The 56,364-nt window shown below is 74.2% G+C and carries 50 protein-coding genes and 1 pseudogene (2 of these 51 cut by a window edge); 19 read left to right on the forward strand and 32 right to left on the reverse strand.

Going from position 1 to position 56,364, the window contains the following annotated elements; all coding sequences use genetic code 11:
- On the reverse strand, window positions 1-185 hold the 5' end (the start) of the coding sequence (lysS, locus tag OC439_RS11450) for a lysine--tRNA ligase (protein WP_262013387.1). Its footprint begins 1,324 nt before the window's first position; the window shows 185 of its 1,509 coding nt (coding positions 1-185); the start codon lies at window positions 183-185; its stop codon lies off the left edge, out of view.
- A 93-nt stretch (window positions 186-278) separates the two neighbouring features.
- Here lysS and OC439_RS11455 point away from each other — a divergent pair, with 93 nt between their 5' ends.
- On the forward strand, window positions 279-1,025 hold the full coding sequence (locus OC439_RS11455; protein WP_262013388.1) for a class I SAM-dependent methyltransferase: 747 nt from the start codon (window positions 279-281) through the stop codon (window positions 1,023-1,025).
- Between the two features lie 2 nt (window positions 1,026-1,027).
- Here the strand turns inward: OC439_RS11455 and OC439_RS11460 are convergent, their stop codons facing one another.
- The 7 genes from OC439_RS11460 to OC439_RS11490 form a co-directional block, all read right to left on the reverse strand.
- A complete protein-coding gene (locus OC439_RS11460) occupies window positions 1,028-1,786 on the reverse strand; it encodes a type III pantothenate kinase (protein ID WP_013288955.1) in 759 nt (252 codons plus the stop codon).
- A 9-nt stretch (window positions 1,787-1,795) separates the two neighbouring features.
- Complete coding sequence (nadC, locus tag OC439_RS11465) at window positions 1,796-2,692, reverse strand: carboxylating nicotinate-nucleotide diphosphorylase (RefSeq protein ID WP_262013389.1); 897 nt, start codon at window positions 2,690-2,692, stop codon at window positions 1,796-1,798.
- Complete coding sequence (locus tag OC439_RS11470) at window positions 2,689-4,380, reverse strand: L-aspartate oxidase (protein WP_262013390.1); 1,692 nt, start codon at window positions 4,378-4,380, stop codon at window positions 2,689-2,691. The genes nadC and OC439_RS11470 overlap by 4 nt, the downstream gene beginning before the upstream one ends.
- Before the next feature lie 61 nt (window positions 4,381-4,441).
- Entirely contained in the window at window positions 4,442-5,335 is an 894-nt protein-coding gene (locus OC439_RS11475) for a septum formation family protein (protein ID WP_262013391.1), read from the reverse strand.
- Window positions 5,336-5,569: 234 nt separating this feature from the next.
- Complete coding sequence (gene panD / locus OC439_RS11480; RefSeq protein ID WP_262013392.1) at window positions 5,570-5,998, reverse strand: aspartate 1-decarboxylase; 429 nt, start codon at window positions 5,996-5,998, stop codon at window positions 5,570-5,572.
- A 30-nt stretch (window positions 5,999-6,028) separates the two neighbouring features.
- Window positions 6,029-6,871: a pantoate--beta-alanine ligase gene (gene panC / locus OC439_RS11485; protein WP_262013393.1), complete on the reverse strand. Its 843-nt coding sequence runs from the start codon at window positions 6,869-6,871 to the stop codon at window positions 6,029-6,031.
- Window positions 6,871-7,800 (reverse strand): Rossmann-like and DUF2520 domain-containing protein, encoded by a 930-nt coding sequence (locus OC439_RS11490; RefSeq protein ID WP_262013394.1) that lies wholly within the window; start codon window positions 7,798-7,800, stop codon window positions 6,871-6,873. The genes panC and OC439_RS11490 overlap by 1 nt, the downstream gene beginning before the upstream one ends.
- 193 nt (window positions 7,801-7,993) lie before the next feature.
- On the opposite strand from OC439_RS11490, the gene OC439_RS11495 reads away from it, so the two are divergent.
- Entirely contained in the window at window positions 7,994-9,079 is a 1,086-nt protein-coding gene (locus tag OC439_RS11495; protein ID WP_262013478.1) for an SAM-dependent methyltransferase, read from the forward strand.
- A complete protein-coding gene (locus tag OC439_RS11500) occupies window positions 9,076-10,245 on the forward strand; it encodes an NADH-quinone oxidoreductase subunit D (RefSeq protein WP_013288963.1) in 1,170 nt (389 codons plus the stop codon). Before OC439_RS11495 ends, OC439_RS11500 begins: the two co-directional genes overlap by 4 nt.
- Before the next feature lie 2,010 nt (window positions 10,246-12,255).
- Here OC439_RS11500 and OC439_RS11505 read toward each other — a convergent pair.
- The 3 genes from OC439_RS11505 to OC439_RS11515 form a co-directional block, all read right to left on the reverse strand.
- Window positions 12,256-13,260, reverse strand: coding sequence for a glycine betaine ABC transporter substrate-binding protein (locus OC439_RS11505; RefSeq protein ID WP_262013395.1), 1,005 nt, complete (start codon window positions 13,258-13,260; stop codon window positions 12,256-12,258).
- A 153-nt stretch (window positions 13,261-13,413) separates the two neighbouring features.
- Window positions 13,414-14,136 (reverse strand): ABC transporter permease, encoded by a 723-nt coding sequence (locus OC439_RS11510; protein ID WP_135242340.1) that lies wholly within the window; start codon window positions 14,134-14,136, stop codon window positions 13,414-13,416.
- Window positions 14,133-14,822, reverse strand: coding sequence for an ABC transporter permease (locus tag OC439_RS11515; protein WP_262013396.1), 690 nt, complete (start codon window positions 14,820-14,822; stop codon window positions 14,133-14,135). Before OC439_RS11515 ends, OC439_RS11510 begins: the two co-directional genes overlap by 4 nt.
- A 2-nt stretch (window positions 14,823-14,824) precedes the next feature.
- On the opposite strand from OC439_RS11515, the gene OC439_RS11520 reads away from it, so the two are divergent.
- Window positions 14,825-15,817: an ABC transporter ATP-binding protein gene (locus OC439_RS11520; RefSeq protein ID WP_262013397.1), complete on the forward strand. Its 993-nt coding sequence runs from the start codon at window positions 14,825-14,827 to the stop codon at window positions 15,815-15,817.
- Between the two features lie 2 nt (window positions 15,818-15,819).
- Here OC439_RS11520 and OC439_RS11525 read toward each other — a convergent pair whose 3' ends face one another.
- From OC439_RS11525 to folP, 7 genes are all read right to left on the reverse strand, one after another.
- Complete coding sequence (locus OC439_RS11525; protein ID WP_013288969.1) at window positions 15,820-16,311, reverse strand: hypothetical protein; 492 nt, start codon at window positions 16,309-16,311, stop codon at window positions 15,820-15,822.
- An 83-nt stretch (window positions 16,312-16,394) separates the two neighbouring features.
- Entirely contained in the window at window positions 16,395-16,697 is a 303-nt protein-coding gene (locus OC439_RS11530) for a hypothetical protein (protein ID WP_135242344.1), read from the reverse strand.
- Between the two features lie 61 nt (window positions 16,698-16,758).
- Complete coding sequence (locus tag OC439_RS11535; RefSeq protein ID WP_262013398.1) at window positions 16,759-17,985, reverse strand: ABC transporter permease; 1,227 nt, start codon at window positions 17,983-17,985, stop codon at window positions 16,759-16,761.
- A 114-nt stretch (window positions 17,986-18,099) separates the two neighbouring features.
- Window positions 18,100-18,588, reverse strand: coding sequence for a DUF3180 domain-containing protein (locus OC439_RS11540; protein WP_120574102.1), 489 nt, complete (start codon window positions 18,586-18,588; stop codon window positions 18,100-18,102).
- An 85-nt stretch (window positions 18,589-18,673) separates the two neighbouring features.
- Window positions 18,674-19,201 carry a 2-amino-4-hydroxy-6-hydroxymethyldihydropteridine diphosphokinase gene (gene folK / locus OC439_RS11545; RefSeq protein WP_030273727.1) on the reverse strand — a complete coding sequence of 176 codons (528 nt, stop codon included), beginning with the start codon at window positions 19,199-19,201 and terminating at the stop codon, window positions 18,674-18,676.
- Window positions 19,198-19,557 carry a dihydroneopterin aldolase gene (gene folB, locus OC439_RS11550; RefSeq protein WP_262013399.1) on the reverse strand — a complete coding sequence of 120 codons (360 nt, stop codon included), beginning with the start codon at window positions 19,555-19,557 and terminating at the stop codon, window positions 19,198-19,200. Before folB ends, folK begins: the two co-directional genes overlap by 4 nt.
- On the reverse strand, window positions 19,554-20,450 hold the full coding sequence (gene folP, locus OC439_RS11555; protein ID WP_262013400.1) for a dihydropteroate synthase: 897 nt from the start codon (window positions 20,448-20,450) through the stop codon (window positions 19,554-19,556). Before folP ends, folB begins: the two co-directional genes overlap by 4 nt.
- Window positions 20,451-20,808: 358 nt before the next feature.
- On the opposite strand from folP, the gene OC439_RS11560 reads away from it, so the two are divergent.
- The 7 genes and pseudogenes from OC439_RS11560 (at window position 20,809) to OC439_RS11590 (ending at window position 29,193) form a co-directional block, all read left to right on the forward strand.
- Window positions 20,809-21,123 (forward strand): hypothetical protein, encoded by a 315-nt coding sequence (locus OC439_RS11560; protein WP_013288976.1) that lies wholly within the window; start codon window positions 20,809-20,811, stop codon window positions 21,121-21,123.
- Window positions 21,124-21,137: 14 nt separating this feature from the next.
- Window positions 21,138-21,500, forward strand: a complete 363-nt coding sequence (locus OC439_RS11565) for a hypothetical protein (protein WP_013288977.1) — start codon at window positions 21,138-21,140, stop codon at window positions 21,498-21,500.
- 574 nt (window positions 21,501-22,074) lie between these two features.
- A pseudogene (locus tag OC439_RS11570) lies at window positions 22,075-24,909 on the forward strand (ATP-binding protein); the annotation flags it as partial.
- 1 nt (window position 24,910) lies between these two features.
- Window positions 24,911-26,854 (forward strand): MFS transporter, encoded by a 1,944-nt coding sequence (locus OC439_RS11575; RefSeq protein WP_262013402.1) that lies wholly within the window; start codon window positions 24,911-24,913, stop codon window positions 26,852-26,854.
- Complete coding sequence (locus tag OC439_RS11580; RefSeq protein ID WP_262013403.1) at window positions 26,851-27,411, forward strand: hypothetical protein; 561 nt, start codon at window positions 26,851-26,853, stop codon at window positions 27,409-27,411. Before OC439_RS11575 ends, OC439_RS11580 begins: the two co-directional genes overlap by 4 nt.
- Complete coding sequence (locus tag OC439_RS11585) at window positions 27,408-28,583, forward strand: M23 family metallopeptidase (RefSeq protein ID WP_262013404.1); 1,176 nt, start codon at window positions 27,408-27,410, stop codon at window positions 28,581-28,583. Before OC439_RS11580 ends, OC439_RS11585 begins: the two co-directional genes overlap by 4 nt.
- Before the next feature lie 10 nt (window positions 28,584-28,593).
- Window positions 28,594-29,193, forward strand: a complete 600-nt coding sequence (locus tag OC439_RS11590; protein ID WP_123110626.1) for a hypothetical protein — start codon at window positions 28,594-28,596, stop codon at window positions 29,191-29,193.
- A 7-nt stretch (window positions 29,194-29,200) separates the two neighbouring features.
- Here the strand turns inward: OC439_RS11590 and OC439_RS11595 are convergent, their stop codons facing one another.
- Window positions 29,201-29,758, reverse strand: coding sequence for a hypothetical protein (locus OC439_RS11595; RefSeq protein WP_262013479.1), 558 nt, complete (start codon window positions 29,756-29,758; stop codon window positions 29,201-29,203).
- A 213-nt stretch (window positions 29,759-29,971) separates the two neighbouring features.
- Between OC439_RS11595 and OC439_RS11600 the strand changes: the two genes are divergently transcribed.
- Together OC439_RS11600 and OC439_RS11605 are read left to right on the forward strand one after the other, a co-directional pair.
- Window positions 29,972-32,554, forward strand: coding sequence for an FtsK/SpoIIIE domain-containing protein (locus OC439_RS11600; protein ID WP_262013480.1), 2,583 nt, complete (start codon window positions 29,972-29,974; stop codon window positions 32,552-32,554).
- Window positions 32,551-33,252 (forward strand): hypothetical protein, encoded by a 702-nt coding sequence (locus OC439_RS11605; protein ID WP_262013405.1) that lies wholly within the window; start codon window positions 32,551-32,553, stop codon window positions 33,250-33,252. The genes OC439_RS11600 and OC439_RS11605 overlap by 4 nt, the downstream gene beginning before the upstream one ends.
- A 53-nt stretch (window positions 33,253-33,305) precedes the next feature.
- Here OC439_RS11605 and folE read toward each other — a convergent pair whose 3' ends face one another.
- The 4 genes from folE to OC439_RS11625 all read right to left on the reverse strand — a co-directional run bounded on the left by folE (window position 33,306) and on the right by OC439_RS11625 (window position 37,268).
- Window positions 33,306-33,923 (reverse strand): GTP cyclohydrolase I FolE, encoded by a 618-nt coding sequence (gene folE, locus OC439_RS11610; RefSeq protein WP_013288986.1) that lies wholly within the window; start codon window positions 33,921-33,923, stop codon window positions 33,306-33,308.
- Window positions 33,924-34,009: 86 nt separating this feature from the next.
- The gene (ftsH, locus tag OC439_RS11615) at window positions 34,010-36,022 is read right to left on the reverse strand and encodes an ATP-dependent zinc metalloprotease FtsH (RefSeq protein WP_135242355.1); all 2,013 of its coding nucleotides are present in this window, start codon (window positions 36,020-36,022) and stop codon (window positions 34,010-34,012) included.
- 433 nt (window positions 36,023-36,455) lie between these two features.
- On the reverse strand, window positions 36,456-37,031 hold the full coding sequence (gene hpt / locus OC439_RS11620; RefSeq protein ID WP_013288988.1) for a hypoxanthine phosphoribosyltransferase: 576 nt from the start codon (window positions 37,029-37,031) through the stop codon (window positions 36,456-36,458).
- 99 nt (window positions 37,032-37,130) lie between these two features.
- Complete coding sequence (locus tag OC439_RS11625; RefSeq protein WP_018786602.1) at window positions 37,131-37,268, reverse strand: hypothetical protein; 138 nt, start codon at window positions 37,266-37,268, stop codon at window positions 37,131-37,133.
- 150 nt (window positions 37,269-37,418) lie between these two features.
- On the opposite strand from OC439_RS11625, the gene OC439_RS11630 reads away from it, so the two are divergent.
- Window positions 37,419-38,378, forward strand: coding sequence for a GlxA family transcriptional regulator (locus OC439_RS11630; protein WP_262013406.1), 960 nt, complete (start codon window positions 37,419-37,421; stop codon window positions 38,376-38,378).
- Between the two features lie 217 nt (window positions 38,379-38,595).
- Here the strand turns inward: OC439_RS11630 and tilS are convergent, their stop codons facing one another.
- The 3 genes from tilS to dacB all read right to left on the reverse strand — a co-directional run bounded on the left by tilS (window position 38,596) and on the right by dacB (window position 42,346).
- The gene (gene tilS / locus OC439_RS11635; RefSeq protein ID WP_262013481.1) at window positions 38,596-39,525 is read right to left on the reverse strand and encodes a tRNA lysidine(34) synthetase TilS; all 930 of its coding nucleotides are present in this window, start codon (window positions 39,523-39,525) and stop codon (window positions 38,596-38,598) included.
- Window positions 39,526-39,697: 172 nt separating this feature from the next.
- A complete protein-coding gene (locus OC439_RS11640; protein ID WP_120574100.1) occupies window positions 39,698-40,765 on the reverse strand; it encodes a zinc-dependent metalloprotease in 1,068 nt (355 codons plus the stop codon).
- 66 nt (window positions 40,766-40,831) lie between these two features.
- Window positions 40,832-42,346, reverse strand: a complete 1,515-nt coding sequence (gene dacB, locus OC439_RS11645; protein ID WP_410054911.1) for a D-alanyl-D-alanine carboxypeptidase/D-alanyl-D-alanine-endopeptidase — start codon at window positions 42,344-42,346, stop codon at window positions 40,832-40,834.
- Between the two features lie 427 nt (window positions 42,347-42,773).
- Between dacB and OC439_RS11650 the strand changes: the two genes are divergently transcribed.
- Window positions 42,774-43,280 (forward strand): inorganic diphosphatase, encoded by a 507-nt coding sequence (locus tag OC439_RS11650; protein ID WP_013288994.1) that lies wholly within the window; start codon window positions 42,774-42,776, stop codon window positions 43,278-43,280.
- Window positions 43,281-43,335: 55 nt separating this feature from the next.
- Here the strand turns inward: OC439_RS11650 and eccD are convergent, their stop codons facing one another.
- On the reverse strand, window positions 43,336-44,718 hold the full coding sequence (gene eccD, locus OC439_RS11655; RefSeq protein ID WP_262013407.1) for a type VII secretion integral membrane protein EccD: 1,383 nt from the start codon (window positions 44,716-44,718) through the stop codon (window positions 43,336-43,338).
- A gap of 105 nt (window positions 44,719-44,823) precedes the next feature.
- Between eccD and eccCa the strand changes: the two genes are divergently transcribed.
- The 4 genes from eccCa (at window position 44,824) to OC439_RS11675 (ending at window position 51,752) form a co-directional block, all read left to right on the forward strand.
- Complete coding sequence (eccCa, locus tag OC439_RS11660) at window positions 44,824-48,762, forward strand: type VII secretion protein EccCa (protein WP_262013408.1); 3,939 nt, start codon at window positions 44,824-44,826, stop codon at window positions 48,760-48,762.
- A gap of 88 nt (window positions 48,763-48,850) precedes the next feature.
- Window positions 48,851-50,164 carry a type VII secretion-associated serine protease mycosin gene (gene mycP, locus OC439_RS11665; protein WP_262013409.1) on the forward strand — a complete coding sequence of 438 codons (1,314 nt, stop codon included), beginning with the start codon at window positions 48,851-48,853 and terminating at the stop codon, window positions 50,162-50,164.
- Window positions 50,165-50,204: 40 nt separating this feature from the next.
- On the forward strand, window positions 50,205-50,996 hold the full coding sequence (locus OC439_RS11670) for a phosphatase PAP2 family protein (protein WP_262013410.1): 792 nt from the start codon (window positions 50,205-50,207) through the stop codon (window positions 50,994-50,996).
- A 30-nt stretch (window positions 50,997-51,026) separates the two neighbouring features.
- Window positions 51,027-51,752, forward strand: coding sequence for a phosphatase PAP2 family protein (locus OC439_RS11675; protein WP_262013411.1), 726 nt, complete (start codon window positions 51,027-51,029; stop codon window positions 51,750-51,752).
- 15 nt (window positions 51,753-51,767) lie between these two features.
- On the opposite strand, the gene OC439_RS11680 is transcribed toward OC439_RS11675, so the two are convergent.
- The 5 genes from OC439_RS11680 to OC439_RS11700 all read right to left on the reverse strand — a co-directional run.
- On the reverse strand, window positions 51,768-52,946 hold the full coding sequence (locus OC439_RS11680; RefSeq protein ID WP_262013412.1) for a MarP family serine protease: 1,179 nt from the start codon (window positions 52,944-52,946) through the stop codon (window positions 51,768-51,770).
- Between the two features lie 76 nt (window positions 52,947-53,022).
- Complete coding sequence (locus tag OC439_RS11685) at window positions 53,023-53,715, reverse strand: NUDIX hydrolase (protein ID WP_262013413.1); 693 nt, start codon at window positions 53,713-53,715, stop codon at window positions 53,023-53,025.
- Window positions 53,712-54,317, reverse strand: a complete 606-nt coding sequence (locus tag OC439_RS11690) for a TlpA family protein disulfide reductase (RefSeq protein WP_410054909.1) — start codon at window positions 54,315-54,317, stop codon at window positions 53,712-53,714. The genes OC439_RS11685 and OC439_RS11690 overlap by 4 nt, the downstream gene beginning before the upstream one ends.
- Window positions 54,314-55,156 (reverse strand): endonuclease III, encoded by an 843-nt coding sequence (nth, locus tag OC439_RS11695; RefSeq protein ID WP_410054912.1) that lies wholly within the window; start codon window positions 55,154-55,156, stop codon window positions 54,314-54,316. Before nth ends, OC439_RS11690 begins: the two co-directional genes overlap by 4 nt.
- On the reverse strand, window positions 55,153-56,364 hold the 3' portion of the coding sequence (locus tag OC439_RS11700) for a CapA family protein (protein ID WP_355511559.1). The gene runs 9 nt beyond the window's last position; 1,212 of the gene's 1,221 nt are visible here — the last part of the coding sequence; its start codon lies off the right edge, out of view — the gene reads right to left on this strand; its stop codon occupies window positions 55,153-55,155. The genes nth and OC439_RS11700 overlap by 4 nt, the downstream gene beginning before the upstream one ends.

Here is a 56,364-nt window from a genome sequence, read left to right on the forward strand (position 1 = left end):
GCGGTGTCGGTGGGCAGGTCGCCGTAGCGCTCGCGCAGCCGCGCGAGCGTCGTGGTGCGCGGGAAACCCACCGGGTACGGCTCGACGCCCTCGGCGAGCATCCGGTCCCGCTTCTCCCGGCGGACCTTCATCTGCTCCGGAAGGTCGTCGGCGGGGTCTGTTGGCAGGGCGTTCTGCTCGGTCACGGCACGCTTCCTCAGGCCTTGGGGACATCGGCGGGGTCAGCACATGAGCGTACTCAAGCGCCGTGGCGGCCGTTACGGGATAACCTGCCCGCCATGACCGACCCCACTGCGGCCCTCTCGTTCGGCGCCGCCGCGGCCGATTACGACCGGTTCCGCCCCCGCTATCCGGAGGCCGCGCTGCGCTGGGCGCTGGACGGGCTGCACGACGCCCGGGTGGTCGATCTCGGCGCCGGCACCGGCATCCTCACCCGCGGGCTCCTGGCGCTGACCGGGCCGGTGGCTCAGGTCGTACCCGTGGAACCTGATCCGGGGATGCGGGCGCAACTGGCCGCCGCGACGCCCGGCGCGACGGCGCTCGCCGGCAGCGCCGAGGCGGTGCCGCTGCCGGACGGGTCGGCGGACGCGGTGCTGGTCGGGCAGGCCTACCACTGGTTCGACAGGGAACGGGCGCACGCCGAGGTGGCCCGCGTGCTGCGCCCGGGCGGCACGTTCGCGCCGGTCTGGAACATCCGGGACGAGCGGGTCGGCTGGGTGGCGGAGGTGACCCGGATCGCCCACCTCGGCGACAACGCGGGCGACGTGACCCAGCGGTACGCGGACTTCGGTGCCGCCTTCACCGAGGTCGAGGTGGGCGAGTTCGCGCACGCCACCACGCTGACGCCGGACGAGGTGGTGGGCATGCTGCACACCCGCTCGTTCTGGCTGACCGCCGACGCGGACGAGCGGCGGCGGGTCGACGCGGAGCTGGCGGAGCTGTTCGCCTCCCACCCCGACCTGGCCGGGCGGGAGACCGTCGAGCTGCCCTACCGCACGTTCGTGCTCCGCGCCCGCCGCCGCTGACCTCAGACGTTGCGGTCGTAGACCATCCGCAGGCCGATCAGCGTGATCATCGGCTCGTGGTGGGTGATGGTGTGGCACTCACCGAGCACCAGCGAGGCCAGGCCGCCGGTGGCGATGACCGCCTTCACGCCGCCCAGTTCCTCGGACATCCGCTCGACGATCCGGTCCACCTGGCCGGCGAAGCCGAAGTAGAGCCCGGCCTGGAGGCACTCGACGGTGTTCTTGCCGATCACCGAACGCGGGCGGGTCGCCTCCACCTTGCGCAGCTGAGCGGCGCGGGCGGCGAGCGCGTCGAAGGAGATCTCGATGCCGGGCGCGAACGCACCGCCGAGGAACTCCCCCCGGCTGCTGACCAGGTCGAAGTTGGTGGTGGTGCCGAAGTCCACGACGATCGACGGCCCGCCGTAGAGCGTGTACGCGGCCAGCGTGTTCACCACCCGGTCCGCGCCCACCTCCTTCGGGTTGTCGATGGCGAGCTGTACGCCGGTCCGCACACCCGGCTCCACGATCACACTGGGCAAATCGGCGTAGTACCTGTCGAGCATGGTGCGCAGCGAGCGCAGCGCGGCCGGCACGGTCGAGCAGGCGGCCACGCCGGTGATCTCCACGGCGTCCCCGGCGAGCAGGCCGCGGAACATCAGACCCAGCTCGTCCGCTGTGGAACGGGCGTCGGTCTTGATCCGCCACGAATGCACCAGCTTGTCGCCGTCGAAGGTCGCCAGCACGGTGTTCGTGTTTCCGATGTCGATGCAGAGCAGCACAGCGGCAGCCTAGACGTCACGCAGGTCGAGGGCGATGTCCAGGATCGGCGAGGAGTGGGTGAGCGCGCCGACGGAGAGGAAGTCGACGCCCGTCGCGCCGTACTCGGCGGCCATCGGCAGCGTCAGCCCTCCGGTGGCCTCCAGCTCCGCCCGGTCGCCCACCGACGCCACCACCTCGCGCAGCTGCGCCGGGGTCATGTTGTCCAGCAGCAGGAACCGGGCGCCCGCCTCGACCGCCTCCACCGCCTCGGCCGGCGTGTCCACCTCCACCTGCACCGCGACGTCGGGGAACGCCTCCCGGACCCGGCGGAACGCGGCAGCGATCCCGCCCGCCGCGACCTTGTGGTTGTCCTTGATCATGGCGACGTCGTACAGGCCCATCCGCTTGTTGGTGCCGCCACCGGCCCGGACCGCGTACTTCTCCAGCGCCCGCAGGCCCGGCGTGGTCTTGCGGGTGTCCAGCACCATCGCCTTCGTGCCGGCCAGCGCGTCGGCCCAGGCCCGGGTGTGCGTCGCCACCCCGGACATGCGGGACAGCAGGTTCAGCGCCGTCCGCTCGGCGGTCAGCAGCAGCCGGGTCGGCCCGGTCACTGTCGCCAGCACGTCGCCGCGCGCCACCCGCTGCCCGTCGTGAGCCACGAGCGAGACCTCGACCGTACGCCCCGCGCCGGTCACCTCGCCGACCAGCTCGAACACGGCGGCGGCGACGGGCAGCCCGGCCACCACGCCGGCGGCGCGCGCCACCAGGTCGGCCGTGTCGTGCTGCTCGTCCGGGATGGTGGCCACGCTCGTCACGTCGAGGAAGTCGGGTCCGAGATCCTCGTGCAGCGTGTCGACGACGACGTGCCGGACCCACTCCGGGTCCAGGCCGCCGTCCCGCAACGCCCGCTCCGTCGACTCCCTCATGAGTGCTTCTCCTCCCAGCGCTCGGCCACCATGCCGTCCGTGCCCACCTCGGCCACCAGGTGGCCCAGCCACCGCTCGTCTGCCGTCGGGAAGTCCTCCCGCCAGTGGCAGCCCCGCGTCTCCTGGCGCGCGTACGCGGCCGCGACAAGCGTCGACGCCACGGTGAGCAGGTTCGTCGCCTCCCAGTCGGCGGTACGCGGCACGCCCCGGCCCGCGCCCAGCCCGGTGAGCGTGGCGGCGGTGGCTTCCAGCGTGTCCGCCGAGCGGAGCACGCCGGCGCCCCGCGTCATCGCCCGTTGCAGCTCCGCCGTGCCGGACGCCGGCACCAGCGCGCCCGGACCGCCCACCCAGGCGCCGGTCTCCGCCGGGCGGGCCTGCTCGGGCAGCCCGGCGGCGATGTCCTCGGCGATCCGGCGGGAGAAGACCAGCCCTTCCAGCAGCGAGTTGCTGGCCAGCCGGTTCGCGCCGTGCACGCCGGTGCAGGCGACCTCGCCGCAGGCGTACAGGCCGGGGATGGAGGTACGGCCTCGCAGGTCGGTCCGGACGCCGCCGGAGGCGTAGTGCGCGGCCGGCGCGACCGGGATCAGGTCGGTCGCCGGGTCCACGCCGATGGCCAGGCAGGACGCCACGATGGTGGGGAACCGCCGGGCCAGGAAGTCGCCGCCCAGGTGCCGGGCGTCCAGGAACACGTGGTCCGCGCCGGACGCGAGGAGCACCCGGTGGATGCCCTTCGCGACCACGTCCCGGGGTGCCAGCTCAGCCAGTTCGTGCTGGCCGACCATGAACCGCTTGCCGTCGCCGTCGACCAGGTGGGCGCCCTCGCCGCGCAGCGCCTCGGAGACCAGCGGCTGCTGGGCCAGCCCTGCGCCCGGGCCGCCCGCCGGCACGATGAGCGCAGTCGGGTGGAACTGGACGAACTCCACGTCGGTGACGGCAGCGCCCGCGCGCAACGCCAGCGCCACGCCGTCCCCGGTGGAGACCGCCGGGTTCGTGGTGGCGGCGAAGACCTGCCCCATGCCGCCGGTGGCGAGCACCACCGCGCGGCCGAGGATCGCGCCGACGCCGTCCTCGCTTCCCTCACCGAGCACGTGCAGCGTGATGCCGCAGGCCGGGCCGAGCCCGTCCGGTCCGTCGCCGGGTGCGCGCAGCAGGTCCAGCACCAGCGCGTGCTCGACCAGCCGGATCCACGGGTCGCGGCGGACCGCGTCGTGCAGCGCCCGCTGCACCTCCGCGCCGGTGGCGTCACCGCCCGCGTGCACGATCCGGTCGGCCCGGTGGCCGCCCTCCCGGGTCAGCATCAGCGAACCGTCCGGGTTGCGGTCGAACTCCGCCCCGATCCGCATCAGCTCGCGCAGCCGGGTCGGGCCCTCGGCCACCAGTGCGCGGACCGCCGCCGGGTCGCACAGGCCGACGCCGGCGACCTCCGTGTCGTACGCGTGCGCGTCCGGCGTGTCCGCCGGGTCCAGCACGGCGGCGATCCCGCCCTGCGCCCAGCGGGTCGAGCCCTCGTCCATGTCGACCTTGGTGACCACCGTGACGTGCAGGCCGGCCTCACGCAGGTGCAGCGCGGCGGTCAGCCCGGCCACGCCGGATCCGACCACGATCACGTCTGTCGTCTCCACCCAGCCGGGGGCGGGTGCGGCGAGCAGCCGGGGCAGCGCCGGCAGGTCGACGGTCGGTAGGTCCATGAGCACAGTCAACCCGAAGCGAACTCGACTCGGGCGCGGGGGGCGTGACGAGTGCCCTCGGCTACCTCGTCCGGCGCGGGAGGGCGGCCGGTCCGGCGCCCTTCAGTGAGGTGGTCACCGTCCGGTTGCTGAGCCACAGGTAGCAGCGCACGCCCCGGTCGCCGACCGCCCAGCGACCGGCGGCGGGCGGGCGGACCACCACGTCGCTGCGGTAACGCAGGAAAGCGTCGGCGGGCACCCCGGCGTAGCGGGCGATCACGCCGAAGCAGCCGTCGTAGAGCGGCACCCAGTCCTCCGGCTTCTTCGGGTACGGGCGGTCCGGCGCGGCCCACACGCCGACGAACTCGGCGTCGTGTGCGACAGCGCAGTCGACCGGGGTGAGCCGCTGCACGCGGCCCGCGTCCCGCCCGGTGCGCTGGCAGCCCAGCCGCAGCGGGGAGGGTGTCTTGAGCGCGTCACGCAGGCTGCCCGTCCGGGTGACCACGGTGGCCGCCGCCTCGACGGTGGTCAGCTCGGTGAGGTCGCACCGGTACCAGCGGGAGCCCGCCGTCCAGCCGGTGCCCGTCGGCACCGCCACCGCCAGCCGGAGCCGCCCGGCGCGCCAGTCGTCACCCACGTACCCGGCGGCCCGCTTGTCGCAGTCGGCGAACGCGGTACGCAGCTCGGGCGAGGCGAGCGGCGGCGGGGTGGGCCGGTCGGCGGTGAACGCCCCGACGTGCACGGTCTCCACCCGGTGCGGCAGCTCGCAGCCGACCGGCGCGTACGCGGCCAGGCCGATGCTCGGGGTGAAGTCGGCGACCTGGCAGACCCCGGCCGCCGGGGTGAACGGCCCGGGTGCGGCCATCGCGGCCCAGTCGTCGGTGAGGTCGCCGTCCAGCCCGCCGGTGCCCGCACAGCCGGTCAGGGCGGCGCTCGCGACAATCGCGGCGACCAGGAAGCTCATCGCACGGCGCATCGCGGCCTCCCCCAGCCGACGACCGTCGATCCCCGACGGTCCGCCCAGGGTAGCCGAAAATGACCTTCCGGTGACAGACCGCGTTCCCCGCCCGTCCGGCCCGCCCTCGCCCCCTCCCGCCCTCTCTCCCCCCGCCGATCTTGCGCTTGCCGCCCCGGCGAAAGGGGCGAACCGCCCGCGCCGAGGGCCGAAAGTGCAAGATCAACGGCGAGCGGGGGGGGCGACCCGGGAGGGTCAGCTGCGGGCGGCGGCCAGGGGGTTGGGGATGGGGGCGCCGGCGGTGCCGGGGGCCGCCGTGGTCGGGTCGGCGGTCAGGTCGACGACCTTGTTGTCGGCGTCCACGTGCACCACCTTCGGGCGGTACGTGCGGGCCTCGGCGTCGTCCATCTGCCCGTACGAGATCAGGATGACCAGGTCACCGGGGTGCACGAGGTGCGCGGCGGCGCCGTTGATGCCGATCACGCCGCTGCCCCGCCGCCCCGGGATCACGTACGTCTCCAGCCGGGCGCCGTTTGTGATGTCCACGATCGCCACCTGCTCGCCGGGGATCAGGTCCGCCGCGTCGAGCAGATCCTCGTCCACAGTCACCGAGCCGACGTAGTGCAGGTCGGCCTGGGTCACGGTGGCCCGATGGATCTTCGACTTGAGCATGGTCCGCAGCATCGGGGTGCCTTTCCGCATTCGTGGTGGGGTTCAGGGACGCGGCGCGAGGTGGATCGCCGTGTTGTCGATCAGGCGGGTGGCACCGACCCAGGCCGCGATCAGCAGCCGGGCCGGGCCGGCGACCGGGCCGGGTTCCAGCTCGGTGTCGGTGAGCACCAGGTAGTCCAGGCGGGCGTCCGGCGCGTCGAAGGCCCGGTGCGCGGCGGCCAGCACCTCGCCCGCGTCCTCACCCCGCTCGGCCGCCGTCGCGCCGGCCCGCAACGCGGCGGACAGGCTCAGCGCGGTCTCCCGCTCGGCCGCCGACAGGTACCGGTTGCGGCTGGACATGGCCAGCCCGTCCGGTTCCCGTACGGTCGGCAGGCCGACGATCTCGGTCGGCACGTCGAGGTCGCGGACCATCCGGCGGACCAGGGTGAGCTGCTGGTAGTCCTTCTCGCCGAAGAACGCCAGGTCGGGGCGGGTGAGCTGGAGCAGCTTCATCACCACGGTGAGCACGCCGTGGAAGAAGCCGGGACGGCTCAGGCCCTCCAGGTCCTCGCCGAGCGGCCCCGGGTCGAGCCGCACCGTCGGGCGGCCCTCCGGGTACATCTCGGTCACCGAGGGCGCGAACACCACGTCCACCCCGGCCCGGCGGCAGATCTCCAGGTCGGAGTCGAGCGTGCGTGGGTAGCGGTCGAAGTCCTCGTTCGGGCCGAACTGCAGCGGGTTCACGAAGATCGTGACGATGACGTGGTCGGCGCGCTCGCGGGCGGCCCGCAGCAGTGCCTCGTGCCCGGCGTGCAGCGCGCCCATGGTCATCACCACGCCGACCGGGCCGGCCATCGCCTCGCGCGCGGCCGCCAGTTCCTTGCGCGTGTGCAGCACCTCGGCCATCAGGCCGCCACCTCGATTCCGTCGAGCACGTTGCGCAGCGCGGCCGCGTCCGCCGGGCGGAGGCGGCCGACCGCGACGGCACGATCCGCCGTCCGTCGTGCCAACGCCAGATACGCGGGTACGGATTCCGGCGCGGTCCGCGCCAGCCGGTCCAGATGCCGGCGTACGGTGCCCGCGTCACCGCGCGACACCGGGCCGGTGAGGGCGTCGTCGCCCAGCCGCAGCGCGTTCTCCAGCGCGGCCCGCAGCAGCGGGGCGAGCACCTTCTCCGGCCGCTCCACCCCGGCGTCACGCAGCCGGTCGGCGGCCTCGTTGACGAGCGTCACCAGGTGGTTCGCGCCGTGCGCGAGCGCCGCGTGGTAGAGCGGCCGGTCGTTCTCACCGACCCACTCCGGTACGCCGCCCAGGTCCGCCACCAGCCGGGCCGCGAACGGGCGCAGCTCGGCCGGGGCGGTCACCCCGTAGGAGATGCCCGGCAGGCGGGACAGGTCGTCCGGCGTACCGGTGAAGGTCATCGCGGGGTGCAGCGCGAGCGGCCGGGCGCCCGCCTCGACGGCCGGGGCCAGCGCGGCGAGCCCGTGCGCGCCGGACGTGTGCGCCACCACCTGGCCGGGGCGCAGCGCGCCGCTCGCGGCCAGGTCGGCGACCACGCCCGCCAGCGCGTCGTCCGGGACCGCGACGATCAGCAGGTCAGTGGCGGCACGCGCCACCTCGGACGCGGTGCGGTGCGGGGTCTGCGGCAGCAGCAGCGCCAGCCGGGCCCGTGTCGCGCCCGAGGCGCCGGACGCGGCGACCACCCGGTGGCCGGCGGCGGCGAGGGCCGCGCCCAGCACGGCGCCGACCCGGCCGGCGCCGAGGACGCCGACGGCGAGGGTACGCGGGAAGACGAGCGGGGCAGCGGTGGCCCGGGGGCGCAGCGGTGCGCTCATGGCAGCGATCCAGTCCTCGAAGGGGGTACCGGTCGATGGCAAGTATGCGCCCGGGTGACAGACCCGGAACAAGAAGGTGTGAAAACCTTCACCGACCGCCGGAAGCGGCTGCTGCGGTGGCGGGCAAACCGCCCTTTCGGGTACGTCCCGTAGGGTCGGCACGGTGACCACCCCGCTGCGCTGGCGCGACGCGATGGAGCGGGCGCTGTACGGGCCGGACGGCTTCTTCGTCTCCGGCGCCGGGCCCGCCGCGCACTTCCGCACGAGCGTGCACGCCTCACCCGTCTTCGCCGCCTGCATGCTGCGGCAGCTCGAGACGGTGGACGCGGCGCTGGGGCACCCGGCCCGGCTGGACGTGGTGGACGTGGGCGCGGGCCGGGGCGAACTCCTCCGGGCCCTGCTGTCCCAGGCCGCACCCGAACTGGCCGCCCGGCTCCACCCGGTGGCAGTGGAGCTGTCGCCCCGCCCGGCCGATCTGCCGCCGCAGATCGACTGGCAGGCCGACATCCCCGACGGGATGACCGGCCTGCTCCTGGCCACCGAGTGGCTGGACAACGTCCCGGTGGACGTGGCGGTCCACACCCGGACAGGCTGGCGCCTCCTCCTGGTGAACCCGAAAACCGGCGAGGAGACCCTGGGTCCCGCCCCCTCCCGCACCGAAATCACCTGGCTGGCCCACTGGTGGCCCCCGGCCCCCACCCCGCCGCCCACCCCGTTGATCAAGGACTTTGCGGCGGCGGGGGGCCTGGATCAGGACACGAACTCCTTGATCAACGCCGAGGGCATGGGCGGGAGCGAGGGCGAGGGTGGGGTCGGTGGGAGGGCGGAGATCGGGTCGGGACGGGATCTGGCCTGGGCCGGGGCTGTGGGGAAGGTGGCGCGGGGGGTGGCGCTTGCGGTGGACTACGGGCATCTGCGGGACTCGCGTCCCCTGGACGGGACGTTGACCGGGTATCGGGGTGGGCGGCAGGTGCCGCCGGTCCCGGACGGGTCGTGCGACGTGACGGCGCACGTCGCCATGGACTCGGTCGCCTCCGCCGGTGAGCGGGTCGCGCGGTGCGCGTACTCCCTGGTCTCTCAGCGGGAGGCGCTGCGGGCGCTCGGGGCCGACGGCGGGCGGCCGCCGCTGAGCCTGGCCTCTCGCGACCCGGCCGGCTACCTGCGGGCGCTGGCCACGGCCTCGGCGGCGGCCGAACTGACCGACCCGGCCGGGCTCGGCGGGCACCTGTGGCTGCGGCAGCCGGTCGGCGTCGCGCTCGACGCGGTCGTGGCACGATGACGGGCATGACCACGGACGCCGCCGACCTCCGCGAGCTGACAGTCGGTACCGGCGCCGGCGGTGAGCAGCTCGGCACCGACATGGTGCTCAACATCGGGCCGCAACACCCCTCGACGCACGGCGTGCTGCGGCTGAAGCTGGTGCTCGACGGGGAGCGGGTGGTCGCCGCCGAACCGATCGTCGGTTACATGCACCGGGGGGCGGAGAAGCTCTTCGAGGTACGCGACTACCGGCAGATCATCGTGCTGGCGAACCGGCACGACTGGCTGTCGGCGTTCTCCAACGAGCTGGGCGTGGTGCTCGCGGTCGAGCGGCTGATGGGCATGGAGGTGCCGGAACGCGCCACCTGGCTGCGGATGGCGCTGGCCGAGCTGAACCGGGTGCTCAACCACCTGATGTTCCTCGGCTCGTACCCGCTGGAGATCGGCGCGATCACGCCGATGTTCTACGCGTTCCGGGAACGGGAGACCATCCAGGCCGTGATGGAGGAGGTCTCCGGCGGCCGGATCCACTACATGTTCAACCGGGTCGGCGGCCTGAAGGAGGAGGTGCCGTCCGGCTGGACCGGGCGCGCCCGCGCCGCCATCGCCGAGGTACGCCGCCGGATGCCGGACCTGGACAACCTGATCCGGCGCAACGAGATCTTCCTGGCCCGTACCGTCGGGGTCGGCGTGCTCTCCGCCGCCGACGCCGCCGCGTTCGGCGCGTCCGGGCCGGTCGCCCGCGCCTCCGGGCTCGACCTCGACCTGCGCCGCGACGAGCCGTACCTGGCCTACGACCAGCTCGACGTGCCGGTGGTGACGAAGACCGCCGGTGACTGTCACGCCCGCTTCGAGGTGCTGCTCGACCAGGTGTACGTCTCGCTCGACCTCGCCGAGCAGTGCCTGGACCGGGTGGACCGGATCAGCGGGCCGGTGAACACGCGGCTGCCGAAGGTGCTGAAGGCGCCCGAGGGGCACACGTACGCCTGGACCGAGAACCCGCTCGGCATCAACGGCTACTACCTGGTGTCCCGGGGCGAGAAGACGCCGTGGCGGATGAAGCTGCGCACCGCCTCGTACGCGAACGTGCAGGCGCTGTCGTCGCTGCTGCCCGGCTGCCTGGTGCCGGACCTGATCGCCATCCTCGGCTCGATGTTCTTCGTGGTGGGCGACATCGACAAGTAACGGCGGGGGCAGCGCCAGCGGTCTGCGGTGTCCCGGTACGGCCGGCCGTGTGCGCCGTGCTCCGGACTCCGCCACTCCGGTTCCGCCGGACGCAATTCCGGCTCGGGCCGACGCCACTGCTCCGGTTCGGGTTGACGCGCTTCCGGCTGACGCCAATTCGGTTCTGGCTGCCGCGCTTCCGGCTGACGCCACTCCGGTTCGGCCTGGTGCCGGTCCGGTTCCGGCTGATTCCACTCCGGTTCGGGCCGGTGCCACTCCGGCGGCGGCTGACGCCATTCCGGCTGGCCGCTGCGCTGCGTCGGCGGCCGCCACTCGTCCGGCACCGGCACCCCACCGGCCGGCAGCGCCGGGTGGCTCTCCCTCTCCCCGGACCAGCGGTCGTCGGTTCCGTCCGGCCCGCTCGCGTCCGGCCTGCCGCCGCGCACCGACGCCCACCGGTCCTCGACCCGGTACTCGGTACCGCCACCGTCGGCGTGCACTGCGGCCCGCCGTTCCCCGAGCCGGATCTCCCGGGCGTCACCGTCGTCGCGTACCGCTGCCCACCGATTGCCGGCCCGCATCTCGGACCACTGGTCGCCGCCGGCGCCCGCCCGGTCCGCCGGTTCGCCCGCCGCCGACGCCGGCCAGGTACTCGCCGCCCGGCCTGCCCGGTCCTCACCAGCGCCGGACCACTGCTGCCCCTCCGCTGCCGTCCGGCCCTGGTCGTGGCCGCTCGACCAACCGCCCCCGGCGGTACGCCCCGCCCAGCCCTGCTCCCCACCGGCGGCCCGGCCGACACCCGCCCACGGATGCTCGGCGCCCGGACGTCCGGGATCGGTCCACGAGTGCCCGTCGTCGCCGGCACCGGTGCCCCAGCCACCGTCGTCCGGCCCGGCCCGACGACCTGCCCGGTCGTCCCGGCCCGGTTCGCGATGGCCCGCGCGCCACTGGTCGGCCGGGTCCGTGCCCCGGGACCGGTCCTCGTCCGACCAGCCGCCGGGGAATCCGCCGTACCGGCTTCCGGCCGGCTCACCACCGCCGACGATGGTGTGCCGGGTGGTGACGTGCACCGTCTCGGTGTGGTGGACCACGCCGACCGGGCGGCTCTCCGGCCTGGGCATCGGCTCGGACACCCGTGCCGCGCCGTACACCCCGCTCGCCTGCCGGTCCGGCCGTGCGGTGGCCCGCGCCGGCTCGGCGTCGTGCCGACCGGCCCGCGCCGGCTCGGCGTCGTAGCGGCCCGCCCTTGGCGAGTCGGCGTCGTAGTGGCCGGTCCGGAACGGGGCGGCGTCGTGGTGGCCGGTCCGAGGCGGGTCCGCGTCGTAGTGGCCCGCCCGGGACGCGTCGTGCTCGGTTCCGTAGCGGCCGCCGGAGTACGCCGGCCGGGCCGGTTCGTCGTCGTCCCGGCCGGCCGGCTGCGCCCGGCCGACATCGGGCGTGCCGGTGACCGGCACCCTCGCCGCACCGCTCGGGCGCTCCGGCGCCGGCGCGGAGGCGGACGCCGAGGTGGACGCGGGCGCGGAGGCCAGCCCGGCAGCGGCCGCGTCGAGCCGCTGCCGGACCGCGCCGGCCGCCTCCTCCGCACGCCGTGCCTGGTCGAGCGCCTGGTTGCCGCGCTGGGCAGCGGCCACGATCTCGGCCCGCAACTCCCGCCGGAGCTGCGCCAGCTCCTCGCGCAGTTCCTCGGCCTCCGCACCTGCGGAAGCGTTGTCCGGCCGCAGGGCGATGGACAGGCCGATGAGCACGACCGCGAGAATCGCCAGGACCGCGCCGAACCGGAGCGAGCCGTTGCCGTCGGCGATCAGCAGGATGAGCGCGGCCAGGGGCGCCAGCCCCACACCGACCCAGAACAGGACGTTGAGCAGGGCGGGCGTGCTCTTGTCGGCGGGCGCGACCGAGGCTGGCATGGCTGAGCAGAGTACCGAGAGTTCCACCCGAGGGGAACGGGTCGGCGCCACTCGATGAGCGGCCCGCCGAACGGGCTGCCCGTGCCGCCGGCCGGCACGCGTGGCGCCGGCCGGCGGTGCCGCGTCAGCTCGTGGCCAGCGCCGCGTCGGAGGAGAAGACCAGGCCGACGCTCGCCGAGCCGGTCTTCAGCGCGTTCTTGGTCTGCGGACCGCCCGCGTCCAGCGAGCTGAACGAGCCGGCCTTGAAGTCGTACACCTCGACCAGACCGGCCTGGCACTTCGGCCGCTGCGGGCACTCCGGCGGCCCGGCCAGCACGGTGGCCTGGCCGGAGCACTTGGCGGCCAGCTCGGAGAGCGTGGACACGCCGTACTTGTCGGCGAACGTCTTGGTGACCGCGAACGCGTTCTGGTCCTGCGCCTGGGACGGCTGGCCGAAGACCAGGCCGGCCTTGTCACCCTCGGTCTTCAGCGCCGCGACGGTCTTGTCCAGCTCCGGCGAGGAGACGGGCTGGGCGTCCTTGCCGTTCGCCTTGGTGTTGAGGAACTCCGCCATGGTGGCGGCGTACTCCGGGACGACCTGGATCTGGCCCTTCTCCAGGGCCGGCGCGTAGAGCTCCCGGTTGCCGATGGTCTGCACCTTGACCTGGTAGCCGGCCGCGGTGAGCGCGATCTTGTAGAGCTCGGCGATGGTCTGGCTCTCGCTGAAGTTGCCGGCGCCGACGGTGATCTGACCGCCCGGGCCCTTCTCGATCCCGTCGGTCACGCCGTTTGCGGAGGCGAACTCCTGCGCCGCGACCTGGGGCGTCTTGCGGTCGACGTCGACCGCCCGGTTGAGCTGGATCAGCTTCGGGGTGTCGAGCTTCGCGGAGACCTTGTCCAGCGCGGCGACGAGCTGCGGCGTGGCCGCCTTCGCGTTGATCGCCGGGATGACGTTGTCGGTGTTCTGGAGCTTCTTGTCGTCGGTCAGGACGACGAGCTGGTCACCGGCCACCGGAGCGCAGCCCGCCCCCGAGGCGCCCTGCTCGGGCGCGTCGGTGCCGGACGAGCCGGCGTCGCCGCACCCGGTGAGGAGAACAGCCGCGGTGAGTGCGCCGAGCGCCCCCGCGGCCAGTGTCGTACGCGCGCGCATCAGTGCCCGCCTTCCGTGTCCCGGCGCGACCCCCTCGGGCCGGCCGCGTGTCCGACGGGCGATCCGGACGGCCACCCGCGACTCCAGCCAATATCCTCCGGACCCGACCGACAAACTCGGAGCGGTTTTCGTCATCCGATCGTCACCGACGGCTCAGTTGCCGGTCGTCGCCGCCGTCGCGCGGCGGTTCGCCCGCGTGCGTTCCCGGCGCAGCGGGCGGGGCGTGAGCACCCGCTCCACCAGCGCGAGCACCCCCTCGACGAGCAGCGCCAACCCGGCCACCAGGACCCCGCCGGCGATGATCTGGCCGCCGCCGGCCGCGATGTCGAGCCCGAACCCGGCCCGGATGATCTGGCCCAGCCCACCGCCGTTGACGAACGAGGCGAGCGCGGCGGTGGCCACCACCTGCACCGCCGCGGTGCGGAAGCCGGCCGCCAGGTACGGCACCGCGAGCGGCAGCTCCACCCGGCGCAGCACCTGCCCGCCGGACAGACCCATGCCCCGGGCCGCGTCCCGGGCCTCCGGGTCGGCCTGCCGCACCCCGGTGAACGCGTTCGCCAGCAGCGGCGGAATCGCGAAGACCGCGAGCGCCACCACCACGGCCGGCCGGCCGAAGCCGAGGAACGTCAGCGGGAGGATGGTCAGCAGCGCCAGCGTCGGGATCGCCAGTGTGACGTTGGAGACCAGCAGGACCAGCCCGCCGCCCCGGCCACTGTGCCCGAGCCAGAGCCCGATCGGCCAGGCCACCAGGCAGCCCAGCAGCACCGCCAGCGCGGACATGCTCAGGTGCTCGCCGAGGCGGTCCAGCACGCCGCCGGGGTTGGTCCAGTTCAGCGGGTCGTTCAGCCAGACCACTGCCTGCTCGACGGGGTTCACCGGGCGGACCTCCCGCGCAGCCAGGGGGTGAGCAGGCGGCCCACGCCCGCCAGCACCAGGTCGAGCACCAGCGCCAGCAGCACGCACAGCACCGTGCCGGCCATGATCTGCGCCTTGTAGAAGTTGTTCTGGAAGCCCGCGAAGATGAGCTGCCCGAGCCCGCCCCGACCGACCACCACTCCGACGGTGACGAGCGCGACAGTGGACACGGTCGCCAGCCGTACGCCGGTGAGGATGCCGGGCAGCGCCAGCGGCAGCTCGATCCGGAACAGCCGGCCCCACCTGCCGTACCCCATGCCCTCGGCGGCCTCGCGGACCTCGGGCGGCACCTGGTTCAGCCCGGCCAGCGCGTTACGCACGATCACCAGCAGCGCGTACAGCGCGACGACGGTGAGCACGGTGATCGCGCCGATGCCCAGGTACGGCGCGAGGAACGCGAACAACGCCAGCGACGGGACGGTGTAGAGCACCCCGGTCAACGCCAGGATGGGCGCCGACAACGACCGGAACCAGTACGCGAGCACCGCGAGCGGCAACGCCACCAGCGCGGCGATCACCACGGCGCGGGCGGTCAGCCAGGTGTGCTCCCGCAGCGCGGCGAGGATCGTGTCAGAGTTGTCCCGCACGTACTGCCAGGAGAACCACGGATTACCCGGGTCGGCCCGGTAGCTCAGGTGGAGGGACACACGTGGACGGTACCCCGGGAAGCGCCGCCGGAGGCGGCGCGGCGTCGATCACGCTGGAGCGCATCCGCAAGCGCTACCCGGACGGCACCGAGGCGGTACGCGAGCTGAGCCTGGAGGTCGCGGCCGGCGAACTGGTGGTGCTGATCGGCCCGTCCGGCTGCGGCAAGTCGACGGTGCTGCGCATGATCAACCGACTGATCGAGCCGACCGACGGGCGGATCCTGCTCGGCGACGACGACGTCACCCGGGTCGACCCGGTGGCGCTGCGCCGCCGCATCGGGTACGTCATCCAGAACGTCGGACTGTTCCCGCACCAGACCGTCGCCGCGAACGTGGCGACCGTGCCGGGGCTGCTGGGCTGGCCGAAGCAGCGCACCCGGGACCGGGTCGGCGAGCTGCTGGAACTCGTCGGTCTGGACCCGGCGCAGTTCGGCAGGCGGTACCCGCACGAGCTGTCCGGCGGGCAGCGGCAGCGGGTCGGCGTGGCCCGGGCGCTCGCCGCCGACCCGGTGGTGCTGCTGATGGACGAGCCGTTCTCGGCGGTGGACCCGATCGTCCGGACCCGCCTGCAGGAGGAGTTCCTGCGGTTGCAGGCCGAGGTACGCAAGACGATCGTGCTGGTCACCCACGACCTCGACGAGGCGGTCCGGCTGGGCGACCGGATCGCGGTGCTGTCCGAGGGCGGCCGGCTGGAGCAGTACGACACACCCGCCGCGCTGCTCGGCTCGCCCGCCTCGGACTTCGTCCGCGAGTTCGTCGGCGCCGACCGGGGCATCCGGCGGCTCGCGGTCACGCCGGTGACCCGCGCGGTGCTCGACCCGCTCCCGGCCGACGGCGGCACCGGCCTGCCCACTGTGGCGCTCGGCGACTCGGCGTACGACGCGCTCGGCGCGCTGCTCACCACCGGCGCCGAGCACGCGGTGGTGACCGAGGAGGGCCGGGCGGTGGGGCTGCTCACCCGCACCCGGGTGCTGGCGCTCGGTGCTGTGGACTGAGGTCAGGCCCGGCCGCCGAGGCTGGCCAGTCCGACGATCCAGCCGGCGAAGAAGCCGTACGTGACGCCGGTGCTCGCGGCCTGGAACGCGGCGAACAGCGAGCCGTGCGGGCCGAGGAGTGTGGCGAGGAGGGCACTGAGCCCGCCCGCGAGCGCGTACGCGCCCCAGCCGGAGAGGAACTGGCTGCCCGAGGACGTCACCCGGTCGACCTGCGGGCCGGGCAGCAGGTACAGCAGTGCCGCGGCCAGCACGAGCAGTAGGATCGCCCGCAGGTTGGTGGCGAACACGCCCTCGTCGGCCTGCCACCGCCAGGACGGCCAGGCGAGCAGCCGCAGGAACCAGCCACCCGCGCCGGTCGGGTCGGTGCCGCGCTGCGCCCAGTCCACGTACATCGGACTGCCGCCGACGGCGACGAGCAGGAACGCGGCGAGCGTGCCGGTGCCGGCGGCCGTGCCGTACCGGGGGACGGTGCGGGGGCGGTTGCTCAGAGCCATGCGGCGGTCAGTTCCCGGCCGGTCCCGCCGGGCAAACCTGCGCAACCGGTCGGCCGCCGTCGGCCGACGGGCAGTCATCGACCTCAGTGCTTCATCAGGTAGTCGATGAAGGCGGCGCGCAGCAGCGGCGCGGACTCGTCATAGCCGTGCCCGGTCAGCTCACGCCAGAGCGCGTTCGCCTCGTCGATGGTCGGGCCGATCGAGTTCGGCGCGCCGTCCAGCGCGGCAGCCTCGTCGGCGTTGGGCAGGTGCCGCAGGACCGACCAGAAGAAGCCCACGTCGCGGCGGTCGCGCGCCAGGTTGAACGCCTGCTCGCGCAGCTCCTCGGTGGAGAGCTTGTCGAGCTCGTCGAAGGTGCGGCCGCCGGGGGCAGGAGTATCGGTCATGCCGCCGAGCCTAACCGGAGAGATCAGTCCGGGCGCGCCGGACGCACGGCCACCGCCGGGGTCAGCGGTCGTCGGCGTCCCAGCGCCGGGGTTCGTTGTCCCAGCGCGGGGCCTCCCACGCCTCCACCGGGGTGTCGTGCTCGCGTACCGGGAGCACCGAGGGCCAGGCGTCGGCCGGTTCGGGCGGCGGGGTCATCGTCCAGCCGCCGCTCAGCGCGCCGTCCCGGGCCGGGCGGACCGGGCCGAGCGGACCCGGCGGTGCCGGGCGGGGACGGCCGAACGTCTCGACCAGCCGGGTGACGAGCAGGCCGACGCCGAGCACGGCGCCGCCGAGCGCCCACCGGCTGACCGTCCAGCCGTGCGGCACGGTCCAGGCCAGGAACACCACCACCAGGCAGACCGCGAACAGGGTGCCGAAGATGCCGCCGCGCCGCCCGTACGCGCTGGTGCCGGCGAGCATCACGGTGCCGACCGCCAGCACGGTCCAGTCCAGCCCGGTGCCGGGCGCGACCTGGCCGTCCCCGTTCGCCGCGATCAGCACGCCGCCCAGCATCGCCAGCACGGTGGACCCGACGAGCGCCAGCGCGGTCACCGTGGCGGCCGCCACGCCGCGCCGCCGGGCCGGGTCGGCGACCGGACGGAACCGGCCGATCAGCCGGCGTACCGGTTTCATCGCGGCGAACAGGCCACCGAGGACGGCGACCGCGGCGAAGCCGACGAAGAAGTACAGCGCGCTGCCGCGCGGGTCGTAGTCGCCCTGCACCGTCACCGGCGCGGTCCGCCGTTCCAGGTAGACGATCACTCCGGCCGCCCCGGCCAGGCTCGCCGCCCATCCGGGCACGTGCAGCACCACCACGGCCAGGGCGAGCGCCAGCCCGGCCGCGGCCGCGATCGCCAGCGCCGGCAGCAGCGCCTCCCGCATGCCCCGGTCGCCCTGCTCGGCGAAGTGCAGCGCGGCGGCCAGCGCGACCGGCCCGAGCGCCAGGTTCACCGCGCCGGCCCGCAGGCTCAGGCCGGCGGCGAGGGTGAGCAGGCCGAGCGCCGCCACGTCGACGAGCAACGTCTTCAGGGCGCCGCCGCGCAGCGCGTCCGAGTCCTCCCGCCAGAGCATCCAGGCCATCGCGACCAGGCCGGCGAGCAGCACGAACTCCCAGAAGACGTGCACCGCGATCCGGTCCCGGCCGGGTTCGCCGTGGGCCGGGTCGTCGAAGACGTTCTCCAGTACGGCAGCGGGCACCCCGGACGACGTCTCCGGCGGCGCTGTCCGGCCCGCATCGTCGTACGCCATTGGCTCGCGCCTCCCCCAGGTGGCCGCGTCCGGCCCACGGGCGGGCGGACCGGTGGCGGCCGTCGCTCTCCGGTCGCCAGGGACGGTACCGCCGGGCCGGGGTGGGGGGAACCCTCAGAGACGCCCGCGGGGCGTCTCCCGGTCACCGGGCTCGCGGTCCTCGTCGTCCTCCTGCTCCGGGACGCGGCAGGAGCGTTCCAGCCAGAGCGCGGCCGCGACCAGCGCCAGCGCGGCGATGAGGCCGCCGAGCGCGGCCGGTCGATCGCCCACCGCGGCGTTCGTGCGTTCCACGAACAGCCAGCCGGTCAGCCCGGCGTAGAAGCCGGCGAAGATGGCCCCGGCCAGCGCCGACGCCTTGGCCAGCACCACGAACCGGGCGACCAGCAGCGGGTTGACCGGCTCCCGGCCGGGCCGCCGCTCGATCCGGCCCCGGGTGTTCACCGCCGCGTAGCCCTCCAGCACGGCCAGCCCGGCCAGCGTGATCACCGGCAGCCAGGGCAGGTCGGGCGCGAAGTCGTAGTAGAAGCCGCTGATCAGCAGCCAGGCCACCGCGGCGGCGGCCAGGCCGGCCACCACGAGGGTGGAGGCCCGGGTCGGCCCCATCCGGAAGCGGTCGGGCCCCTGCGGGGAGCGGTCGGTGCTCACCGCACCTCCTCAGCTCGCCACTGCCGGGCCACGATCCACCGGGTCATGTGTCCGACTCTAGCGCCAGATCGGGTCGCGGGCTCAGTTCCAGGGCGTCCCCGGCGAGCGGCTCGGCGTTGAGCAGATCGGTCAGCCAGCCGTGCCCGGGCAGCCGGCCGTGCGGCTCGATGTCGATCCACGGGCGCAGCACGAAGGCGCGCAGGTGGGCCCGGGGGTGCGGCAGGATCAGCTCGGGGTCGTCGCGGAGCACCGGCTCGCCGGCGTCGTCCCAGACCGCGATCACGTCCACGTCGAGCGTGCGCGGCCCGTACCGTCGTTGCGGGTCGCGGTCGCGCCCGGCGGCCGCCTCCGCGGCCCGGGCGCGGGCCAGCCAGTCCTCCGGCGCCGCCGCCGGGTCCGCGACCATCACCGCGGCGTTCAGGTACGCGGGCTGGTCGGCGTCCCCCCACGGTGGAGTCTCGTAGACGCCGGAGACCACGAGCACCCGGTCGCCGAGCGCGGCCACCGCGCCGCGCAGGTGGCCGAGCCGGTCGCCCAGGTTGCTGCCGATCGACAACACGGCCCGGGTCACCGGGTACGCCTCATCGTGACTGCGACGTCCCGGAAGGCGTGCGGGATCGGGGCCTCCGGCTTGTGCACGGTCACCGTCGCGGCGGCTACCAGCGGCTCGGCCAGGCAGACCGCGAGCAGCCGGTCGGCGAGTGTCTCGATGAGGTTCACCGGCTCGCCGGTGATCACCGCGACCAGACGTTCGGCGAGTTCGCCGTAGTGGACGGTGTCGGTCACGTCGTCCGAGCGCGCGGCCGGGCCCAGGTCCAGTTCGAGCACCGCGTCGACCACGAACTCCTGCCCCTGGGCGCGCTCGAAGTCGTAGACGCCGTGGCGGCCGTGCGCCCGCAGGCCGGTCAGCTCGATCCGGTCGCTCATCTGTCGCCTCCGCTCGTGCCGGTGGACGCTTCCGTACGCCGTGTGCCGGTCGCGGTGGCGAGCCGAGGGCCGCCGGTGGCGCGCCAGACGGCGAGCGCGTCGGCGGTGGCGCGGACGTCGTGCACGCGTACCCCCCAGGCGCCGGCCGCGACGGCGAGCACGCTCGTCGCGACGGTCGCGGCCTCCCGCCCGGCGGGGGGCCGGGGTTCGCCGGCCGGGTCGGCGAGCAGCCGGCCCAGGTAGGACTTACGGCTGGCCCCGAACAGCACCGGGAAGCCCAGGTCGACCAGCTCGGGCAGGCGGGCGCTCAGCGCCCAGTTGTGCGCGGCGGTCTTCGCGAAGCCCAGGCCCGGGTCCACGATGATCCGGTCGGCGGCCACCCCGGCGGCGAGCGCGGCGTCGACGCGCCGGCTCAGCTCGTCCCGGACCTCGGCCACCACGTCGGTGTACGTGGCCAGCTCCCGCATCCCCCGCGAGTGACCCCGCCAGTGCATGAGCACCCAGGGGCAGCCGGCGTCGCGGACCACCCGGGCCATGTCCGGATCGGCGAGGCCGCCGGAGACGTCGTTCACCACGTACGCGCCGGCGGCGAGGACGGCCTCGGCGACCCGGGCGCGACTGGTGTCGATGCTGACGCGGATGCCGGCGGCGCTCAGCTCGCGGACCACGGGCAGCACCCGGGCGGTCTCCGTCTCCGCGTCGACCCGCTCGGCGCCGGGCCGGGTGGACTCGCCACCCACGTCGATCAGGTCGGCGCCGTCGGAGCGCAGTCGCACCCCGTGTGCGACTGCCGCGTCCAGATCGGCGTATCTGCCGCCGTCGGAGAAGGAGTCGGGCGTGACGTTGAGGACGCCCATCACCACCGGGGCCTCCGCCCGTACCAGATCGGTCACGGACCCGACAGTACCGTTCGCCGACAGGGCTTCCGGCCACCGGGCGAGCGCGCGACGCGGCACCCCTGACGTGCGCATTGGAACAGGTGTACGATCGGTCATCCGGGCCGTCGGAGGTCGACTCTTCACGGCTTGTCGCAAAGGTGGCCGGGCCGTACGCTTTGGAATTGCCCAGCATCGAGATGGCGAAGCCTGGAGGGAGGGCCGAAGCGGGAAGAATCCCCCCAAAACTCACCACTCTGCGTGGTGGGTGACGGACTCAGCGTTGACGGCGCTGTCTCTGACGAGCACCATCCCGCCAGGCTTGCCTACTTGCACCAACGCGGCGCCGCCGGCCGCGACCTTGGGGAGGTTTCCAGTGATCGCCATCGAGCTCATGGCAACGGCGTCCAGTGCCGTGGACCACGCGCTCCACACCCTGGCGTCGACTCCACTCGCCGAGCCGGCACCGAAGGGCATCGACACCGACAACGTCGTCACCTTCTTCGCCAGCAAGATCGCGCCGATCCTGCTCGCGGTCCTCGGAGTGATCTTCATCGGCCGGGCCAGCCGGGGTGAGATCTCCAAGGTGCTGACCAGCTCGGCCATCGCCATCATCGGCCTGGCCTTCATCGCCGGAGCGGCAACACTCTTCTTCGTCGGCGACTACCTGATCAACCTGATCTTCGAGTAGGGCGCTGGGCGACGATGCGGCTGCGCACCGACGACGACATCTACCGGGCACGCCTCGTCTACCTGGGGCCGCCCGGGTACACCCTTCCCGTCCACCTGCCGTACGCCCAGTACGGCCTGTTCATGCTGCTCGTACCCCTCTACATGTTCATCCACTGGCTGTTCACGCTCCAGGTCGAGCTGTTCCCCGCCTGGGAGATCTCGCTGGCGATCGTGACGACCTCGTTCATCTTCCGGTACGTCGACCCGGACCGGCCCGCGCGCATGGTCATCCGGACCGCGCTGACCGACTGGCGACGCACCCGGGAACCGGCCACCGAGCAGCGGGATCCGCGGCTCGTCGCGAGCCGGATCAGGATCCGGGAGGAACTGGCATGACCGGGCGTACGACAACCGTGCAGACGAACGACGCGGGTGAGGCGGTCGCATGAGTCGCTCTTCCACGCCGGGTTCCCCGGCCGGGCGCCCGGCCGGGCCCAACGGTAACCGTGCGCGATCGTTCGACTACCCACCGGACGAGGATCTGGACGAGGTCGTCCTCGACAGCGCGCTCGTCACCAGCCCCGGGCACAGCCGCGTCGGCGTCTTCCAGCCGCCGCGACCGATGACCCCGCGCGAGCCGGTACGCCCCGACGGCGACATCGACTCGCCCTTCCTCGACCTGTTCGGCGGCGCGCAGCCCCGGCGGCGGCCCGCCGCTTCCACGCCGCCCGCGCCGGTCGAGCCGGTGGTGGCGCCGCCGCGTCGTGGCGTCGGCCGGGAGCCGCTGCCGATCCCGCACCAGCCCGCCGTGCCGGTCGAGCCGGCGCCCCGGGCCGAGCCGGAACCGCCGATCCGCGAACAGACCCCTGGGGTACGCGCGGTCGGCCGCCCCCGGCCCGAGCCCGCACCGCCGCCGGTCGAGCCCGCCCTGCCCGACCCGCCCGCCGCGCTCGCCCCGCCGCCGCCCCGGAGCCGGGTGCCGCAGCAGGCCGGTGACCGGCTGCCGGCGCTCCGCCCCCCGGCCGAGCCCGAGCCGGCACTCCCGCCTCCCCCGCCGATCCCCGCTCCCGCTCCCGCCGACCACCGGGAACCGGATGTCACTCCGGCGGAACCGATCGCGACCGGCGCGGCACCGTCGCGTGAGGTCGGCCGCCCGGCGCACCGCGAGGTGGCACCGCCCCGGCAGCGCACGCCGGAACGCCGCAACCGGCCGACCAAGCCGGTCCGGGTCCGCGCCCCGAAGATCAAGTTTGGTGACCGGGACCCTTCGGTCGAGCTGGCCATCACCGAGATCGCCGGCCACCTCACCTTCACCCCGAACACCGTCACCGCCTGGTACTGGCTGCCCGAGGTGCGATGGGCGTTCCGGCCGGACGCCGAACGCGAGGCGCTGCTCTCGGCGATCTCCGAGCAGTACGCCGGACTCGCCGGGTTCCGGCTGCACCTGCGCCGCACCACCCGGCCCTTCCCGGCCGACGAGTGGGCCCGCACCATCGACGCGCACACCGCCGCCCCGCTGCCCGACGTACCGGGCACCACCGGCTGGGCCGACCACCTGGTCGCCGCACAGCGGCACCTGATGGCGGTCAACCACGCCGAGGGCCAGACCTATCTCGGTGTCACGTTCGCCCGCCGGTCGCTCGGCGACTCGCTCACCGAACGGCTCCTGCGCACGTTCGGCCGGGGCACCGCCGACGGCGAGCGGCGCCGGCTGAGCCGTACCGTCGAGCAGTTCGACGAGGTCCTCGGCGCGTTCGGCATGCGCGGACGCCGGGTCACCGCGCCCGAACTGGAATGGCTGCTCTACCGCTCGGTGGCGCTGTGCATGGCGCCGCCCGGCGTCCTGTCCCCGATCACCAACGGCCGGTGGGAACGCGGCGACCTGCTGGCCCTCACCGAGCAGGTCGAGCGCTACCGCACCCCGTACGGCTCGACGGTGAAGCTGGTCAACCGGATGACCGGCGAGGAACGCCACGTCGCCGTGCTCGCGGTCGGCCGGATGGAGCCGCTGGAGATCCCCGAGCGGCACGAGCCCTGGCTGCACTTCCACGAGCGGCTGCCGTGGCCGATGGAGCTGTCCACCCGGGTCGACATCCTCGGCCCCAACGACTCCTTCCGGAACCTCGAACACCGGCTCCGGATGATCCGCTCCCAGCAGCTCGACTACGCCGAGCACGGCATCGACGCGCCGCCCGAGCTGGAACGCCTGGCCAAGCGGGCGCTGGTGATCGGCGACGAGATGACCACCGGCCTGCCCGTCGACTCGGCCCGGGCACACGGCTGGCACCGGATCGCGGTCGGTGGCCGTACCCGGGAGGAGTGCCTGGAACGGGCCCGGCGGCTCATCCAGCTCTACTCCCGCGAGCTGCGGATCTCGCTCCAGCACCCGAAGAACCAGGACTGGCTGGCCCGCGAGTTCATCCCCGGCGAGCCGATCGCCAACACCGGCTACGTCCGGCGGATGCCGGTCAACCTGCTCGCCGCCGCGCTGCCCCAGGCCGCGTCCACAGTCGGCGACCGGCGCGGCGACCTGATCGGGCGCACCGCCGGCACCTGCCGCCGGCCGGTCTTCCTCGACCTGCACTTCCCGATGGAGGTACGCGAGCGCTCCGGCCTCGCCGTCTTCGTCGCCGAACCGGGCGGTGGCAAGTCGACGCTGCTCGGCGCGCTCGGCTACCTGGCCGCGCGGCGCGGCGTGCAGGTGACGCTGCTCGACCCGTCCGGCCCGCTGGCCCGGCTCTGCGCCATGCCCGAGCTGGCGCCGTACTCCCGGGTGCTCAACCTGACCGGTTCGGAGCAGGGCACGCTCGCGCCGTACGCGCTGATCCCGACACCGCTGCGCAGCGAGTTCGGCGCCGGCCCGGCGGGCGACCGCGAGTTCGAGATCGCCGTGTCGAACGCCCGCGCCGAGCGCCGGATGCTGGTGCAGGACATCTGCATGATGCTGGTGCCGCCGCAGGTGGCCCGGGAGGCGTCCACCGCCACGCTGTTCCGGCACGCCGTACGCCAGGTGCCCGCCGAGGAGACCTCCACGCTCGACGACGTGGTGACCTGCCTCCAAGGCCTCGACGACGACGCCGGGCGCGAACTGGCCCACCTCCTCCTCGACACCGCCGAGATGCCGCTGGCCATGCTCTTCTTCGGCCGGCCGCCGGAGGGGCTGCTCGGCGCCGACGCGGCGCTCACCGTCATCACCATGGCCGGCCTGCGGCTCCCCGACCTCAAGATCGAGCGGGAGTACTGGTCGGCCGAGGAGGCGCTCGCGCTGCCGATGCTGCACACCGCGCACCGGCTCGCCGTACGCCGCTGCTACGGCGGCTCGATGTCCTCCCGGAAACTGGTCGGCCTCGACGAGGCGCACTTCATGGAGGGCTGGCGGTCCGGGCGCTCGTTCCTGGTCCGGCTCGCCCGCGACTCCCGCAAGTGGAACCTCGCCGCGCTCGTCGCCTCGCAGAACCCCAAGGACATCCTCGGCCTCGACGTGCAGAACCTCGTCTCCACCGTCTTCGTCGGCCGGATCGCCGAGGACAGTGAGATCGCCTCCGAGGCGCTGCGCCTGCTGCGGGTACCTGTCGACGACGGTTACGAGGCGACACTCGCCTCGCTCTCCCAGGCGGACAGCGGATCGGCCAACCGGCTCGGTTTCCGCGAGTTCGTCATGCGCGACGTCGACGGACGCGTGCAGAAGGTCCGGGTCGACGTGTCGTACGTCGACGGGCTGCTGGAGCACCTGGACACCACCCCCGCCGCGGTCGCCCAGGCCGCCGGGATACTGCCGACCGTCCTGGCTGATCTGGAGGCGTGACATGGCGAGGGCCCGGGCACGGATCGCGGCGCTCCTCCTCGCGCTCGGCGTACTCGCCGGGGCCACGATCTCCTGGCCGGTGATCGGAGCGGCCACACCCGCGTACGCCGCCGCGCCGGTCACCCAGGCGCGCGCCGAGCTGTGCAGCACCAAGGAGTGGCAGGCCGACTTCCGGTCCTGCGTCGGCAAGCTCAAGGCGGTCAGCGAGGACCAGGTCGAGTGCCGCAACGCGCCGGTGCCCGCCGCGCCGGACTCGGGCCTGGCCGGCTGGTTCGCGTCCCGGCCCGACTCGGCGAAGGAGCCCGGCCCGAAGGGCCTCTACAGCGACTACGGGTACGCCGGGTACAGCTACAACACGTACGACGTGGACGGCGGCTGCGCCTCCTCGGTGCTGCATCCGGACTACCGCTTCACGACTATGGTCGCCAACGGCGAGTTCATGTTCGCCAACGCGGTGATCGGCGCCTCGAACGCGCTGCGCGAGCGCGCCTGGGATCCACGCACGATGTGGAGCTGGGCCGATCCGCTGGTGGAGCAGGCCACGAAGGCCGTCTACCAGAAGGTGTTCAGCGTCTTCGGCATCATCACCGTCTGCGTGGTCGGCCTCTACCTGCTCTGGCGCTCCCGCCAGTCGGACATGAGCAACGCGATGACCACTGCCGGCTGGGCGCTGCTGGTGATGGTGGCGGTGACCGCGCTGGCCGCGTGGCCGGTCAAGTCCGCGAACATCGCCGACAACACGCTGATCAGCACGCTGGGCGTGGTGCACGACGCGGTCGGCCCCTCCTCCAAGACCGTCCCGCCGGACAAGTGCGCGCTGCCGAACCCGAGCGCCTGTGTCGACAAGCGGCCGCCCGCCGTACGTGCCAGCGACACGGCGACCGAGACGATGCTCTACCGGAACTGGCTGCGCGGTGTGCTCGGCTCGGCGGACAGCGAGACCGCGAAGAAGTACGGCCCGGCCCTGTACGACGCCAAGTCCCTGACCTGGGAGGAGTCGGAGAAGCTCCGCCAGAACCCGGCCACCCGCGAGGGCACGATCAAGGCCAAGCAACAGCAGTGGGCCCGTGTCGCCGAGCAGATCAAGACCGAGGATCCGGAGGCGTACGAGTACCTCAAGGGCACCAAGGACATGGACCGGATCGGTGCCGGTTTCATCGCGGTGCTGGCGTCGGTGTTGTTCGCGATGTTCGACCTCACCGCGTCACTGCTGGTACTGCTCGGCTTCCTGATCTTCCGCTGGGCGGTGATCGCCGCGCCGATCCTCGGCACCGTCGGCCTGATGCGCCCGGCCAGCGCCGGGCTCCGGCGGCTGGCGAACGCGGTGGTCGCCGCCGTCTTCAACATCGCCATCTTCGGCACCGGCGCGGCCATCTACCTCTTCGCCGTCGACCTGATCATGAACACTGCCACGCTGCCCGGCTGGCTCCAGGTGGTCCTGGTCTGGCTCTGCGGGGTCGTCGGCTGGTTGCTGCTGCGGCCGTACCGCCGGATCACCCAGCTCGGCGGCAAGGACAGCAGCGAGGCGGTCAGCTCGGCCGGCTCCTGGCACCGCCGGTTCTTCCGGGACATGCGGATCGCCGCGCGGCTGGACGTGGCCGAGCCCGGCGGCACCAACGAGCCGGCGATCGGCAAGCGCCGCACCGTCACGGCCGACCAGCGCAGTCTCCGGCCGGAGGCCCGGCACGAGGATCCGGCGCACAGCGCCACACCCGCCGAGCGGGAACGGCCGGACGGGCGGGAACGGCCGGAGGAGGCGCCCGCGAGCGGACGACCGGGTGAGCGTCCCGGCGGCACTCCCCGCCCCCGGCGCGCACCGTCGACCTGGACCGAGCCGGACGTGCCGGAGGAAACGCCCTCCTACGCCGTCTACCGGCCGGACTCGGCGGGCCGCGGCACCGCACCGGCCCGGCCGGCGCCGCGCATCCGCTCCGAGGCCCGGTGAGTCCGGTGCGGCGCGCGCTGGAGTTCCTCTTCACCCGGGTCCTCCGGTCCCGGATCGGTGTCGCCCTGATGATCGCCGTGCTGGTCTTCGGGGTGATCGGCGCGGCCCGCCTCGTCGCCGGCCCCGGCGATCCGGGTCTCGGCCTGACCAGCCGCCCCACCCAGCCGATCAGCACCGCGGATCCGGAGGCCGGTGACGACGGCGTGCTCGCCAGCCCGCCGACCGCCGTGGCCCCGAAGACCCGGCCGGGCGAGGACACGCCGGAGCAGGTCGCCGGGCGGTTCACCACCGCGTGGCTGAGCGGCCCGGGCAGCAGCGGCGACACGTGGCAGGCCCGCCTGCGGCCGCTCTCCACCCCGGCGCTGGCCGAGAAGATGACTGATGCCGACCCGGAGACCGTGCCCGCGCGGAGGACCACTGGCGCCCCGACGCTCCGGCCCCGTACCGAGTCCTTCGTGGAGGCGGTGGTTCCGCTGGACAACGGCACGCTCCGGCTCGAACTCGTCGCACCGGACGGACCCTGGCTGGTGGACGCGATCGACTGGGAGCGGTCGTGACCGCCGGCCCGGCCGTCGCCGGACAGGTCCGCCGGAAGCTGCGCCTCGGCGTGGTCGCCACCGCCGTCACGAGCGTGCTCGCCCTGCTCTGCTGCGTCGGCGGCGCCGGCGCCTTCCTCCTCACCGAACTCGGGGGCGACGAGGACGACCCGAAGCTCGCGGCCCTGAACTGCGACCCCACCTACCAGGTGAACCTGACCGGCGACATGCCGCGCTTCGCCGAGTACGGCGAGCGCCAGCTGCGCAACGCCGCGGTCATCATCAAGGTCGGCCAGGACATGAAGCTCCCCGCGCGCGGCTGGGTGATCGCACTGGCCACCGCGATGCAGGAATCAGCGCTGCGCAACCTCGCCAACAGCACGGTGCCGGCGTCGCTGGCGCTGCCGCACGAGGGGGTCGGCGCCGACCACGACTCGCTGGGCCTGTTCCAGCAGCGGCCCGGGTGGGGCAGCGTCGAGCAGCGGATGACGCCCTCGTACGCGGCCCGCAAGTTCTACCAGAAGATGGAGAAGGTGCCGAACTGGCAGCAGCGCCCGCTCACTGTGGTCGCTCAGAAAGTCCAGGTCAGCGCCTACCCCGACGCCTACGCCAAGCACGAGGAACTGGCCGGAGCCATCGTCGACGCGCTGGCCGGCGGCGCCGCCCGGACCGTGGAGATCGCCGGCAAGGCGGTGTGCGACGCCGCGGCCGGAGACCGGATCGCCGCCTCCGGCTGGACCGCGCCGCTGCCCGGCGGTGTGGTCTCCGGTTTCCGCACCACGGCCCGCCCCAGCCACCAGGGCGTGGACCTGGCCGCCTCGAAGGGCACGCCGATCCACGCCGCCTCGGCGGGCCGGGTGCTGGTGGCCCGCTGCGACCCCGACCGCTCCGGGCGGCGGGACTGCGACCGGGACGGCTGGCCGAACAAGGGCGGCTGCGGATGGTTCGTGGACATCCTGCACGCCGGCGGATTCATCACCCGCTACTGCCACATGGTCGAGCGACCCCGCGTGGTGCCGGGTCAGGCAGTCGAGGCGGGCGAGGTCATCGGGATCTCCGGCAGCAGCGGCAACTCGTCCGGCCCGCACCTGCACTTCGAGGTGCACAAGAACGGCGACCGGTCCAGCAACGGGGCGGAGAACCCGGTGCCCTTCATGCGCAAGCGGGGCGCGCCCCTCGGCGAGACCGGGTGAGGCCGGGCGGATGAGCAACCCCCTGCCCGACCCGTTCGCCGACCGGCCCGACTGGGCGCCGCTGCCGCCCCGGCCGGTGGAGACCGTGCCCGCCACCGGCGGCACCGAGCTGCGCGGCCGCCGCGTCCTGGTCGGCTTGCCCGGCCTCGGCTGGCGTGGCGACCTGCGGGCCGACGAGCGGGTGGTGCAGGGCAGCCGCACCTACGTACCGGTGATCCCGGAACACGAGTGGTACCGGGCCGAGGCCGAGCAGGTGGAGGTGTTCGCCCCGCTGGTGCCTGTGGAACGGGTCTGGGTGGAGACCATCGGTGAGCGGCGGCCGGTGGCCGGGGCGAGCGCCCCGGGTCTCCGGCTGGTCTCGCTGGACGTGCCGGAACGCCGGCCACCCACCCCGGTGTTCGAGGCCGACGCGGTGACCGGGCGGCGCGTGGTGCACGTGGACAACGGCGTGGAACGACGCGACCTGCGTGCCGTCACCGAGACCTACTCCGGCGCGGACGGCGACATCTGCGTGCGGGTGGCCCCGGAACTGGAGTGGTACCGGTGGGCCTGGCGCGGCCAGGCGCCGACCACGTTGGAGGTGCCGGTGCACCTGCTCTGGCTGGAGTAGCCGGGAGTCAGTCGGCGCGCTGCGCCGAGCAGACGCCCCAGCCGTCGTCGCGTCTCGTCTCGAAACGCCACCTCTGCCGCTCACTCTGCGTGATGCCGTCGACGGAGGCGGAGATGATGAGGTCGACCTCGACCACCGCGACCTCGCCGGACTCCTGAACGGCCAGCGGGCCCCAGCTCACCGAGATCGTCGTGTTGAAGCGCTGCTCCCGGGCCCCAAGGTCGTCGCGAAGCGCACGCAATGCGTCAGCGTCCGCCCTTCCAGCGCAGTCGAACTCCTCGGCTCTCGTGTCGTTGCGGTTTACGAGGAAGGCTCGGAGATAGTTGTCCACCACGACGTCGGGGGCGCTTCGGTCCGGGGCGGTCGCGCGGTCGTACAACACGAACCCGACCACTCCGCCGACGGTGCACAGCACCGCCAGCACCCCCGCGACGACAGCGAGCACTGTGCGCACCGGGCGCTTGGGGCGTACCGGAGCGGGAGCGGGCGCTGGGGGCGCCAACTGCTCCGGCGGGGTTCGCTGCGCCGGTACTCGGGACACCTGGGAACCGGCGGGGGGCTGCACTGATTCCACCTCCTGAGGCTATCGGCTGCGCCTCGCGTACCCAATGCCTGGAACCGGCGGATCGTGGCGAACCGCCGGGCGGACGCCGACCGGCGGCGGGGTGAGGCTGCTCACCGCCGACCAGCTCACCGCGCCGACCGACATCCCGGTGGACGGCCGCCGCCTGGGTTACCGTCACACCTCGGGGAGGACATGTCGGCCTCGGAAAGAGAGGTGGACGCGGTGGCGACTCCGAAGGCGCGCGCCGGCCGGGCCGCCGCGCTGCACCGCCGGGCCGAGGCCGCCGCGACGGCGGCGGCGGGCATCCTCGACGAGATCCGGCCCGCGCCTGCCGACCACCACCGGCAGTACGAGCTGGCCGAGCGCCTGCGGGCGGCGGCCGACGTGGCGGCGCCCGGTTGGGCAGGCGGGCCGCTGGAAGCGCTGAGCGCGACGACGCCTCCCGGTGACGGCCTGCCGCCGCTGGTCCGGGTGGGTACCGCCGCGCCGCTCGACGACGCCCGCTTCCCCGCGCTGGTGCCGCTGCTCGGCAGCGGCCACCTGAGCCTCGACGCCGACGCCTCGGACGCCCGGGTGGCCGGGCTGCTCCGCGCGCTGCTGCTGCGCGTCTTCGCTGCCACGCCGGCGGGAGCGCTGCTGGCCCGCGCGGTCGACGGCGGTTCCGGTGACACATTCGCCGGTTACGCGCCGCTCGCCGACGCCGGCCTGCTGCCCCCGCCCGCCACCGACCTCGCCGGGATGCGCGCGGTGCTGGCCGAGGCGGAGCAGTGGGTGGCCGCCGGGACAGCCCGGCAGCGCGGGCACGACCGGACGCTGCTGCTCGTGGTCGCCGCGCTGCCCGAGGGTACGACCACCGCCGACCTGGACCGGCTCGCCGGGCTGGCCGAGGGTGGGCCGCGCGCCGGGCTGCATCTGGTGCTGGCCGGCTGGCCGGACGGCAGCCCGCTGCCACGCGCGACAGCGGTCACTGTTCGCACCGCGTACGCGCTGGTCGGTGACCCGCCCGGCGCCGGCCTCAGCAGTCCGGGCGCCGAGCCGCCGGGCGGCTTGAACTCGCCCGTGTTCCTCGACGAGGATCCGCCCGCCGACCTGGTCGCCGCTGTCTGCGCGCGGTTGGCCCGGCAGATCGAGGACGGCTCCCGCCTCTCCCTGCGTGACCTGCTGCCTGCCGACGGGTTCTGGACGGCCGGCTCGGCCGACGGACTGAGCACCACTGTGGGTGACGCCGCCGGGCGCCCGGTCAGTCTGGGCTTCACCGAGCTGACGCCGCACTGGCTGGTCAGCGGCCGAGGTCAGGCGGGCCGGTCGGCGTTCCTGACCGACGCGTTGTTCGGCCTCGCCACCCGGTACGGCCCGGACGAGCTGGCGCTCTACCTGGCCGACCTGGCCGACGGTGAGTCGTTCGTGGAGTTCCTCCAGACCGAGCGGGACCGCTCCTGGGTGCCGCAGGTGCGTGCCGCCGGGATGGCCGCCGACCGGGAGTACGTGGCCGACCTGTTCGGCGAACTGGAGGCGGAGCTGCGCCGGCGCGAGGAGGCGTCCCGGCGGGCCGGTGGGCAGCGCTACGCCGAGCTGCGGCAGCACCAGCCGCTGCCCCGGATCGTCTGCGTGGTCGACAACTTCCCGCTGGCGCTGCGCGAGCGGGACCGGCTCGCCGCCGACCTGCTGGCCCGGCTGGACGCGCTCGCCCGCGCCGGCCGGTCGTACGGGATCCACCTGGTGCTGGCCGGCGAGGGTGACCTGGGCATCGGCGGTCCGCGTGACCCGCTGCTCGGCCAGTTCCCGGTGCGGGTGGCGCTGCCCGGCGGTTCGGCGGTGCTGGAACCGGCGAACGACTCGGCGGCCGGGCTGCCGGTGGGCAGCGCGGTGGTGAACACGGCGGGTGGCCTGGGCGGTCCGCGCGGCGCAACCCGGGGGCACGAGCGGATGATCCGTTTCCCGGATCCGTACGAGGATCCCGAGGTACTGACCGGCCTGCGGCGACGGCTGTGGGAGGCGCGGGGCGAGTCGGTGACGCCTCCGGTGGTCTTCGCCGGGTACGCCCGCCCGTTGCTCGCCAACGACCCGCGGCACCGGGCCGCGCTGGCCGGGCGGGCCCACGCGCCCGCCGCGTTGCTGGGCCGGGCGGTGGACGTGCGGCGGTCCACGGTGACGGTGCCGCTGGGGCCGGGCGCGGGGCGGAACCTGGCCGTCCTGGGGCGGGACGAGGAGGCCGAGCGCCTGCTGGTGACTGCGGTACGCAGCGCGGCTGCGGCGCATCCGGGCGCGGCCCGGTTCGTGCTGGCGCCGCTGGCGAACGGGTCGGCCGAGCCGGCCGGGGTGCTCGCCGCCGAGCTGGCCGGACGGCACCGGGTGGAGACCGTCGACGCGGCCGGGCTGCGGACCGCTATGGACTCGGACGAGCCGGGCTACCTCGTGGTGTTCGGGCTGGACGTGCCGGACGCCACCGAACTGCCGCCGGACCTGCTGCGGACGCTGCTGCTGGAGGGCCCGCCGGCCGGGCGGCACCTGCTCGGCTGGTGGCGGACACCGGCGCCACTGGCCGGGCTGCTCGGTCCGGAGGGCGAGGTGGACAAGCTCACCGCCGTGGCGGTCACCGACGTGCCGGGCGGCCGGCTGGAGCAACTCTTCGACCGTCCGGTCTGGTGGCGGCCCCACCCCTGTCGCGCGGTGCTCTGGGACGGCCCGGACGAGCAGGGCACCGTCTTCGTGCCGTTCGGCACGGCCGAAGTGGCGACCGCGCGGGTCGAGCCGGACCCGCGGGCGACGGAGCGCACCGGGGAGGGGGCGGCATGAGTGAGACCGGCACGGCCGTACCGGGGCCCCGCGCGGGTGGGCCGACCACAGTGGCGGACCCCGCCGAGTCGGCCTGGGCGGAGTACGTCGCGGCCGCGCGGGCGCTCGACGGCGTACGCCGGGCGGCGGCCACCGCCGCCGGGGAGCAGGCGCGGTCGGTGGCCGCGGCCCGCGAGGAGCTGACCGCGGTACGCGAACGGCTGGCGCCGCAGCAGTCCCGGCTGCGTGATCTGGGTGTCCCGGCGATGTCGCTGGTCCCGACGCCGCCGGAGGTGACCGAGGCGGCCCGGTCGATGGCGGGCGGGCCGTCGGCGGTGCTGGCGGCGCTGCGCGCGGCCGGGGACTGGGCGGACGCGGCGGACGACACGTTGAGCGCGCGTGGCCTGCCGCGGCTGGCCCGGTGGCCGTCCCGGCCCCGCAACCTGCTGGTGTACGGACCACTGGCGCTCGTGGTGCCGCTGCTCCAGTTGCTGCTGTACGCGGTCGCCGGTCCGGGACCGGTGACAGTGCTGGCGCTCCTCGTGGGGCTGCCGCTGCCGGCTGTCGCGTTCATGCTGGGCTGGCTCGCGGTGGGGCGGATCTTCCGCCCGCGGCCCACCGACCGGGTGGACCGGACGCCCCGATTCGGCGCCCTGGTCTGCCTGGTCCCGGCGGTGCTCACCGCCGCCGGACTGCTGCTCGCCATGCTGCCCGACTGACGACGGCCGCGCCTCCCGGGCGGGAGTACGCGGCCGTCGGTGCCGGTCGAGGGTCAGCGGGCCATGATCAGCGCCATCGCCTCGGCCCGAGACTTCGCGTCGTTCTGCAGGCCGCCGCGCACGGCGGACGTGATGGTCTTCGCGCCCGACTTCTGGATGCCGCGCATCGCCATGCACATGTGCTCGCACTCCAGCACCACGATCACACCGCGCGGGGCGAGGCTGGACATCAGCAGGTCGGCGATCTGCGAGGTGAGCCGCTCCTGCACCTGCGGCCGGCGGGCGAACACCTCGACCAGCCGGGCCAGCTTCGACAGGCCGGTGATCCGGCCGTCCGGGCCGGGGATGTAACCGATGTGCGCGCTGCCCCGGAACGGCAGCAGGTGGTGCTCGCAGAGGCTCATCACGTCGATGTCCCGGACGAGCACCAGTTCCTCGTGGTTGGCCTCGAACGTGGTGCGGAGCACCTGGGCCGGGTCGACACGCAGGCCGGCGAAGAGTTCGGCGTACGCGCGGGCGACCCGGGCCGGCGTCTGCTGGAGGCCGTCGCGGTCCGGGTCCTCGCCGACCGCGATGAGGATCTCGCGGACCGCCTTCTCGATCCGGGCGAGGTCGACGCTGTCCTCCACCGGGCCGCCGGTGAGCTTGCCGCTGATCAGGCGTGCGGCCACGTAGTCGAGCGCGTCGTCCCCGTCGGGCTCGGTCGCGGAGACGGCCGGCTCCCTGTGGTGGGAACCGGCCGTCGTCGGATCGCTGTTCAGTGCGTACCGTCCGAGTTGTTGCTGGAACCACCGATCGAGGCGGCGGCGTCGGCGCGGGCCTGCGCGGCCAGCGCCTCCTTCTCGGCCGGGGTGAGCACCGGCGGCTCGGTGGAGGGCTGACGCTTGCCGAAGCCGTGGTACGGCGCCATCGGCGGGCGCTTGACCACACGCGCGCAGATCCGGGCCATGTCGGCGGTGGAGAGCGTCTCCTTCTCCATCAGCTCCAGGACCATGTTGTCCAGGACGTCCCGGTATTCCACCAGGATCTCCCAGGCCTCGTCGTGGGCCAGCTCGATCAGCGCACGCATCTCGCCGTCGATCTCGGCCGCCACCGCGTCGGAGTAGTCCCGCTCGTGGCCCATGTTGCGGCCGAGGAACGGCTCGTCGCCGCTGGTGCCGTACTTGATCGCACCGAGCTTGGAGCTCATGCCGTACTGCGTGATCATCGCGCGGGCCAGCTGCGTGGCCTTCTCGATGTCGTTGCCGGCGCCGGTGGTCGGCTCGTGGAAGACCAGTTCCTCGGCCGCCCGGCCACCCAGCGCGTACGCCAGGGTGTCGATCATCTCGGCCCGGGTCTGGGTGTACTTGTCCTCCGTGGGGAGCACGAGCGTGTGACCCAGCGAGCGACCCCGGGACAGGATGGTCACCTTGTGCACCGGCGCGGCGTGCGGCAGCGCCCAGGCGACCAGCGCGTGCCCACCCTCGTGGTACGCGGTGATCTTCTTCTCCTGGTCGCTCATCACCCGGGTCCGGCGCTGCGGGCCGGCGATCACCCGGTCGATCGACTCCTCCAGGGAGTCGTTGGTGATCGCCCGCTGCTCCTTACGAGCGGTGAGCAGCGCGGCCTCGTTGATCACGTTGGCCAGGTCGGCGCCGCTGAAGCCCGGGGTACGCCGGGCGACCGCGTCGAGGTCGACGTCGGGCGTGAACGGCTTGCCCTTGGCGTGCACCCGCAGGATGGCCTTGCGGCCCTCCATGTCGGGGGCGTCGACCGGGATCTGCCTGTCGAACCGGCCCGGACGCAGCAGCGCCGGGTCGAGGATGTCCGGCCGGTTGGTGGCGGCGATCAGGATGACGCCGCCCTTGGTGTCGAAGCCGTCCATCTCGACAAGCAGCTGGTTGAGCGTCTGCTCCCGCTCGTCGTGACCGCCGCCCATGCCGGCGCCGCGGTGGCGGCCGACGGCGTCGATCTCGTCGACGAAGACGATCGCCGGAGCGTTCGACTTGGCCTGCTCGAACAGGTCGCGGACGCGGCTGGCGCCGACACCGACGAACATCTCGACGAAGTCGGAGCCGGAGATGGAGTAGAAGGGCACCCCGGCCTCGCCGGCGACCGCGCGGGCCAGCAGCGTCTTGCCGGTACCGGGCGGGCCGAACAGCAGCACGCCCTTCGGGATCTTGGCGCCCAGGGCCTGGTATTTCGCCGGGTTCTGCAGGAAGTCCTTGATCTCGTGCAGTTCCTCGACGGCCTCGTCCGCACCCGCGACATCAGCGAAGGTGGTCTTCGGCGTGTCCTTGGTGATCATCTTCGCCTTGGACTTGCCGAAGTTGAGCACCCGGGAGCCGCCGCCCTGCATCTGCGACATGAAGAACAGCAGCAGGAGCACGAGCAGCGCGATAGGAAGCAGGTTGACCAGCAGGCTGACCCAGATGCTGTCCGACGACACCTTGGTGTCGACCGGGCCGGTGATGCGGTCCGCCGCCTCGGCCTCGCGTACCTGGTTCCAGACCTGGCCGCCGACCTCGTACGGGAACTGCGCCTCGATCTTGTCAGTGGTGGTGTCGCCGTCGAATTTGGCCTTGTCCTTCAGGTCGAGCTGGAGCGTCTGCTCCTTGTCCTGGAAGACGACCTTCTCGATGCCACCCTTGTTGAGCTGGTCGAGCGCGACGGACGTGTCCACCCGGTGGTAGCTGGGACCAGCGGTGAACAGTTGACTGAGCACAACGGCGCCGAGGATGACCAGGATGATCCAGACCACCGGTCGGCGGAAGAAACGCGTACGTTCCATGCTGTAGTCGGGTGCCGAGGCGCCCGCATCCTCCTGATCGACGTCCTGACCGTCTGAATGGTGTCGCCGCCTTGAGCGGCAGCCGGGGCCGCCGTGCGGGCCGGCCCGACCCCCGGGGCACGCAAACTGCCGCACCACGGTCATTCGACGGTACACCGTGCGCGCGAGGAGTGAGCTTGCGAGCCCCGCAGTCGCGCACATCCGGAACCTCGGCGCGCGCGACGAGTGAGCTTGCGAGCCCGGCACTTACGCGTAGGGCGAACCCGGGTTCGAGCCGGCGTGGCGGGGAGCTCCCACCCGGCCCGCCCACACCGCACGGTCACGCGGTTCGAGGGGCCGGGCGTGGAGGGTGCCTCCACGTCACCGACTCCTACCGTAGACCGGAAGACTGAGAGCCCGCTGAATGTCAGCTGACGAAGGGCTCGGCAAAGCCTCAGGCCCGCGCGTACACCTCGGGCTTGAGCACCCCGACGTAGGGCACCTCGCGGTACCGCTCGCCGAAGTCGAGCCCGTAGCCCACGACGAACTCGGTGGGAATGTCGAACCCGACGTACTTGACCGGGACCTGCACCTTGACCGCGTCCGGCTTGCGGAACAGCGCGACCACCTCGACGCTGGCCGCGGAGCGCGACTCCAGGTAGCGCAGCAGCCAGGACAGCGTCAGACCGGAGTCGACGATGTCCTCGACGACCACCACGTGGCGGCCGGCGATGTCCCGGTCCAGGTCCTTGAGGATGCGGACCACGCCGGACGAGGTGGTGCCCTGGCCGTAGGACGAGACGGCCATGAACTCCAGCTCGGCGGGCGGGCCCTGGCGGCCCAGCGCGCGGGCGAAGTCGGCCATGAACATGACCGCTCCCTTGAGCACACACACGAGCAGCAGGCCGTCCTCGACGTGGGCGTAGTCCGCCGAGACCTGCTTGGCCAGCTCCGCGGTCTTGTCGCGGATCTGCGCCTCCGAGATGATCACGTGGTCGATGTCGGCGTCGTACCAGGAGCCGTCAGCCATGCTCCTAGCCTGCCGTACGCCCCCGCGCCGCCGTCGGCGGGGCCGCCCCTTTTGGCGCGGTCCCGCCGGGGATTTTCGGCGCGAACTGAATAAATCACCTCAGCAGGTACGGGAGCGCCAGCGCTGCCCGTCGTCGCTCGGCTTCCAGTCGGCCGAGTCGCGGGTGTCGGCGGTGAACCCGAAGGCGCTGGCGCCGACGAGGAGGAGCAGGAACAGCAGAAGCAGCAGAACGGTCATGGCGGCGCTCGCTTTCGCATGGTTGAGACTGTTTTCGCCGCCGGTGCGCACCGGACACCATTGATTCTGCGGGCCACCGACCGATCCGGACAGTGGCAGGAATGTCACCGGGCATCGATTTCCTGCCACCTGTCGGGTTACCCTCGTCACATGCTCCGCTCGGTCGCCGTCATCGCCATGGACCAGGTCGCCGCGTTCGAACTCGGCGTGCTCGCCGAGGTCTTCGGCACCGACCGCACCGCCGACGACTTCCCCGGATACCGGTTCGACGTCTGCACCGCCGACGGCGGTGCGGTCCGCAGCCGCTCCGGGTTCCTGCTCAGCCCCACCGCCGACCTGGGCGCGGTCGAGGACGCCGACCTGGTGGCGGTGCCCGCGCACGCCGACGGCACCCCGGTACCCGAACCGGTGCTCGCCGCGCTGCGCCGCGCCGCCGACCGGGGCGCCTGGCTGCTCAGCGTCTGCGCCGGCGCGTTCGTCCTCGGCGAGGCGGGCATCCTCGACGGGCGCGACTGCACCACCCACTGGCGGTACACCGACGAGCTGCAGCGCCGCTTCCCGGCCGCCCGGGTCCAGTGCGACTCGCTCTACGTGCAGGACGACCGGCTGCTCACCAGCGCCGGCACCGCCGCCGGCATCGACGCCTGCCTGCATCTGGTACGCCAGGAGCACGGCTCCGCGGTGGCGACCCGGCTGGCCCGCCGGATGGTGGTGCCGCCGCACCGCGACGGCGGCCAGTCGCAGTACGTCGAGACGCCGATCCCCAAGGCACCGGAGGCACCCACGCTGGAACCGGTGCTGGAGTGGCTGATGGGACACCTGCGCCGGCAGGTGACGGTGGACGAGCTGGCGGCGCGCGCCGGGATGGCGCCACGGACGTTCGCCCGCCGGTTCCGCGCCGAGACCGGCACCACTCCGCACGACTGGGTGACCAACCAGCGGGTGCTGCTGGCCCGGCACCTGCTGGAGGACACCACGCTGAGCGTGGAGGGCGTGGCCGAGCAGGCCGGCTTCGGCGACGCGGCGGCGCTGCGGCACCACTTCACCCGTCGCGTGGGCACCACCCCGCTGGCCTACCGCACCACTTTCCGAGACCGCCAGACCACCTGACCCACCCCGCCCCGTCCCGCCCCGCCCCCCACCCCGTCGATCATGAAGTTGACCGCGCTTTCCGCCCGTTTCCTCCCCGTCAACTTCATGATCGACGCCCCCGCCCGCCGCCCCTGGAGCAGTGATCAAGGAGTTTGCGGGCTGGGGAGGGCCGGAAAGTGACCGAAAGTCCTTGATCAACGGGACGGGGGACGGGCAAGGGCGGGCGGGCGCGCCGTCAGGGCAGGAGGTGGCCTGTGTGGCGGCGCACCTGGTGGTTACCGGGTAGGTGCACCGGGCCCTGTCCGTGCCAGGCCGTGACCAGGGCGTCCAGCGCCGCCACGTGACTGTGCGACAGCGCGGCCGGCGTCGCGCCCAGCTCACGGGCCCAGGCGTGCAGCACCCGGGTACGGACGGCGGCCGGCAACCCGGCGAGCCCGGCTACGGACAGCCCACCGTCAGCGGTACGGACGTCGGCGAGCGCGGTGTCGGCGAGCGCGTCGAGCGCGGCGTTGTCGGCCGCGAGCAGCCCGGCGGTACGGGCCAGGTTGGCCACCACCCCCGGCCCCAGCGCGTCGACGAGTGCCGGCAGCGCGTCGGACCGGACCCGGGCCCGGGCGTACGCGGGGTCGGCGTTGTGCGGGTCCGCCCACGGGTCGAGCCCGAGCGCGGCGCAGGCGGCCCGGGTGTCGGCGCGCGTGACGTCGAGCAGCGGGCGGAGCAGGGATACCCCGTCGACGTCGCGCCGCTCCGGCATCCCGGACAGCCCGCGCGGTCCGGCACCCCGGGCCAGCGCCAGCAGGACGGTCTCGGCCTGGTCGTCGCGCGTGTGCCCGAGCAGCACCCCGGCTGCGTCGTAGCGGCGGGCGGCAGCGACCAGCGCCTCGTACCGGGCCTCGCGGGCGGCCGCCTCGGGTCCGCCGGGCCGGCCGTCCACGCGTACCGGAAGCACCTCGACCGGGTCGAGCCCTGCGGCGCGGGCCCAGCCGGTGACCGCCTCGGCCCGTTCGGCGGACCCGGCTTGCAGGCCGTGGTCGACTGTCACCAGGCCGGCCGGGCGCCCGAGCCGGGGGGCCACGAACGCGGTGGCGGCGGCGAGCGCGAGCGAGTCGGCCCCGCCGGAGCAGGCCACCAGCACCGGGCCGCCGCCGGGCAGGCCGGTCAGCATCCGGCGGACGGCGAGCCGCACCGCGGCGACGACGGGAGCGGGCGACGGCGAGCGGCGCGACCGAGCGCCGGAATCAGCCCGGCCCGCGGAAGAAGCCGAACCGAGCGGACCAGGGGAACCAGCCCAGCCCGCAGAATCAGCCGGATCGAGCGGCCCGGCCGGACCGGCCGGATCAGCCGACGGGCGGGGTGGCACCGGCGGGCCCGTGTACGCGGGACACCCAGGCGTCCGGGTCGCCCAGCTCGTCCAGGCGGGGCAGCGTCAGCGGGGACGAGAAGATCTTGTTGAAGCCCTGCATCCCCACCCGGTCGACGACGCCGTGCACGAACTTGCGGCCCTCGGCGTACTGGCGCATCTTGACCTCGATGCCGAGCAGCCGCCGGATCGCCTTCTCCAGCGGGTTGCCGGACTCGCGGCGGCGGTTGAACGCCGCCCGGATCGACTCGACGCTGGGGATGACCTGCGGGCCGACGCCGTCCATCACGAACTCGGCGTGGCCTTCCAGCAGCGTCATCAGCGCGGTCAGCCGGTCCAGCACGGCGCGCTGGGCCGGGGTCTGCACGATGTCCAGCACGCTGGCCCGGCTCTCCGGGTCCTTCACCGCGTCGGAGAGCGTCGCCACACCGCGGCGGAGCCGTTCCAGCAGGTGCTCACCGCCCTGGGAGGCGTCCACGAACGCCTGCACCTCGCCGAGGAAGTACGCGCGCATCCACGGCACGGCGGTGAACTGGGTGCGGTGAGTGACCTCGTGCAGGCACACCCAGAGCCGGAAGTCGCGCGAGTCGGCGCCGAGCTTCCGCTCGACCTCGAGGATGTTCGGCGCCACCAGCAGCAGCTGGCCGGGGTCGCCGGCGAAGACCTCGTACTGGCCGAGCACGCGGCCGGAGAGGTACGCCAGCACGGTGCCGGCCTGCACACCTGTCACCCGGGAGCCGATCGCCTCGGTGAGCGCGCCCGGCCGCTTGTCGCCGGAGAGGCGCTCGACCAGCGGGGAGACGACCTCACGCAGCCCGGCGATGTTCGCCGCCGCCCAGTCCCGGCGGTCGACCACGCGTACCGGCGGGTGCGCGACCTGCGCGCGCAGGCCGGTGTAGTCGGCGACGTGACCGGCCGCCTCGTCGGTCAGCCGGCGCAGGTCGCCGACCACGTCGGTGGCCTCGGCGTACGACACCCGGGGGCCCGACTTGCTCAGCGCCCCCGCTGTCGCGGCGGCCAGATCCCAGTCCACGAACTGCGCCATGAACCCACCGTACCCGCGCCGGAACACCCCCACCCGGGCTCGCGCCGGCCGATCGACGCCCGTCGGTCAGCGGCAGCCGCACCCGGCCAGCGCCGAGCTGATCCGGTCCAGCGCCGCCCGGGTCTCGTCCAGCGAGCCCTGGGTCCGGTCGGTGAGCACGGCGAACGTGAGCAGCCGGCCGTCGGCTGTGGTAACCGTGCCGGCGATCGCGTTGACGCCGCTCAGCGTGCCGGTCTTGGCCCGGACGACACCCGCTCCGGCGCGGGTCGCCGCCGCCCGGTAGCGCTCGTCGAGCGTGCCGGACCAGCCGCCGACCGGCAGTCCGCCGAAGATCGCCGCGAGTTCGGGGTGGCTGCCGTTGCCGGCGAGCGTGATCAGGTCGGTGAGCAGCGAGGGGCTGATCCGGTTGGTGCGGGACAGCCCGCTGCCGTCGGCCAGGCTGATCTCGCCGGCGGGCAGGCCCAGCTCGCCGAGCACCTGGTCGGTGGCCGCCGCGCCGCCGACGAACGAGCCCGGCTTGCCCTTGGCGAGCGCCACCTGGCGGGCCATCGCCTCGGCGATCACGTTGTCGCTGTCGCTGATCATGATGTCGACCAGCCGGATCATCGGCAGGGACTCGACAGTGCCGAGTTCGGCGCCGGGGGCCGTACCCGTGGCGCCGGACGCGGCCGGCGCGGTGCCCCGGCTCACCTGGGCGGCGCCGCCGGTCAGGCCGAGCAACTTGGCGAACTGGCGGCCGGCGGTCAGGTCGGGCTGCGGCACCCGCTCGGCGGCGTGGTTGGTCTCCTCGGCGGTGCGCCGCGCCTCCGCCGCGTTCTTCCGGGCGCCGTCGGTCATCAGCGCGGTGATCGCCGCGCCGAAGCCGCCGGTGGGGATGTCGGCGTCCCAGCCGGGCTCGAAGACCGGGCCGCTGAACAGCGACGAGTCGACGATCACCTTGGTCGGGGCGGTGCCGCCGAGCGCGTCGCGCACCTGGGCGGCGAGGTCGTCCAGCCGGGCCGCGCCGGGGTAGAAGCCGTTCTTGTCCACGGCGAGCGTGGGGTCACCGCCGCCGACCAGGACCACCTCGCCCGGGTTGGCGCCGGCCACGGCCCGGGTCGGGATCCGGTAGGCGGGACCGCGCGCCGCGAGCACCGCCACCCCGGTCGCCAGCTTGGTCACCGAGGCGGGCACGGTGGGCGTGTCCTGGCCGCTGCCGTAGAGCGCCTGGCCGGTGCTCACGTCCGCCACCGACACGTGCACCCGGTCGCCGAGCGCGGCGGCGCGGACCAGCGGGTCGAGGGCGGTACGGATGCCGGCCTCGGTGGGCAGCGGGGCGTTGCCGTCCGGACCGGCCAGCACGGCCGGCGGCGTGGGCTCGGGCGGCGCGGCGACCGCCGTACCCGTGCTGTCGACGTCGCCCAGCCACCCGGCGACCGGGCCGGGACGCAGCACGGCGAGCCCGGCCACCGCCAGGGCCAGCACGAGCACGCAGGCGAGCGCCGCGACGAGCCGCAGGCGACGTCGCGGTCGGCCCGGGGGCGGCCCGGAGGGTGCGGGCGGCGCGGCGCCGACCGGTGGGACCGGCGGGCTGACCGGGATCGAGTCCGGCGCGCCGGGCCGGTTCAGCGCAGCCGTGGGATCGTGCGGCGGCCCGACGCGGGCCGAGCCGCTCGCCGGGCCGGAGCCGTGATGCAGCGGGCCGGGGCCGTGGTGGGGCGGGCCGACGCGGGCGGACCCGGTGGCCGGAGAGGGACGATGAGGGACGTTGGCCCCCGGGACGGACACCCGCCCGGTGGCCCCGCCGGAACCGGAACCGGCGGACCCGCGCCCGTCAACCCTCTCGGGGCGGTAGTGTGAATCTTCCCTCCCCACGGCCCCCTCCTCCCCGCTCGAAATCGCCTTGGGCGACACTACTTCGGTCCGAACACTATGCGGCGGCCGGAGCCGACGGGGGGCGTTCACCCCGCGCCGGGGGTGAGCCGCTGGTTTCCGTTAGCCAGCGTGGGCAAACGAGGGAGCGTGGAAGATGGATTTCGACGTCACGGTTGAGATCCCCAAGGGTCACCGGAACAAGTACGAGGTAGACCACGCGACCGGCCGCATCCGGCTGGACCGCACCCTCTTCACCTCCACGCAGTACCCGGCCGACTACGGGTTCATCGAGGGCACCCTGGGCGAGGACGGCGACCCGCTGGACGCGCTGGTGCTGGTGCCGGAGCCGACGTTCCCGGGCTGCCTGATCCGCTGCCGCACCATCGGCATGTTCCGGATGACGGACGAGAAGGGCGGCGACGACAAGGTCCTCTGCGTGCCCTACGAGGACCCGCGTCAGGAGCACCTGCGCGACATCCACCACCTGGGCGAGTTCGACCGGCTGGAGATCCAGCACTTCTTCGAGGTCTACAAGGACCTGGAGCCGGGCAAGTCGGTCGAGGGCGCGACCTGGGTGGGCCGGGTCGAGGCCGAGGCGGAGATCGCCGCGTCGTACCGGCGCGCCAAGGAGGCCGAGGAGCGCGGCGAGACGCTGCACTGACGATCATGCTTGCCGGGGGCCCGGGTCGCGCGTCGCGACCCGGGCCTCCGCGTGTTCAGGCGAGCAGGTCGCGGGCCCGGTCGTAGAGGCCGAGCACCGCGCAGGCCACCGGCACCACAGCGACCACGAGCGCGGTGTCGGTCAGGTCGGCCAGCCGGCCGAGGTACGGGGAGACGGGCCGCCGGGCGTACGTGGCGCCGGCGGTGACCGCCGTCAGGGCCAGGGCCAGCCCGCCCACAGTCAGCGCGAGCCGCCCACCCGGACCGGCCCGGCCGGCCAGCACCACCCCCAGCAGCGCGAACCCGGTCAACCCGGCGACGATCGCGGGCACCCGGTGCCGTACCGCCACGAACAGGCGGGAGCGCAGCAGCAGCACCCCGCAGGCGACGGCGGCGAGCAGCAGCCCGGCGGTCCGGCCGACGGAGACGAGCACCGCGACCGCGCCGACGGCGAGCACCGCGTGGCCGAGCAGCATCCCGGTGAGCACCTCCTCGGCGCGCGCCACCGCCGCGTGCACCCGGCCCCGGTCCGGCAGGTCCCGGGTGCCGGCCGGGCTGGGCAGGGTGAGCGGCGGCAGCGGAAGCTTGCCGACCCGGATGGCCAGCAGCGGCAGCCCGCCGAGCGCGAACACGAGCACGGCGAGCAGGACGGCGGCGGTGCCGTCCGGGTCGAGCAGCAGCCCGCCGAGCGCTGCCGCCACGCCCGCCAGGCCGACTGTCACCCCGGCCACGAAGACGCGGGACCGGCTGGCCACGCCGAGCAGGCCGAGCACCGCCACCAGCAGCAGCGCCACCGAGCCGACCAGCAGTTCCGGGGCACCCACCCAGCGCAGGCCGGGGATCGGGCCGACCGGATCGCCGGAGGCGACCGCGAGCGCACCGGCCACCGCGGCCCAGGGCAGCGCGTACCCGCCGAGCGTGGCGCCGACCGGGCCGTCCCCGTACGCCCGGGACGCCGCGGTGGCGGTGAGCACCAGGACCAGGGCGACCGCCGCGGCGACCGGCCAGCCGCGCGCGCCCGGCCCGGCCGCGACCACGGCGACCAGGCCGACGGCCAGGGGTACGGCGGCACCGGCGAGCGCCGCGGCCCGGGTGGCCCGGCCCGACCAGGCGGCACCCCGGCGCCGGGCGCCGTCCACGATCGCCTCGACCACGTCGTCGTACTCCAGCTCGGGCCACTGGGCGCGGGCCGGCACCAGGTGCAGCACCTCGCCGTCGCGCACGCCCTGCGGCAGCAGCGCCTGGGCGGTGGTGAGCACCGCGCCGTCGGTCCGGCGCAGCACCCACCCGCCGTGCCGTTCCCCGTCGTCGGCCAGTCCCTCCCCGGCGTGCCGGAGCACCTCGGGCAGCAGCTCGGCCAGGGGCACCTGCTCCGGTAGGGCCACGTCGACCCGCCGCCTGGGCGCGCTGATCGTGACCCGGGCGAGCCCGCTTGTCATCGAGGCATCTCCATATCGAGCGGAGGGAGTGGGCTGACGGACGAGAGGACTTTACCTACGATGAGCCAGGCTCGGGTTACCCAGAGCCACTTCCGGGGAGGGTGAGTGTCCACTGTCGTCATCAAGCGGCCGCCACGCCGCCCGGCACCGGAGATCCCGGTCGGTGAGCTGCCCGTCGAGGCGCCGCCGGAGATCCCCGCCGCCGCCGGTGGGCGCTGGCAGCAGGCGCTGATGGTGCTGCCGATGCTCGGCGGGACGGTGGCCATGGCGATGATGTTCGGCCGCGGCGGCGGCGCCTACTCGTACGTGGTGGGCGGCATGTTCGGCCTCTCCTCGCTGGCGATGCTGGTGACCACCTGGGGCAGCGCCGGGCCGAAGAAGTCCGAGCTGATGGCCGCCCGCCGGGAGTACCTGCGTCACCTGGCCACGCTCCGGCGCCGGGTGCGGGAGACCGCCGGCGCTCAGCGGGCCGGGCTGTCCTACCGCCATCCCGAGCCGGGGCGGCTCTGGTCGACAGTCGACAGTCATCGGGTCTGGGAGCGCCGGCCGGGCGACCCGGACTTCGCCGTGGTCCGGGTCGGTGTGGGCCCGCAGACGCTCGCCACCCCGCTGGTCCCGCCGGTCACCCGCCCGCTGGAGGAGCTGGAGCCGATGACCGCCGGGGCGCTGCGGCGCTTCCTGGACGCGTACTCGGTGGTGCCGGACCTGCCGGTGGCGCTGTCGCTGCGCAGTTTCGCCCGGGTCTTCGTGCGCGGCCCGGCCGGCCCGGTACGCGGTGCCGGCTCGCCCGCCGCGCAGGCGCTGGCCCGGGCGGTGCTCACCCAGCTCGCCGTCTTCCACGCGCCGGACGAACTGCTGATCGCGGTCTGCGCCGGGCCGGAACGCCGCAACGCCTGGGAGTGGGTGAAGTGGCTGCCGCACGCCCACCATCCGGCGCGTACCGACGCGCTGGGCCCGGTGCGGCTGGTCACCAGCTCCGCCGCCGACCTGGAACGGCTGCTCGACGACGTACTCGGCGCCCGGTCCCGGTTCAGCCCGCACGGCACCGCGACCGACGGGCCGCACGTAGTGGTGGTGCTCGACGGCGGCGACCTGACCGGCGCGACTGACCTGGCCGGTGACGGCGGCATCGACGCGGTCACCGTGCTCGACCTGGACACTCCGCCGCCCCGGCTGCTCGACCGGTACGCGCTGCTGCTCGACCTGGTCGACGGCCGGCTGCACTCGCACTCCGCGGAGGGGCACGCCGAGGTGGGCGCCGCCGACGCGCTGGCGCCCGCCGACGCGGAGGCGGTGGCCCGGCGGCTCGCGCCGCTGCGGCTGGCCGGCACGGTACGCGGACCGGACGCGCCGCCCGGCGCCGAGCTGGGCCTGCCCGAGCTACTGGGTCTGGGCGACCCGGAGAGCTTCACCGCCGAGCAGGGCTGGGCGCCCCGGGCCGCGCGGGACCGGCTGCGGGTGCCGATCGGGGTGGGCGCCGACGGCGGGGCGATCGACCTGGACCTGAAGGAGTCGGCGCAGGACGGCATGGGCCCGCACGGCCTGTTGATCGGCGCGACCGGCTCGGGCAAGTCGGAGCTGCTGCGCACACTGGTGCTCGGGCTGGCCGCCACGCACAGCTCGGAGCAGCTCAACTTCGTGCTCGTCGACTTCAAGGGCGGCGCCACGTTCGCGTCGTTCGAACGGCTGCCGCACACCGCCGCCGTGATCACCAACCTGGCCGACGCGCTGCCGCTTGTGGACCGGATGGTGGACGCGATAAACGGGGAGCTGATGCGCCGGCAGGAGTTGCTGCGCCGGGCCGGCAACTTCGCGAGCGTCCGCGACTACGAGCGGGCCCGGGCGGCCGGGTCGCCGCTGGCCCCACTGCCGTCGCTGCTGCTGATCTGCGACGAGTTCTCCGAGCTGCTCTCCGCCAAGCCCGACTTCATCGACCTGTTCGTGCAGATCGGCCGGTTGGGCCGGTCGCTGGGTGTGCACCTGCTGCTGGCGAGCCAGCGGCTGGAGGAGGGACGGCTGCGCGGGCTGGACACGCACCTGTCGTACCGGATCGGGTTGCGGACGTTCTCGGCGCTGGAGTCCCGGACGGTGCTGGGCGTGCCGGACGCGCACGAGCTGCCGCGCAGCCCGGGGCACGGTTACCTGCGCTCGGGCACCGACCCGCTGGTCCGGTTCAAGGCCGCGTACGTCTCCGGCACGGTCCGCCGTCGCGGCGGGGCGGCGGGCGCGTCCGGCGCCGGCGAGGCTCGGGTGCTCGCGTTCTCCACCCACCTGGTCCCGGTGCCCGAGCCGCCCGCGCCCGTCGAGCCGCCCGCCGAGGACGACAGCGGCGAGACGCTGCTGGACCTGCTCGTGGACCGGCTGGCCGGGCAGGGCCCGCCCGCGCACCAGGTGTGGCTGCCGCCGCTGGACGCCTCGCCCGCCCTGGACGAGCTGCTCGGAACGGTCGGCGCCGACCCGCTACGCGGGCTCACGGTGGCGAATCCGGAGCTGCACGGTGCGCTGCAGGTGCCGGTGGCGGTGGTCGACAAGCCGTTCGAGCAGCGGCGCGACCTGCTCTGGCTGGCGCTGGACGGCGCGGCCGGGCACGTCGCGGTGGTCGGCACCACCCGCAGCGGCCGGTCCAGTCTGCTGCGCACCCTGGTCTGCGCGCTCGCGCTCACCCACACCCCGGCCGAGGTGCAGGTCTACTGCCTCGACTTCGGCAGCGGGACGCTCGGCACGCTGCGCGACCTGCCGCACGTGGGCGGTGTCAGCGGGCGCACCGACGGCACCGCGGTGCGCCGTACCGTCGGCGAGGTCGCCGGTCTGCTGGCCGAACGGGAGCGGCGTTTCGCCGAGGCCGGTGTGGAGTCGATGGCCGTGTGGCGACGGCGGCGGGCGGCGGGCGCGCCGGACCCGTTCGGGGACGTGTTCCTGGTGGTGGACGGCTGGAACACGCTGCGCGGCGAGTACGAGGACCTGGAACCCCTGGTCACCGAGCTCGCCACCCGGGGCCTGGCGTACGGGGTGCACGTGGTGGCGAGCGCGCTGCGCTGGTCGGACTTCCGCCCGGCGATCCGCGACCTGTTCGGCTCCCGGCTGGAGTTGCGTCTCGGCGACCCGGCCGACTCGGTGGTGGTCAAGCGCGCGCTGGCGGCCACCGTGCCGGAGGAGCGGCCGGGGCGCGGCATCACCGCGGGCGGCCTGCACTTCCTCACCGCCGAACCGCGCGTCGAGGCGCTCGGCGCGGAGACCGCCGACCTGGTCAAGGCGGTCGCCGGCGCGTGGAGCGGTCCGCCCGCGCCCCGGGTGCGGCTGCTCCCGCCGGTGCTGCCGTACGCCGAACTGGACCACAGCGCGACGAGCGGGCCCGCGTTCCCGATCGGCGTGGCCGAGGCGGACCTGTCCCAGGTGGTGCTGGACTTCGCCACCGAGCCGAACTTCCTGGTCTTCGGCGACGCCGAGTGCGGCAAGTCGTCGTTCCTGCGGGCGCTCGCCACCTCGATCGTCAACCGGTTCACGCCGGAGCAGGCCCGGGTGATGCTCGTGGACTACCGGCGCAGCCTGATGGGCGTGATCGAGACGCCGCACCTGATCGGATACGGCACCGCAGCGCCGCACACCGCCGAGCTGATCGAGTCGGCCGCCGGTTATCTCCAGGGGCGGCAGCCGGGGCCGGAGGTGACACCGGCGCAGTTGCGCAGCCGGTCGTGGTGGACGGGACCGGAGCTGTTCGTGCTCGTGGACGACTACGACCTGGTGGCGGGCGGGCCGACGAACCCGTTGCGGGCGCTTGAGGACCACCTGCCGCACGCGCGGGACGTCGGGCTGCACCTGGTGCTGGCGCGGCGCACCGGCGGCGCCGGGCGGACCGCGTACGAGCCGATCGTGCAGCGGTTGCGCGAGCTGTCCACGGCCGGGCTGGTGATGTCGGGCGGGCCGGAGGAGGGCACGCTCGTCGGCCAGGTGAAGGCCGGGCCGCTGCCGCCGGGGCGGGCGCGTCTGGTCACCCGCCGGGAGGGGGTGCGCCTGGTGCAGTTGGCGTATCTCCCGCCCGGGTGATCAGGCTGGCCGAGTTGCCCCGTGACGGCCGGGGCAACCGGTAATCTCCGTGCAGCATGTGTCTGACGCGACCGAACGGCTGGGGAATGTGACAGGGGATCGGCAGGGACCGCCCGGTGGGCCGCCCCGGCGTCTCGCCGGACGCGCGCTGCTCGCCGCCGCCTCGGCACTGGTCACCGTGGCCGGTCCGCTGGCACCGCCGGCACACGCCGCGCCCGCCGCCTCGACCGCCGTGGCGCGGCCCTGGTCGGCCCCCGACCGTCCGCTGCGCACCGACCAGGTACGCGACGAGCAGTGGCAGCTGGAGGAGCTGCGGGCGAAGACCGCATGGCGCACGTCGACCGGGCGCGGCGTGGTGGTCGCGGTGATCGACTCCGGTGTGGACGGCTCCCACCCCGACCTGGCCGGGCAGGTGCTGCCCGGCCTGGATCTGGTGACGCCGGACGGCTCGGACGGCGCGGACCCGGTGGGGCACGGCACCACTGTGGCGGGGCTGATCGCCGGGCGGTCCGACGACGACCGGGGCGTGGTGGGGCTCGCGCCGGACGCCAAGATCCTCCCGGTCCGGGTGCTCGACGCCGAGAACCGCTACGACGACGCGCTGATCATCGCCAAGGCGGTGCGCTGGGCGGTGGACAACGGCGCCCAGGTGGTCAACCTGTCGCTCGGCGGCAGCAGCGACAACCCGGCCCTGGCCGCGGCGCTCGACTACGCGTTCGCCCGGGACGTGGTGGTGGTCGCCTGCACCGGCAACCTGGCCACCTCGACGACCACCGACGTCTGGTACCCGGCCCGCGAACCGGGCGTGCTCGCGGTCACCGGGCTGGAGCGGACCAGCGAGAACCTCTGGTCCGGCTCGATCACGGGTCACGAGACGGTCCTCAGCGCCCCGGCCACCGGGCTCTACGGCGCCCGCCCGGAGGGCTACTGGCGGGGGCAGGGGACGAGCTTCGCCGCGCCGCTCGTCGCCGCGACGGCGGCCCTGGTCCGCTCGCGGTATCCGAAGATGTCGGCCGGGGACGTGGTCAACCGGCTGATCAGCACCGCCCGGGATCTGGGCCCGACCGGGCGGGACGACCGGTTCGGCTACGGCCTGGTCGACCCGGTGGCCGCGCTCACCGGTGACGTGCCGTCGGTGGCCCACAACCCGCTCGACGACAACGCCTCCCCCGGCGTGGTGGGCTTCGGGCCGGCACCCGGCGACGGACCGGACACCCGGGCCGCCGCGGCGGGCCGCGGCGGCGACCCGCTCGGGCGTACGGCGGAGGGCTGGACCGCCCGGCCGGCCGGGCAGACGGACGTCTCCGCCCCGGAGCGGCTCTGGACCGGCCTGGCCCTGTTCGTCGCGCTCGTCACCGGCACCGCGCTGATGGTGCGCCGGTTCCGGCAGACCCGTCGCTGAACCGGTCTGACCCTGCCCTCCGGTGGGTAGGGGAATGCCCATGGACACCACCGGGGCGACGGTCACGCGCCGGTCGTGGCGGCACCGCCGCCTCGACCGCGATCACTCGCTGGGGCTGCGGCTCACCCTGACGGTGGTCGCGGCGTTCCTGGTGCTGGTGCCGTTCGCCCTGATCGCGCTGCTGGTGCTCGGCGCCTGGCCGCCCCTGCTGCGGCTGGACGCCTCGATCACCGACGCGTTCCACGGGTACGCGCAGGACCATCCCGCATGGGTCGCGGTGATGACGGTCTGGACGCACGTGTTCGGGCCCGGCCCGCTGCGGGTGGCGGCTGTCGTGGCGGTGGTCTGGCTGGTCCGCCGCGGCGCGCCCCGGCTGGCGGTCTGGGTGGTGGTCACCATGCTCGTCGGCGGGCTGCTCGGCGCGCTGCTCAAGCTGCTCGTCGGCCGGGACCGGCCGGATCTGCTCGACCCGGTGGCCCGGGCCGCCGGCTACTCCTTCCCGTCCGGCCACGCGCTCAACGCCACGCTCGCCGCAGGGGTGCTGCTGCTGGTGTTCCTGCCGTTCGTGCGGGACAGCCGCCCGGGCCGGATCGCGCTGTGGACCGCCGCCCTGCTGGTCACGGTGGTGACCGGGATCAGCCGGATCGCGCTCGGCGTGCACTGGACCAGCGACGTGGTGGGCGGCTGGGTGCTCGGGACCGCCGTGGTGGCCGCGACAGCGGCGGCGTTCGCCACCTGGCGCAGCGGGTCCGGACGGCCGTCCGCGCGTCCGCTGCGCGAGGGGGTCGAGCCGGAGCTGGCCGACCAGCGGCCGGAGGGCGGCCGGGCGTAGCCGGGCCCGCAACGGGGTACAGGCGAGCCCATGTCCGATGTCGTGATCCGAGTCACCCGGCGTGTCCTGCTGCCGCTGGCCCTGCTCTTCGCGCTGATGGTGGGCCTGGGCCTGCTGGTGACCCGGGTACTGGCGCACACCTGGCCGTTCACCGTGGAGGACACGGTCAACCGGGAACTGGCCGGCGACCGGACGCCGGGGTGGAACGACGTCTCGCTGGTGTTCAGCACGCTCGCCAGCACCCAGATGATCGTCGTGGTCACCGTGCTGGCGGCGCTGGTGCTGCGGCTGGTGCTGCACCGCTGGCGGGAGCCGCTGTTCCTGTGCGCGGCGGTGACCGCGCAGGCGCTGATCTTCCTGTTCACCACGATGGTCATCGACCGGAACCGCCCGGCCGTTGCGCACATGGACGCCTCGCCGCCCACGTCCAGCTTCCCGTCCGGGCACACCTCGGCGGCCACCGCGCTCTACGTCGGCCTCGCGGTGCTGCTGGCGCTGCGGGCGCGCAGCACCCCGGCCAAGGTCGGCTGGTGGACGCTGCTGGTGCTGGTGCCGATCGGCGTGGCGCTCACCCGGATGTACCGGGGCATGCACCACCCCAGCGACGTGGTCGCCTCGTTCCTCAACGGCGGCGTCTGCGTCGCGATCATGGCCCGGGCGGTCCTCGACCGCACGCTCACCTGGGGCCGCGCCCACCTGCCGCTGTCCCGCTCCGGTGACGAGGCGACACCGGCGGGAGCGTCCGCGGGCGGCTGAGCGCCGCCGGCCGGCTCAGGTGCAGTCGCCGGTGTCCACTCCCCGGGTACGCTCCGCGCCCGCCAGCGCCACCGGTCGCGCCTCGGCCGCGGTAACCGCGAAGCCGGTGTTCGGGTCGTCCGCCGCCGCCGCGAAGATCACGCCGAGCACCAGACCGTTCGAGGAGACCAGCGGGCCGCCGGAGTTGCCGCTGCGTACCAGCGCCCGGATGGTGTAGATCTCCCGGTTGACGTCACCGGCCGAGTAGATGTCCGGGCCGGTGATCCGGTCGACGTCGCGGATCCGGGCCGGGCGGGCGTCGTACGGGCCGTCGAGCGGGAAGCCGAGCACGATCGCGTCGGCGCCGGTGGCGGCCGGTCCGGCGGCGAAGCGCAGCGACGGCCCGGGCAGCCCGGGTACGTAGAGCACCGCGAGGTCCCGGTCCGGGTCGTAGACGACGACCTCGCCGTCGTACCGCTCGCCGCGCAGCTCCACCGCCACGGAGCGGGTGCCGGCCACCACGTGCGCGTTCGTCATCACCCGGTCGTCCGCGTACACGAAACCGGAGCCCTCGATGCGGCGTGAGCAGCTCGGCGCGGAGCCGAGCACCTTCACCACCGACCGCCTGCTGTTCTGCACCACCTGGGAGTTGGCCAGCGCCGGGTCGGGCGGTGCGACCTGCCGGGCCCGGGTCGGCGCGAGGTCGCCGAACACGTCCGGGAAGCCGTTGGTGTCGACCGTGTCGCGCAGCGCGGTGGACAGATCCTGCGCCTTGTCCGGCAGCACCTGGTCGACGACTGTGAGCAGCGCGCTGTTGCGGACCGAGGACGCCAGCCACGGCACCGAGGAGGAGCCGAGCGGCACGGCGACCAGCCACGCCACGAGCATGACCGCGACGACCGAGATGAACGCGCCGCCGACGTCGTCGATCTTCCGGCCGGCCGGGCCGGTGATGGCGGCCCGCAGGTTCGAGCCGAGCCAGCCCGCCAGCGCCTGCCCCAGCACCGCGAGCCCGAAGATCGCCACCAGGGAGATCAGCACGCGTGTGCCGCTCGCCGCGAACTGCTGTGCGATCAGCGGCCCGACCTGGAGGCCGAGCAGCGCTCCGAGGAAGAAGCCGGAGAACGACAGGGCCCCGATGACGAAACCCTGGCGGTATCCGCTGATCGCGAACACGAGCATGAGCAGGAGAAGGACGAGATCCACGGCGGACACGCCCCAAGGGTACGGGCACGGGGCCCGTGCTCGGCTCAGCGCTCGCGGAACGTGACCCGGGGATGCGTACGGGTGATCACCGCACCGGGCTCTCGTCGGCCGCCTCGGTGCCGGCCGACGGAGCGGGCGTGGCGTCGACAGGCGGCAGGTCCACCACACGCGAGTGCGGCCAGGGCCGGGACCAGCCGCCCATCTCCAGCAGCCGGTCGATCACGCCTGCGGTGAAGCCCCAGACGAGCATGCCGCGTGCGGAGAAGGCGGGACCGATCCAGCCGCTCGGGTGGCGTACCCGCATGCGGTTGTCCGGGTCGACCAGCTCGCTGACGGGCAGCCGGGCCACGTGGGCGACCTCGGCCGGCTCGCGCGGGTGCACCGGGTGCGGGTCGTGCCACCAGGCGAGCACCGGGGTGACCACGAAGTCGCTGACCGGGATCCACAGCCGGGGCAGCTCGGCCAGCACTGTGACGCTGCCCGGGTCGAGGCCGACCTCCTCGTTCGCCTCGCGCAGCGCGGTGGCGCGGGCGTCCGCGTCCTCCGGGTCGGCCGCCCCGCCCGGGAAGGCCGGCTGCCCGGCGTGGTTGCGCAGTGTCGCGGCGCGCTGGAGGACGAGCACGTCCGGCCCGGCACCGGGCTCCTCGCCGAGCAGCACCAGCACGGCGCTCTCCCGGCCGCCGCTTTCCGGCGTGACGATGCGGGTGAAGTCCTCCGCCCGCGCGGTGCCGAGCCGGCCCAGCAGCGGGTCGAACCACACCGGCGGCCGTCGGGTCATACCCGCACCCCGAGGTGACGTTCGAGCAGCGCGGCGAGGCGGGCGTCGTCGAGCGCGCCGGTCGCGTCGGTGTGCCGGATCCGGCCGTCGGCGTCGACGAGCACTGTGAGCGGGAACGCGTTGCGTTCCAGCGCGCGCTGGAACGCGTCGCCCTGGTCGAGCAGCATCGGGAAGTCGACGCCGTAGTCCTCGCCGATGGACTGCGCGCCGCCGCGGCTGTCCCGGCTGTTCACGCCGATCACCTGGAACCGGCCGTCGGCCCGCTCACTGAGCCGCTGGAACGCGGGCAGCTCCTTGCGGCACGGCGGGCACCAGGACGCCCACACGTTGATCACCGCCGGGCCCTTGACGTCGCGCAGGTTCACCGGTGCACCGCCGGTGAAGCAGTTCAGCGTCAGGTCGGGGAGCTGGTCCCCGGCCTTCCCGGCGGGCGTCGGAGACGCGGCGGCCGGCGCGACGGTCAGCGGGGCGCAGTCGGCGAACGGCGAGGGGCGCTCGGCCCGGGTCGCCGGCGCCGGACGTTCCGGCTCCTCGGTCGTGGCGGTGCAGCCCGCTGCCGCCAGCAGCAGCGGGACGAGAAGGTACGCGAACCGGCGCATCACGGCACGTCCGCCGCTGCCGCCTGCTGCGGCACCAGGTCGGGATCGAGGCCGACTGCGACCGCCAGGTCACGGGCCCGGGGGCCCTTCAGCAGCTTGGCCGCGGCGGCCGGCTCGGTCGGCCCGGTGCCGTACGCGGGACACAGCTTCGCCAGCGTGCACGCGCCGCAGGCGGGCTTGCGGGCGTGGCAGACCCGGCGGCCGTGGAAGATCACCCGGTGCGACAGCATCGTCCATTCCCGCTTCGGGTAGAGCGCGCCGATCGCGTGCTCGATCTTCACCGGGTCGGTCTCGGCGGTGAGCTGCCACCGCTGCACCAGCCGTTGGAAGTGGGTGTCGACGGTGATGCCGGGGACACCGAAGGCGTTGCCGAGGATGACGTTCGCGGTCTTGCGGCCGATCCCCGGCAGGGTCACCAGGTCGTCGAGCCGCCCGGGCACCTCGCCGTCGTACCGCTCGCAGAGCGCCCGCCCCAGGTTGATCAGGGAGCTGGTCTTGTTGCGGTAGAACCCGGTGGGCCGGATCAGCTCCTCCAGCTCGACGCGGTCCGCAGCGGCGTAGTCGGCCGCGGAGCGGTAGCGGGCGAACAGCTTCGGCGTGACCTCGTTGACCTTCTTGTCGGTGCACTGGGCGGACAGGATCGTCGCCACCGCGAGCTCCAGCGCGTTGGCGTGGTCGAGCTCACAGTGCGCGTCGGGGTGCGTCTCGGTCAGCACGCGGCCGATGCGCCGGGCGCGGCGCGTACGACCGAGGTCGGTCTCGGGGGAACGCGTGGTCACGTCGGCCAGCCTACGTCGCGGGGCCGACGCTCCGGCGGCTCGGCGCGGCCGGGGTGCGCTCAGCCACCCGCCGGTGCGGTGATCTTGCCGGTCCCGTCGAGCTTCGCGCCGGTGTCCGGGAAGTCGGACCGGTTCAGGTCACGGACCAGTCCGAGGCCGCGGTTCTGCCGGTCCACGGACGGACGGCCCACGCCGTTCATCACGGTGGAGGTGAACGTGCCGCCGACGAACGTCCCCTCGGCGGTGAGCGACACCTTGAGCACGCCGCCCCAGCCGAGCCGGCCCGAGCTGTTCAGCGACTTCCCGCCGCCGGCGAAGTTGCCCAGGCTGTACGCGATCAGCCGCCCCTTGTAGAACTCCATCCCGCGCAGCACGTGCGGACCGTGCCCGATGACCAGGTCGGCGCCGGCGTCGATGACGGTGCGGGAGAAGCGGATCGGATCGCCGCGGTTCTCGCCGAAGAACATCTCGGTGCCCGGCTTGACCCGGGTCTTGTCCGCCCCCTCGGCGCCCATGTGCACCTGCACCACCACGATCTGGGCCTGCTCCTTGGCCATCTCGACCACCTGCTTGGCGGCGTTCAGGTCGACCAGGCTGTTGGACCAGGGGTACGACGAGAAGCCCACCACGGCGACCTTGATGCCCTTGACGTCCACCACGGTGATCTCGCCAGGCGCGCCGGTGTGCTTGAGCCCGTGCGCCTCCAGCGCCGACTGGGTGTTCTCGTAGCCCTGCCGGCCGTAGTCGTAGCCGTGGTTGTTGGCCTGGTTGAGCAGCTGGAACCCGGCCGAGCGCAGGTGCGCGGCGTAGCCGGGCGGCGCGCGGAACTGGTAGCAGTTCTTCGGCTCCGGGCCGCACTTGCCGGCGCCGGTGTCGTCGGTGAGCGGCTCCTCCAGGTTGCCCATCACCAGGTCGCCCTTGAGCGCCGACTTCACGTCGTCGAAGAAGCCCTTGCCGCCGTTGGGCGGCAGCCGGTCCGGCGCGTTGCCCATGATCACGTCACCGGTCGCGGTGAGCGAGATCGAGGGCTCCTTCGACGCGTCCGGCGCAGCCGGCTGGTCACCCGTCTCGGGTCCGGCCGAGCCGGTCGACCCGCCGCCCTGTCCCGCCTGCCACCGGGGGTCGCCGCCGGACCCGCCGGCGTCGCCGCCGCAGCCGGCGACGAACAGGACGGCGACGAGCGCGGCGAACGCGGCCAGGCGCCGGCCGAGCACCGCGCGACGCGGGCCGGGCACGGCGGCGGGCGGTCCGGCGACGGCGGCGCGGAGGGT

The organism is Micromonospora sp. Mcm103 (assembly GCF_024519755.1).
Taxonomy (GTDB): domain Bacteria; phylum Actinomycetota; class Actinomycetes; order Mycobacteriales; family Micromonosporaceae; genus Micromonospora; species Micromonospora aurantiaca.

What these genes read in the sequence shown, in the direction of transcription:
- OC439_RS11455 (WP_262013388.1), top strand. Translation starts at nt 279, where the DNA reads ATGACCGACCCCACTGCGGCCCTCTCGTTCGGCGCCGCCGCGGCCGAT.
- nadC (WP_262013389.1), bottom strand. Translation starts at nt 2,692, where the DNA reads ATGAGGGAGTCGACGGAGCGGGCGTTGCGGGACGGCGGCCTGGACCCG.
- OC439_RS11470 (WP_262013390.1), bottom strand. Translation starts at nt 4,380, where the DNA reads ATGGACCTACCGACCGTCGACCTGCCGGCGCTGCCCCGGCTGCTCGCC.
- OC439_RS11475 (WP_262013391.1), bottom strand. Translation starts at nt 5,335, where the DNA reads ATGCGCCGTGCGATGAGCTTCCTGGTCGCCGCGATTGTCGCGAGCGCC.
- panD (WP_262013392.1), bottom strand. Translation starts at nt 5,998, where the DNA reads ATGCTGCGGACCATGCTCAAGTCGAAGATCCATCGGGCCACCGTGACC.
- panC (WP_262013393.1), bottom strand. Translation starts at nt 6,871, where the DNA reads ATGGCCGAGGTGCTGCACACGCGCAAGGAACTGGCGGCCGCGCGCGAG.
- OC439_RS11490 (WP_262013394.1), bottom strand. Translation starts at nt 7,800, where the DNA reads ATGAGCGCACCGCTGCGCCCCCGGGCCACCGCTGCCCCGCTCGTCTTC.
- OC439_RS11495 (WP_262013478.1), top strand. Translation starts at nt 7,994, where the DNA reads ATGGAGCGGGCGCTGTACGGGCCGGACGGCTTCTTCGTCTCCGGCGCC.
- OC439_RS11500 (WP_013288963.1), top strand. Translation starts at nt 9,076, where the DNA reads ATGACGGGCATGACCACGGACGCCGCCGACCTCCGCGAGCTGACAGTC.
- OC439_RS11505 (WP_262013395.1), bottom strand. Translation starts at nt 13,260, where the DNA reads ATGCGCGCGCGTACGACACTGGCCGCGGGGGCGCTCGGCGCACTCACC.
- OC439_RS11525 (WP_013288969.1), bottom strand. Translation starts at nt 16,311, where the DNA reads ATGGCTCTGAGCAACCGCCCCCGCACCGTCCCCCGGTACGGCACGGCC.
- OC439_RS11530 (WP_135242344.1), bottom strand. Translation starts at nt 16,697, where the DNA reads ATGACCGATACTCCTGCCCCCGGCGGCCGCACCTTCGACGAGCTCGAC.
- OC439_RS11535 (WP_262013398.1), bottom strand. Translation starts at nt 17,985, where the DNA reads ATGGCGTACGACGATGCGGGCCGGACAGCGCCGCCGGAGACGTCGTCC.
- OC439_RS11540 (WP_120574102.1), bottom strand. Translation starts at nt 18,588, where the DNA reads ATGGGGCCGACCCGGGCCTCCACCCTCGTGGTGGCCGGCCTGGCCGCC.
- folB (WP_262013399.1), bottom strand. Translation starts at nt 19,557, where the DNA reads ATGAGCGACCGGATCGAGCTGACCGGCCTGCGGGCGCACGGCCGCCAC.
- OC439_RS11565 (WP_013288977.1), top strand. Translation starts at nt 21,138, where the DNA reads ATGCGGCTGCGCACCGACGACGACATCTACCGGGCACGCCTCGTCTAC.
- OC439_RS11575 (WP_262013402.1), top strand. Translation starts at nt 24,911, where the DNA reads ATGGCGAGGGCCCGGGCACGGATCGCGGCGCTCCTCCTCGCGCTCGGC.
- OC439_RS11590 (WP_123110626.1), top strand. Translation starts at nt 28,594, where the DNA reads ATGAGCAACCCCCTGCCCGACCCGTTCGCCGACCGGCCCGACTGGGCG.
- OC439_RS11605 (WP_262013405.1), top strand. Translation starts at nt 32,551, where the DNA reads ATGAGTGAGACCGGCACGGCCGTACCGGGGCCCCGCGCGGGTGGGCCG.
- ftsH (WP_135242355.1), bottom strand. Translation starts at nt 36,022, where the DNA reads ATGGAACGTACGCGTTTCTTCCGCCGACCGGTGGTCTGGATCATCCTG.
- hpt (WP_013288988.1), bottom strand. Translation starts at nt 37,031, where the DNA reads ATGGCTGACGGCTCCTGGTACGACGCCGACATCGACCACGTGATCATC.
- OC439_RS11625 (WP_018786602.1), bottom strand. Translation starts at nt 37,268, where the DNA reads ATGACCGTTCTGCTGCTTCTGCTGTTCCTGCTCCTCCTCGTCGGCGCC.
- OC439_RS11630 (WP_262013406.1), top strand. Translation starts at nt 37,419, where the DNA reads ATGCTCCGCTCGGTCGCCGTCATCGCCATGGACCAGGTCGCCGCGTTC.
- tilS (WP_262013481.1), bottom strand. Translation starts at nt 39,525, where the DNA reads ATGCTGACCGGCCTGCCCGGCGGCGGCCCGGTGCTGGTGGCCTGCTCC.
- OC439_RS11640 (WP_120574100.1), bottom strand. Translation starts at nt 40,765, where the DNA reads ATGGCGCAGTTCGTGGACTGGGATCTGGCCGCCGCGACAGCGGGGGCG.
- OC439_RS11650 (WP_013288994.1), top strand. Translation starts at nt 42,774, where the DNA reads ATGGATTTCGACGTCACGGTTGAGATCCCCAAGGGTCACCGGAACAAG.
- eccD (WP_262013407.1), bottom strand. Translation starts at nt 44,718, where the DNA reads ATGACAAGCGGGCTCGCCCGGGTCACGATCAGCGCGCCCAGGCGGCGG.
- OC439_RS11670 (WP_262013410.1), top strand. Translation starts at nt 50,205, where the DNA reads ATGGACACCACCGGGGCGACGGTCACGCGCCGGTCGTGGCGGCACCGC.
- OC439_RS11675 (WP_262013411.1), top strand. Translation starts at nt 51,027, where the DNA reads ATGTCCGATGTCGTGATCCGAGTCACCCGGCGTGTCCTGCTGCCGCTG.
- OC439_RS11685 (WP_262013413.1), bottom strand. Translation starts at nt 53,715, where the DNA reads ATGACCCGACGGCCGCCGGTGTGGTTCGACCCGCTGCTGGGCCGGCTC.